62 protein-coding genes (1 of these 62 cut by a window edge) are annotated in these 55,342 nt (G+C 45.6%); 51 read left to right on the forward strand and 11 right to left on the reverse strand.

Going from position 1 to position 55,342, the window contains the following annotated elements:
• The 30 genes from P8H32_RS04345 to hfq form a co-directional block, all read left to right on the forward strand.
• Positions 1 to 116: hypothetical protein (locus P8H32_RS04345; protein ID WP_301088553.1), on the forward strand; the 116-nt coding region annotated here is incomplete at its 5' end.
• A gap of 678 nt (positions 117 to 794) precedes the next feature.
• Entirely contained in the window at positions 795 to 1,106 is a 312-nt protein-coding gene (rpsJ, locus tag P8H32_RS04350; RefSeq protein ID WP_297292331.1) for a 30S ribosomal protein S10, read from the forward strand.
• 148 nt (positions 1,107 to 1,254) lie between these two features.
• The gene (gene rplC, locus P8H32_RS04355; RefSeq protein WP_301088556.1) at positions 1,255 to 1,899 is read left to right on the forward strand and encodes a 50S ribosomal protein L3; all 645 of its coding nucleotides are present in this window, start codon (positions 1,255 to 1,257) and stop codon (positions 1,897 to 1,899) included.
• 2 nt (positions 1,900 to 1,901) lie between these two features.
• Positions 1,902 to 2,522 carry a 50S ribosomal protein L4 gene (rplD, locus tag P8H32_RS04360; protein WP_297292333.1) on the forward strand — a complete coding sequence of 207 codons (621 nt, stop codon included), beginning with the start codon at positions 1,902 to 1,904 and terminating at the stop codon, positions 2,520 to 2,522.
• The gene (gene rplW, locus P8H32_RS04365) at positions 2,519 to 2,806 is read left to right on the forward strand and encodes a 50S ribosomal protein L23 (protein ID WP_301088557.1); all 288 of its coding nucleotides are present in this window, start codon (positions 2,519 to 2,521) and stop codon (positions 2,804 to 2,806) included. Before rplD ends, rplW begins: the two co-directional genes overlap by 4 nt.
• A 37-nt stretch (positions 2,807 to 2,843) precedes the next feature.
• Positions 2,844 to 3,671: a 50S ribosomal protein L2 gene (rplB, locus tag P8H32_RS04370; RefSeq protein ID WP_297292334.1), complete on the forward strand. Its 828-nt coding sequence runs from the start codon at positions 2,844 to 2,846 to the stop codon at positions 3,669 to 3,671.
• A 31-nt stretch (positions 3,672 to 3,702) separates the two neighbouring features.
• On the forward strand, positions 3,703 to 3,975 hold the full coding sequence (gene rpsS, locus P8H32_RS04375) for a 30S ribosomal protein S19 (RefSeq protein WP_085758604.1): 273 nt from the start codon (positions 3,703 to 3,705) through the stop codon (positions 3,973 to 3,975).
• Between the two features lie 26 nt (positions 3,976 to 4,001).
• Complete coding sequence (gene rplV, locus P8H32_RS04380) at positions 4,002 to 4,340, forward strand: 50S ribosomal protein L22 (RefSeq protein ID WP_301088580.1); 339 nt, start codon at positions 4,002 to 4,004, stop codon at positions 4,338 to 4,340.
• A gap of 15 nt (positions 4,341 to 4,355) precedes the next feature.
• The gene (gene rpsC / locus P8H32_RS04385) at positions 4,356 to 5,033 is read left to right on the forward strand and encodes a 30S ribosomal protein S3 (protein ID WP_297292335.1); all 678 of its coding nucleotides are present in this window, start codon (positions 4,356 to 4,358) and stop codon (positions 5,031 to 5,033) included.
• Positions 5,034 to 5,114: 81 nt separating this feature from the next.
• Positions 5,115 to 5,528, forward strand: coding sequence for a 50S ribosomal protein L16 (gene rplP, locus P8H32_RS04390; protein ID WP_297293475.1), 414 nt, complete (start codon positions 5,115 to 5,117; stop codon positions 5,526 to 5,528).
• The gene (gene rpmC / locus P8H32_RS04395; RefSeq protein ID WP_085758608.1) at positions 5,528 to 5,719 is read left to right on the forward strand and encodes a 50S ribosomal protein L29; all 192 of its coding nucleotides are present in this window, start codon (positions 5,528 to 5,530) and stop codon (positions 5,717 to 5,719) included. Before rplP ends, rpmC begins: the two co-directional genes overlap by 1 nt.
• A 1-nt stretch (position 5,720) precedes the next feature.
• Positions 5,721 to 5,987, forward strand: coding sequence for a 30S ribosomal protein S17 (rpsQ, locus tag P8H32_RS04400; protein WP_297293473.1), 267 nt, complete (start codon positions 5,721 to 5,723; stop codon positions 5,985 to 5,987).
• A gap of 54 nt (positions 5,988 to 6,041) precedes the next feature.
• Positions 6,042 to 6,410 carry a 50S ribosomal protein L14 gene (gene rplN / locus P8H32_RS04405; RefSeq protein ID WP_297293471.1) on the forward strand — a complete coding sequence of 123 codons (369 nt, stop codon included), beginning with the start codon at positions 6,042 to 6,044 and terminating at the stop codon, positions 6,408 to 6,410.
• Positions 6,411 to 6,449: 39 nt separating this feature from the next.
• Entirely contained in the window at positions 6,450 to 6,764 is a 315-nt protein-coding gene (gene rplX / locus P8H32_RS04410; protein ID WP_297293469.1) for a 50S ribosomal protein L24, read from the forward strand.
• A 63-nt stretch (positions 6,765 to 6,827) separates the two neighbouring features.
• Positions 6,828 to 7,367 (forward strand): 50S ribosomal protein L5, encoded by a 540-nt coding sequence (gene rplE, locus P8H32_RS04415; protein WP_297293477.1) that lies wholly within the window; start codon positions 6,828 to 6,830, stop codon positions 7,365 to 7,367.
• A 15-nt stretch (positions 7,368 to 7,382) separates the two neighbouring features.
• A complete protein-coding gene (rpsN, locus tag P8H32_RS04420) occupies positions 7,383 to 7,688 on the forward strand; it encodes a 30S ribosomal protein S14 (RefSeq protein ID WP_085758613.1) in 306 nt (101 codons plus the stop codon).
• Between the two features lie 18 nt (positions 7,689 to 7,706).
• The gene (gene rpsH, locus P8H32_RS04425; RefSeq protein ID WP_297293464.1) at positions 7,707 to 8,102 is read left to right on the forward strand and encodes a 30S ribosomal protein S8; all 396 of its coding nucleotides are present in this window, start codon (positions 7,707 to 7,709) and stop codon (positions 8,100 to 8,102) included.
• 37 nt (positions 8,103 to 8,139) lie between these two features.
• Complete coding sequence (gene rplF, locus P8H32_RS04430) at positions 8,140 to 8,673, forward strand: 50S ribosomal protein L6 (RefSeq protein WP_297293462.1); 534 nt, start codon at positions 8,140 to 8,142, stop codon at positions 8,671 to 8,673.
• A 17-nt stretch (positions 8,674 to 8,690) separates the two neighbouring features.
• Positions 8,691 to 9,041, forward strand: coding sequence for a 50S ribosomal protein L18 (gene rplR, locus P8H32_RS04435; protein WP_297293460.1), 351 nt, complete (start codon positions 8,691 to 8,693; stop codon positions 9,039 to 9,041).
• A gap of 36 nt (positions 9,042 to 9,077) precedes the next feature.
• Complete coding sequence (gene rpsE / locus P8H32_RS04440) at positions 9,078 to 9,590, forward strand: 30S ribosomal protein S5 (RefSeq protein ID WP_085758617.1); 513 nt, start codon at positions 9,078 to 9,080, stop codon at positions 9,588 to 9,590.
• A gap of 45 nt (positions 9,591 to 9,635) precedes the next feature.
• Entirely contained in the window at positions 9,636 to 9,818 is a 183-nt protein-coding gene (gene rpmD, locus P8H32_RS04445; protein ID WP_297293458.1) for a 50S ribosomal protein L30, read from the forward strand.
• A gap of 2 nt (positions 9,819 to 9,820) precedes the next feature.
• The gene (rplO, locus tag P8H32_RS04450) at positions 9,821 to 10,267 is read left to right on the forward strand and encodes a 50S ribosomal protein L15 (protein WP_297293456.1); all 447 of its coding nucleotides are present in this window, start codon (positions 9,821 to 9,823) and stop codon (positions 10,265 to 10,267) included.
• 6 nt (positions 10,268 to 10,273) lie between these two features.
• On the forward strand, positions 10,274 to 11,599 hold the full coding sequence (gene secY, locus P8H32_RS04455) for a preprotein translocase subunit SecY (protein WP_297293454.1): 1,326 nt from the start codon (positions 10,274 to 10,276) through the stop codon (positions 11,597 to 11,599).
• 65 nt (positions 11,600 to 11,664) lie between these two features.
• The gene (gene rpmJ / locus P8H32_RS04460) at positions 11,665 to 11,781 is read left to right on the forward strand and encodes a 50S ribosomal protein L36 (protein WP_297293452.1); all 117 of its coding nucleotides are present in this window, start codon (positions 11,665 to 11,667) and stop codon (positions 11,779 to 11,781) included.
• A gap of 200 nt (positions 11,782 to 11,981) precedes the next feature.
• The gene (gene rpsM, locus P8H32_RS04465; protein ID WP_297293450.1) at positions 11,982 to 12,338 is read left to right on the forward strand and encodes a 30S ribosomal protein S13; all 357 of its coding nucleotides are present in this window, start codon (positions 11,982 to 11,984) and stop codon (positions 12,336 to 12,338) included.
• Positions 12,339 to 12,447: 109 nt separating this feature from the next.
• Positions 12,448 to 12,837 (forward strand): 30S ribosomal protein S11, encoded by a 390-nt coding sequence (gene rpsK, locus P8H32_RS04470; protein ID WP_085758623.1) that lies wholly within the window; start codon positions 12,448 to 12,450, stop codon positions 12,835 to 12,837.
• 22 nt (positions 12,838 to 12,859) lie between these two features.
• Positions 12,860 to 13,480, forward strand: a complete 621-nt coding sequence (gene rpsD / locus P8H32_RS04475) for a 30S ribosomal protein S4 (protein WP_297293447.1) — start codon at positions 12,860 to 12,862, stop codon at positions 13,478 to 13,480.
• Positions 13,481 to 13,555: 75 nt separating this feature from the next.
• Positions 13,556 to 14,560, forward strand: a complete 1,005-nt coding sequence (gene rpoA, locus P8H32_RS04480; protein WP_297293445.1) for a DNA-directed RNA polymerase subunit alpha — start codon at positions 13,556 to 13,558, stop codon at positions 14,558 to 14,560.
• 75 nt (positions 14,561 to 14,635) lie between these two features.
• Positions 14,636 to 15,028: a 50S ribosomal protein L17 gene (gene rplQ / locus P8H32_RS04485; protein WP_297293443.1), complete on the forward strand. Its 393-nt coding sequence runs from the start codon at positions 14,636 to 14,638 to the stop codon at positions 15,026 to 15,028.
• A gap of 264 nt (positions 15,029 to 15,292) precedes the next feature.
• Entirely contained in the window at positions 15,293 to 15,532 is a 240-nt protein-coding gene (gene hfq, locus P8H32_RS04490; protein WP_297293441.1) for an RNA chaperone Hfq, read from the forward strand.
• A gap of 105 nt (positions 15,533 to 15,637) precedes the next feature.
• Here hfq and P8H32_RS04495 read toward each other — a convergent pair whose 3' ends face one another.
• The 3 genes from P8H32_RS04495 to uvrA form a co-directional block, all read right to left on the reverse strand.
• Positions 15,638 to 15,949: a putative quinol monooxygenase gene (locus P8H32_RS04495; protein ID WP_301088558.1), complete on the reverse strand. Its 312-nt coding sequence runs from the start codon at positions 15,947 to 15,949 to the stop codon at positions 15,638 to 15,640.
• A gap of 50 nt (positions 15,950 to 15,999) precedes the next feature.
• A complete protein-coding gene (locus P8H32_RS04500) occupies positions 16,000 to 16,881 on the reverse strand; it encodes a universal stress protein (RefSeq protein WP_301088559.1) in 882 nt (293 codons plus the stop codon).
• Positions 16,882 to 17,168: 287 nt separating this feature from the next.
• On the reverse strand, positions 17,169 to 19,991 hold the full coding sequence (uvrA, locus tag P8H32_RS04505) for an excinuclease ABC subunit UvrA (RefSeq protein ID WP_301088560.1): 2,823 nt from the start codon (positions 19,989 to 19,991) through the stop codon (positions 17,169 to 17,171).
• 195 nt (positions 19,992 to 20,186) lie between these two features.
• Between uvrA and ssb the strand changes: the two genes are divergently transcribed.
• The 4 genes from ssb to glp are packed head-to-tail and all read left to right on the forward strand — an operon-like array spanning position 20,187 to position 23,343.
• The gene (gene ssb / locus P8H32_RS04510; RefSeq protein WP_297292021.1) at positions 20,187 to 20,687 is read left to right on the forward strand and encodes a single-stranded DNA-binding protein; all 501 of its coding nucleotides are present in this window, start codon (positions 20,187 to 20,189) and stop codon (positions 20,685 to 20,687) included.
• Between the two features lie 26 nt (positions 20,688 to 20,713).
• Entirely contained in the window at positions 20,714 to 21,604 is an 891-nt protein-coding gene (locus P8H32_RS04515; protein ID WP_297292020.1) for a sugar nucleotide-binding protein, read from the forward strand.
• Positions 21,594 to 22,130: a molybdenum cofactor biosynthesis protein B gene (gene moaB / locus P8H32_RS04520; RefSeq protein WP_297292019.1), complete on the forward strand. Its 537-nt coding sequence runs from the start codon at positions 21,594 to 21,596 to the stop codon at positions 22,128 to 22,130. The genes P8H32_RS04515 and moaB overlap by 11 nt, the downstream gene beginning before the upstream one ends.
• Entirely contained in the window at positions 22,123 to 23,343 is a 1,221-nt protein-coding gene (gene glp, locus P8H32_RS04525; RefSeq protein ID WP_301088561.1) for a gephyrin-like molybdotransferase Glp, read from the forward strand. The genes moaB and glp overlap by 8 nt, the downstream gene beginning before the upstream one ends.
• 138 nt (positions 23,344 to 23,481) lie before the next feature.
• On the opposite strand, the gene fabB is transcribed toward glp, so the two are convergent.
• Together fabB and fabA are read right to left on the reverse strand one after the other, a co-directional pair.
• Complete coding sequence (fabB, locus tag P8H32_RS04530) at positions 23,482 to 24,699, reverse strand: beta-ketoacyl-ACP synthase I (protein WP_297292017.1); 1,218 nt, start codon at positions 24,697 to 24,699, stop codon at positions 23,482 to 23,484.
• Between the two features lie 80 nt (positions 24,700 to 24,779).
• Positions 24,780 to 25,304, reverse strand: coding sequence for a bifunctional 3-hydroxydecanoyl-ACP dehydratase/trans-2-decenoyl-ACP isomerase (fabA, locus tag P8H32_RS04535; protein WP_297292016.1), 525 nt, complete (start codon positions 25,302 to 25,304; stop codon positions 24,780 to 24,782).
• A 214-nt stretch (positions 25,305 to 25,518) separates the two neighbouring features.
• Here fabA and P8H32_RS04540 point away from each other — a divergent pair, with 214 nt between their 5' ends.
• The 4 genes from P8H32_RS04540 to P8H32_RS04555 are packed head-to-tail and all read left to right on the forward strand — an operon-like array spanning position 25,519 to position 30,514.
• Positions 25,519 to 26,859 (forward strand): UDP-glucose/GDP-mannose dehydrogenase family protein, encoded by a 1,341-nt coding sequence (locus P8H32_RS04540; RefSeq protein WP_301088562.1) that lies wholly within the window; start codon positions 25,519 to 25,521, stop codon positions 26,857 to 26,859.
• A gap of 24 nt (positions 26,860 to 26,883) precedes the next feature.
• Positions 26,884 to 28,296 (forward strand): mannose-1-phosphate guanylyltransferase/mannose-6-phosphate isomerase, encoded by a 1,413-nt coding sequence (locus tag P8H32_RS04545; protein WP_297292014.1) that lies wholly within the window; start codon positions 26,884 to 26,886, stop codon positions 28,294 to 28,296.
• A 21-nt stretch (positions 28,297 to 28,317) separates the two neighbouring features.
• Positions 28,318 to 29,145, forward strand: coding sequence for a UTP--glucose-1-phosphate uridylyltransferase GalU (gene galU / locus P8H32_RS04550; protein ID WP_297292013.1), 828 nt, complete (start codon positions 28,318 to 28,320; stop codon positions 29,143 to 29,145).
• Between the two features lie 13 nt (positions 29,146 to 29,158).
• The gene (locus tag P8H32_RS04555) at positions 29,159 to 30,514 is read left to right on the forward strand and encodes a phosphomannomutase (protein ID WP_297292012.1); all 1,356 of its coding nucleotides are present in this window, start codon (positions 29,159 to 29,161) and stop codon (positions 30,512 to 30,514) included.
• A 33-nt stretch (positions 30,515 to 30,547) separates the two neighbouring features.
• Here P8H32_RS04555 and P8H32_RS04560 read toward each other — a convergent pair whose 3' ends face one another.
• Positions 30,548 to 31,555, reverse strand: a complete 1,008-nt coding sequence (locus P8H32_RS04560; RefSeq protein WP_297292011.1) for an NAD-dependent epimerase — start codon at positions 31,553 to 31,555, stop codon at positions 30,548 to 30,550.
• A 233-nt stretch (positions 31,556 to 31,788) separates the two neighbouring features.
• Here P8H32_RS04560 and P8H32_RS04565 point away from each other — a divergent pair, with 233 nt between their 5' ends.
• The 6 genes from P8H32_RS04565 to P8H32_RS04590 are packed head-to-tail and all read left to right on the forward strand — an operon-like array spanning position 31,789 to position 40,129.
• Positions 31,789 to 33,264: a TIGR03013 family XrtA/PEP-CTERM system glycosyltransferase gene (locus tag P8H32_RS04565; protein WP_301088563.1), complete on the forward strand. Its 1,476-nt coding sequence runs from the start codon at positions 31,789 to 31,791 to the stop codon at positions 33,262 to 33,264.
• A 38-nt stretch (positions 33,265 to 33,302) separates the two neighbouring features.
• On the forward strand, positions 33,303 to 33,953 hold the full coding sequence (locus P8H32_RS04570; protein ID WP_297292009.1) for an XrtA/PEP-CTERM system exopolysaccharide export protein: 651 nt from the start codon (positions 33,303 to 33,305) through the stop codon (positions 33,951 to 33,953).
• A 21-nt stretch (positions 33,954 to 33,974) separates the two neighbouring features.
• Positions 33,975 to 35,495, forward strand: coding sequence for an XrtA system polysaccharide chain length determinant (locus tag P8H32_RS04575; RefSeq protein ID WP_301088564.1), 1,521 nt, complete (start codon positions 33,975 to 33,977; stop codon positions 35,493 to 35,495).
• 41 nt (positions 35,496 to 35,536) lie between these two features.
• A complete protein-coding gene (locus P8H32_RS04580) occupies positions 35,537 to 36,241 on the forward strand; it encodes a CpsD/CapB family tyrosine-protein kinase (RefSeq protein WP_297292007.1) in 705 nt (234 codons plus the stop codon).
• Positions 36,242 to 36,286: 45 nt separating this feature from the next.
• On the forward strand, positions 36,287 to 37,579 hold the full coding sequence (locus tag P8H32_RS04585) for a hypothetical protein (protein WP_301088565.1): 1,293 nt from the start codon (positions 36,287 to 36,289) through the stop codon (positions 37,577 to 37,579).
• A gap of 48 nt (positions 37,580 to 37,627) precedes the next feature.
• Positions 37,628 to 40,129: an AMP-binding protein gene (locus P8H32_RS04590; protein WP_301088566.1), complete on the forward strand. Its 2,502-nt coding sequence runs from the start codon at positions 37,628 to 37,630 to the stop codon at positions 40,127 to 40,129.
• Positions 40,130 to 40,135: 6 nt separating this feature from the next.
• Here P8H32_RS04590 and xrt read toward each other — a convergent pair whose 3' ends face one another.
• On the reverse strand, positions 40,136 to 41,623 hold the full coding sequence (gene xrt / locus P8H32_RS04595; protein WP_301088567.1) for an exosortase: 1,488 nt from the start codon (positions 41,621 to 41,623) through the stop codon (positions 40,136 to 40,138).
• A gap of 95 nt (positions 41,624 to 41,718) precedes the next feature.
• Between xrt and P8H32_RS04600 the strand changes: the two genes are divergently transcribed.
• Together P8H32_RS04600 and P8H32_RS04605 are read left to right on the forward strand one after the other, a co-directional pair.
• Positions 41,719 to 42,603, forward strand: coding sequence for an XrtA system polysaccharide deacetylase (locus P8H32_RS04600; protein ID WP_301088568.1), 885 nt, complete (start codon positions 41,719 to 41,721; stop codon positions 42,601 to 42,603).
• Positions 42,584 to 44,023 (forward strand): FemAB family XrtA/PEP-CTERM system-associated protein, encoded by a 1,440-nt coding sequence (locus P8H32_RS04605; protein WP_301088569.1) that lies wholly within the window; start codon positions 42,584 to 42,586, stop codon positions 44,021 to 44,023. Before P8H32_RS04600 ends, P8H32_RS04605 begins: the two co-directional genes overlap by 20 nt.
• Positions 44,024 to 44,030: 7 nt before the next feature.
• Here the strand turns inward: P8H32_RS04605 and P8H32_RS04610 are convergent, their stop codons facing one another.
• Positions 44,031 to 45,038, reverse strand: a complete 1,008-nt coding sequence (locus P8H32_RS04610) for a polysaccharide deacetylase family protein (protein ID WP_301088570.1) — start codon at positions 45,036 to 45,038, stop codon at positions 44,031 to 44,033.
• A gap of 21 nt (positions 45,039 to 45,059) precedes the next feature.
• Between P8H32_RS04610 and P8H32_RS04615 the strand changes: the two genes are divergently transcribed.
• Positions 45,060 to 46,199 carry a glycosyltransferase gene (locus P8H32_RS04615; RefSeq protein ID WP_301088571.1) on the forward strand — a complete coding sequence of 380 codons (1,140 nt, stop codon included), beginning with the start codon at positions 45,060 to 45,062 and terminating at the stop codon, positions 46,197 to 46,199.
• A 32-nt stretch (positions 46,200 to 46,231) separates the two neighbouring features.
• Here P8H32_RS04615 and P8H32_RS04620 read toward each other — a convergent pair whose 3' ends face one another.
• Positions 46,232 to 47,437 carry an ATP-grasp domain-containing protein gene (locus P8H32_RS04620; protein ID WP_301088572.1) on the reverse strand — a complete coding sequence of 402 codons (1,206 nt, stop codon included), beginning with the start codon at positions 47,435 to 47,437 and terminating at the stop codon, positions 46,232 to 46,234.
• A gap of 325 nt (positions 47,438 to 47,762) precedes the next feature.
• Here P8H32_RS04620 and P8H32_RS04625 point away from each other — a divergent pair, with 325 nt between their 5' ends.
• The 4 genes from P8H32_RS04625 (at position 47,763) to P8H32_RS04640 (ending at position 52,946) form a co-directional block, all read left to right on the forward strand.
• Positions 47,763 to 48,647, forward strand: a complete 885-nt coding sequence (locus P8H32_RS04625) for a hypothetical protein (protein WP_301088573.1) — start codon at positions 47,763 to 47,765, stop codon at positions 48,645 to 48,647.
• 138 nt (positions 48,648 to 48,785) lie between these two features.
• A complete protein-coding gene (gene asnB / locus P8H32_RS04630; RefSeq protein ID WP_301088574.1) occupies positions 48,786 to 50,729 on the forward strand; it encodes an asparagine synthase (glutamine-hydrolyzing) in 1,944 nt (647 codons plus the stop codon).
• Positions 50,722 to 51,681, forward strand: a complete 960-nt coding sequence (locus tag P8H32_RS04635) for a glycosyltransferase family 2 protein (RefSeq protein WP_301088575.1) — start codon at positions 50,722 to 50,724, stop codon at positions 51,679 to 51,681. The genes asnB and P8H32_RS04635 overlap by 8 nt, the downstream gene beginning before the upstream one ends.
• The gene (locus P8H32_RS04640) at positions 51,678 to 52,946 is read left to right on the forward strand and encodes an O-antigen ligase (protein ID WP_301088576.1); all 1,269 of its coding nucleotides are present in this window, start codon (positions 51,678 to 51,680) and stop codon (positions 52,944 to 52,946) included. Before P8H32_RS04635 ends, P8H32_RS04640 begins: the two co-directional genes overlap by 4 nt.
• On the opposite strand, the gene P8H32_RS04645 is transcribed toward P8H32_RS04640, so the two are convergent.
• Positions 52,922 to 54,127 carry a glycosyltransferase family 4 protein gene (locus P8H32_RS04645; protein WP_301088577.1) on the reverse strand — a complete coding sequence of 402 codons (1,206 nt, stop codon included), beginning with the start codon at positions 54,125 to 54,127 and terminating at the stop codon, positions 52,922 to 52,924. The genes P8H32_RS04640 and P8H32_RS04645 overlap by 25 nt on opposite strands.
• Positions 54,128 to 54,139: 12 nt before the next feature.
• Positions 54,140 to 55,342, reverse strand: the 3' portion of a protein-coding gene (locus P8H32_RS04650; RefSeq protein WP_301088578.1) for a lipopolysaccharide biosynthesis protein. Its footprint extends 240 nt past the window's final position; 1,203 of the gene's 1,443 nt are visible here — the last part of the coding sequence; its start codon lies beyond the right edge, outside the window; its stop codon occupies positions 54,140 to 54,142.

The following is a 55,342-nucleotide window of genomic DNA, read 5'->3' on the forward strand; positions in this document are numbered from 1 at the left end:
TTCAGATGACCGTTACCCTGATCAACCCAATCGCGATGGACGAAGGTTTACGCTTCGCAATCCGTGAAGGTGGTCGTACTGTTGGTGCGGGTGTTGTTGCTAAGATCATCGAATAATCGATTCTTAGCGCGATACCAAAAAAGGCTGCCTTCGGGTGGCCTTTTTTATACCCGTAATTCTCTCCCCCATCCCGTCATTCCCGCGAAGGCGGGAATCCAGACTCCCGCTCCGCGGGAGAAACAGTAGGCTGGGCGAGTAGATAGTGCCGGAGCGACCTGAGGTGGCCAGAGGGTTTTGCGACACGCTGTAAAACATCCCTGGGCGGTCGACAAAATGCATCCCTGCATTTTGACGGTCTCAAAACCCTCTGCCCACCTCAGGTCTTGTGTCACTTTATGATTTCTTTCAGGGTTTGCGATTAATGATGCCAGATTTATTTGAGTTATATGTAAGGCAATTTATGTCTGCTTTGATGCTGTGAAACCAAAAGGGCAGCCCTGGGGCGGTCTTTTTTGAGGCTGGCTTATGGTTGTGGGCAGGTATTGTTCCGGACGAGTCTTTTTTGAGCTGCCCTGGTCGGTTTTTATATCGAGTGGTTTTTATTTAAGTTGTTGATTGTGTTGGATTTTATTCCTCTCTATTGCGTGTTTTGGTACTACTACCATTCCCCCATAAATAAGATAGAAATAGTGTTGACAGTCCCTGTTTCGATCTTTAGAATGCGCCTTCCTTTTTTCGGGTAGCCCCAGCCAATGTTGGTGAGCCCCTGTTAAAACACGATTGGAGTTTGATCAGTGCAAAATCAGCGAATCAGAATTCGTTTAAAAGCTTTTGATCATCGCCTAATCGACGTGTCTACAGAAGAAATCGTAGAAACAGCAAAGCGTACGGGTGCGCAGGTTCGTGGTCCAATTCCACTACCTACACGCAAAGAACGTTTTACTATCTTGGTTTCACCGCACGTGAATAAGGATGCTCGTGATCAATACGAGATCCGCACTCACAAGCGTTTGTTAGATATCGTAGAGCCAACGGAAAAGACGGTTGATGCGTTGATGAAGTTGGACTTGGCGGCTGGTGTAGAAGTTCAGATTAGTTTGGGTTAAGCCTTTAAGGTTTTAATCTACTAAGCGAATAAATATATTTTTTAAAGTTAGACCCGCTCGGGGGTCACCCCTGAGTCGTGTAACGTTCTCTAAATATTTTAGAGTTCGGCCATAGAGGGTTAAGCCCCGTACACTGTGAGGTTGTAAGATGACAATTGGTTTAGTCGGCCGTAAAAGCGGCATGACCCGCGTCTTTACCGACGACGGCATATCTATCCCGGTAACGGTGGTTGAGGTTAGTCCCAACCGTGTTACTGGTGTCAAAACAAGCGAGAGCGATGGCTACTCTGCTATCCAGGTTACTACTGGTGGTGCAAAAGCTTCTCGCGTATCTAAGACTGACGCTGGTTTGTTTGCGAAAGCAGGCGTAGAAGCTGGACGTGGTCTCTGGGAATTCCGTTTAGAAGATGGTGATGAAGCTCCTGAAGTAGGTGCCGAGTTAACTGTTACTACATTTGAAGTGGGTCAGAAAGTTGATGTGACCGGCCAATCAAAGGGTAAGGGTTTTCAGGGTGGTATCAAGCGTTGGAATTTCCAAATGCAAGATGCTACTCACGGTAACTCTATCTCTCACCGTTCAAATGGTTCTATTGGTCAGTGTCAGACTCCTGGTCGCGTTTTCAAAGGTAAGAAAATGTCGGGCCATATGGGTGCTGAGAAAGTGACCATTCAGACTCTTGAAGTGGTTCGTGTTGATGAAGCGCGTAACCTGATTTTAATCAAGGGTGCTGTTCCAGGTGCTCCAGGTGGTGACGTTATTGTTAGTCCCGCTGTTAAAGTGAGGGGAGCATAATCATGGAATTAGCGACTTTTACTGTAGGCAAGAAAAAAGCAACCGGTGCTGTTGAAGTATCTGAAGCGACTTTCGCCAAAGAATTTAATGAAGATCTGGTTCACCAGGTCGTTACTGCTTATTTAGCAGGTGCTCGTCAGGGTACTCGCGCTCAGAAAAACCGTGCTGCGGTATCTGGCGGTGGTAAAAAGCCTTGGCGTCAAAAAGGTACTGGCCGCGCTCGTGCTGGTACTATCCGTTCGCCAATCTGGCGTTCTGGTGGTGTGACTTTTGCGGCTCAGCCTCAAGATCACTCACAGAAAGTAAACAAAAAAATGTATCGCGCAGCTCTGCGTTCAATCCTTTCTGAATTGTCTCGTCAAGAGCGTTTGGTTGTGGTTGATGAGCTCGAGATCAAAAAGCCTAAAACCAAGTCGCTGGTTAAAGTGATCGACGGTTTTGGTGTGGAAAGCGCCTTATTGATTTCAGAAGAAGTGTCTGAAAACTTGTACTTGGCATCACGCAACTTGCATAAAGTGAATGTTGTTGATGTTGAAGGTGTTGATCCAGTAAGTCTAATTGATGCAGATAAAGTGATTATCACTGTTTCTGCACTGAAGAAGTTTGAGGAGTTATTGGGATGAATGCAGAAAGACTGTATACGGTTCTAAAAGGCCCTCATATTTCTGAGAAAGCAGCGATGGGCGAAGATCAAGTGGTTTTCCGTGTTGCGGTTGACGCAACCAAGCTTGAAGTTAAGCACGCTGTAGAGAAATTATTCAAAGTGACTGTCGAAAATGTTCAAACTGTGAATGTTAAAGGCAAAGTTAAGCGCAACAAGTTTGGTCTAGCGGCTAAGTCTAGTTGGAAAAAAGCTTATGTTCGTTTAGCTCAAGGTCAAGACATTGACTTTGCGTTGATCGATTAATTAGCGTCACTAAAGGTATAGGTAGAGAGAAAGTCAGATGGCAATTGTAAAAGCAAAACCGACATCTCCAGGGCGCCGTCATGTAGTTCGCGTTGTACACGCTGACTTACATAAAGGTGCTCCTTATGCGCCCTTGCTAGAAAAGAAAAGCAAGAGTGGCGGTCGTAACAACAATGGTCGTATCACTACCCGTCATATCGGTGGTGGTCACAAGCAGCACTATCGCTTAATCGACTTTAAGCGTAATAAAGATGGTATCCCGGCGACCATTGAGCGTCTGGAATATGATCCAAACCGTAGCGCTAATATCGCTTTGGTTTTGTATGCTGACGGTGAGCGTCGCTACATTATTGCGCCTAAAGGTGTTTCTGCTGGCGATCCGATCATGTCTGGTGATGCAGCACCTATCAAGCCGGGTAATACATTGCCATTGCGCAATATCCCTGTGGGTAGTGTTGTTCACTGTATCGAAATGAAGCCTGGCAAAGGTGCACAGATTGCACGTAGCGCCGGTACTTCTGCGCAGCTAGTTGCACGTGAAGGTCAGTACGTAACATTGCGTCTGCGTTCAGGTGAGATGCGTAAAATTTTGTCAGAATGTCGCGCTACTTTAGGCGAAGTATCTAACAGTGAGCACAGCTTGCGTAAGTTAGGTAAAGCTGGTGCTAAGCGCTGGCGTGGTGTTCGTCCTACCGTTCGCGGTGTGGCAATGAACCCGGTTGATCACCCGCATGGTGGTGGTGAAGGTCGTACTTCGGGCGGTCGTCATCCTGTTTCACCTTGGGGTATGCCAACTAAAGGTTATAAGACGCGTAAGAATAAGCGTACTAACAAGTTAATCGTACGCAAGCGTAACGCTCGCTAATAGCTAAACGAATTAAAGAGAGGAAGGTGCTGTGCCACGTTCACTAAAAAAAGGTCCATTTATTGATCTTCACTTGATGAAGAAGGTCGAGACAGCGATCGAAAGTAATGACAAGCGTCCCATTAAAACCTGGTCGCGTCGTTCAATGATCTCTCCGGATATGGTTGGTTTGACCATTGCTGTTCACAATGGCCGTCAGCATGTCCCAGTATTTGTAACCGAAGATATGGTTGGTCACAAATTGGGTGAATTCGCTGCAACTCGCACTTATCGCGGCCATGTCGCTGATAAGAAAGCGCGCTAAGAAGCAGTTAAGAGAAGGTATAGATGATGGAAGTTTCAGCGAAATTAACTGGTGCACAAATCTCTCCGCAAAAAGTGCGTTTGATTGCTGACCAGATCCGTGGCAAAGAAGTTGAAGAAGCGCTTGATGTGCTTGAATTCAGCAACAAAAAAGCCGCTGACATTGTTAAGAAATTATTGAACTCTGCTATTGCTAACGCAGAGCATAACGAAGGTGCAGACGTTGATGAGCTAAAAGTATCAACAATCTTTGTTGATGAAGGCAGAACATTGAAACGTCTTCGTCCACGGGCTAAAGGTCGTGCGGATCGCATCCTTAAGCGTTCTTGTCACATTACCGTTAAAGTTAGCGACAGCGAAGACTAATTAGGAGACGACCAGATGGGTCAGAAAGTACACCCAACAGGCATACGTTTAGGTATCACCAAAGAGCATACTTCAGTTTGGTATGCCGATGGCTCAGCCTATTCTGAAAACCTGATCAACGATCTAGAAGTTCGTGAATACGTTGCCAAGAAGCTTGAAAGTGCTTCTGTAAGTCGCATCGTTATTGAGCGTCCAGCACAGACAGCGCGTATCACTATTCATACCGCGCGTCCTGGTATCGTTATCGGTAAAAAAGGTGAAGACGTTGATAAGCTACGTAAAGAGCTAAGCGTCAAAATGGGTGTGCCAGTGCACATCAATATCGAAGAGATTCGTAAGCCTGATTTGGATGCAAAATTGGTTGCGCAGAATGTTGCTGGCCAGTTAGAGCGTCGTGTTATGTTCCGTCGTGCCATGAAGCGTGTCGTACAAAACGCCATGCGTCAGGGTGCACAGGGCATCAAAGTTCAGGTTAGTGGTCGTGTTGGTGGTGCTGAGATTGCACGTACTGAATGGTATCGTGAAGGTCGTGTGCCTCTTCATACTCTTCGCGCTGATATTGATTACTCCACTTATGAAGCAGCAACTACTTACGGCATCATCGGTGTCAAAGTATGGATCTTCAAAGGTGAAGTGATTGGCGGTGTTGAAGAAGTTGAACAGAAGCCAAAAGGTAAGAAGGGTGCTGCTTAATTAACTCTTTGAAATATTGAGTTAAAGGCAGACACAAAAGAATTTAGTTTTATACAGAATTAAAGGGTAAGGGTTCAGCAAATGCTACAACCTAAACGTACAAAATTTCGTAAGATGATGAAAGGCCGCAATCGCGGTTTGGCACATCGTGGCAGCAAAATTAGTTTCGGTGAATACGGCCTTAAAGCTGTTGGCCGTGGCCGAGTAACTGCTCGTCAGATCGAAGCCGCACGTCGTGCGATGACTCGTCACATTAAGCGTGGCGGTAAAATTTGGATTCGAGTGTTTCCAGACAAGCCAATTACCGGTAAGCCTTTAGAAGTTCGTCAAGGTAAAGGTAAGGGTAATGTTGAGTACTGGGTAGCACAGGTTCAGCCAGGCAAAGTGCTTTATGAAGTGCAGGGCGTAACCGAAGAGTTGGCGCGTGAAGCATTTGCTTTAGCGGCAGCCAAGATTCCAGTTGCAACCACTTTTGTTAAACGGTCGGTAATGTAATGAAAGCTTCAGAATTACGTGAAAAATCTGTAGAAGAGCTAGGCGCTGAGTTAGTAAAACTGCGTGAAGACCAGTTTAAGCTAAACATGCAAAATGCTACAGGTCAGTTGGGTCAATCCCACCTGTTGAAACAAGCTCGTAAAGATATCGCACGGGTAAAAACTGTGCTTTCAGAAAAGGCAGGTAACTAAGATGTCAGCAAAAGAAAGCGGAGCTCGTACAGCGACGGGTAAAGTCGTTAGCGACAAGATGGATAAAACAATTACGGTTCTTATTGAGCGTAAAGTTAAGCATCCTATCTACGGCAAATACATGATTCGTTCATCAAAGCTTCATGCTCACGATGAAAATAACGAATGTAAAGCTGGTGATGTTGTCACTATCAGCGAGACAAAGCCATATTCCAAGTCTAAGACCTGGAAATTGGAAAAAATTGAAGTCAGTGCCGTACAGGTATAACGCGCCTCTGACTCTTTAAAGGGTTGGAATCGATAAGAAGGTTTGGAGTAGAAGATGATTCAAACAGAATCGTATTTAGATGTAGCAGATAACAGCGGCGCACGTCGTGTTATGTGTATCAAAGTACTGGGTGGTTCACACCGTCGTTATGCGCGTATTGGTGACCTGATCAAGGTTACTGTGAAGGAAGCAATTCCTCGCGGTAAAGTAAAAAAAGGTCAGGTAATGACAGCGGTTGTAGTGCGCACCAGAAAAGGCGTGCGTCGCGGTGATGGCTCGATGATCAAGTTTGACGATAACGCAGCAGTTATCCTGAATGCTCAGGATGCGCCAATTGGTACTCGTATCTTTGGCCCAGTAACCCGCGAACTGCGCGGTGAAAAATTTATGAAGATTATCTCTCTGGCCCCTGAAGTACTTTAAGTGCTGGTTTAGAGAAGCAGAGAGAGTAGAGGATCGGAAATGCGTAAAATTATGCGAGATGACGAAGTCATCATCCTGGCAGGTAAAGACAAAGGCAAGCGTGGCAAGGTAGTAGGTCAGGTTGGTGAAGACCGTCTGCTGGTTTCTGGCATCAATATGATGAAGAAACACCAGAAGCCTAATCCACAGGCTAATGTACCTGGCGGCATTATTGAAAAAGAAGCGCCGATTCAGATTTCAAATGTAGCGATTTTTAATAGCGCTACTGCGAAAGCGGATCGTGTAGGTTTTAAAGTTGAAGGCGGCAAGAAAGTGCGTATCTTCAAATCAAACGGCGAACAGATTGACGCGTAATTTTCTCTTTCACCAGAAAGAAGAAGGTTTACAGTGGCAACACAGAGAAAGCTGAGAAAAGAAATGGCTAATTTGAAAGAAAAGTACAACACAGAGTTAAAAGCACAGCTTAAAGAAGAGCTGAAGCTGGACAATGTGATGGAAGTTCCGCAGATCACCAAGATCACTTTGAATATGGGTGTGGGTGAAGCTCTGGGCGACAAAAAAGTTCTTGAGCATGCAGTAAGCAATATGGAACAGATTAGCGGCCAGAAAGTTGTGGTCACTAAGGCACGTAAATCTATCGCTGGCTTTAAAGTCCGTGAAGATTGGCCAATCGGTTGTAAGGTGACATTGCGTAGCGATCGTATGTACGAATTCCTAGAGCGCTTAATCAGCATCTCTATTCCACGTATTCGTGATTTCCGCGGCATTAGCCCGAAATCATTTGACGGTCGCGGCAACTTTGCAATGGGTGTTTCAGAGCAGATTATCTTCCCTGAAATCGACTATGACAAAATTGATAAGATTCGTGGTATGGATATTACCATTACCACTTCAGCAAAGAACAACGAAGAAGGTTTGGCCTTGCTGAAAGCATTTAATTTCCCTTTTAAGAACTAATTTAGGTATAGCGGCATGGCAAAGAAATCGATGATCGCCCGCGAAGCAAAGCGTGCAGCAACTGTTAAAAAGTTTGCAGCAAAACGCGCCGAGCTTAAAGCACTGATCCTGGATCCAAACGCGAGTGATGATGACAAGTGGGCTGCGCAGATCAAACTGCAAAAGCTACCACGTGATGCTAACCCGGTTCGTCAGCGTAACCGCTGTCAGGTTACCGGTCGTCCACACGGTGTTTATCGCAAGTTTGGTTTATGTCGTAACAAATTACGCGAAGCTGCTATGCGCGGCGACGTACCTGGTCTAGTTAAGGCTAGCTGGTAAGGCTTTAGGAGCAAAAATATGAGTATGCAAGATCCCGTAGCGGATATGCTAACCCGGATTCGCAATGCACAGATGGCTGGTAAGCCTGAAGTTGCGATGCCCGCTTCAAAATTAAAAGCAGCTTTGGCTGGTGTGTTACAGGACGAAGGCTTTGTTGCTGGTTCGCGTAACGAAGCTGTAGATGGCAAGCCCAATTTAGTTGTAGAGCTTAAGTACTATAACGGCAAGCCAGTTATTGTTGAAATTGACCGTGTAAGTCGCCCTGGTTTGCGTTCTTACGTGGGTAAAGATGAATTGCCAAAAGTACGTGGTGGTTTAGGTGTTGCGATTGTATCTACCTCTAAAGGTGTGATGACAGATCGCGCAGCACGTGCTGCCGGTGTTGGTGGTGAAGTACTTTGCACAGTTTTCTAAGAAAACTGTCACTTAAATAGAGTCAGAGTTTAAGACTATGTCTAGAGTAGCAAAAAGCCCAGTGGCTATCCCAGCAGGTGTTGAGGTGAAAATTAACGGTCAGGAAGTGACTGTTAAAGGCGCCAAAGAATCTATGTCTTGGGGTGTACACGAGAAGGTAGAAGTTAAACAAGAAGAAAACAATATTGTGTTTTCAGGTCGTGACGACGCGAAAGATGCTTGGGCCTTAGCGGGTACCACTCGCGCGTTAGTTAACAATATGGTTATCGGTGTTAGCACCGGTTTCCAGAAGAAGCTTGAGCTAAACGGTGTTGGTTATCGTGCGAAAGCAGCGGGTAAAACGTTGAACCTAACTTTAGGTTTTTCACACCCGGTTGACTACGAACTACCTGAAGGTGTCACTGCGGAGACTCCATCTCAGACTGAGATCGTGTTGAAAGGCGCAGACAAACAGTTGATTGGACAGGTAGCCGCTGAAATTCGTGCCTTCCGTCCACCTGAGCCTTATAAAGGTAAAGGTATTCGTTATTCCGACGAGTATGTTCGTCGTAAAGAAGCTAAGAAGAAGTAAGGTAGATAGGTACTAGTATGAGCGACAAGAAAACATCAAGATTGCGTCGTGCTCGCCGAGCCCGCGTAAAGATGCGTGAGTTAGGTGCTAATCGCCTGAGCGTTCACCGCACTTCGCAGCACATTTATGCACAAATTATTGGCCCGGAAGGCGATAAGGTTTTAGCTAGTGCTTCAACACTAGACAAAGACTTGCGCTCTGGTAGCACAGGTAATGCTGATGCTGCAGCTAGTGTTGGTAAGTTGATAGCAGAGCGTGCAAAGGCCGCCGGTATTTCCGACGTAGCTTTTGACCGTAGTGGTTTTAAATACCATGGCCGCATTAAGGCTTTGGCAGAGGCAGCCCGCGAAGGCGGCCTACAATTCTAACGATTCAAGCGATTGAATTAGAGTCAGGGTTAAACGATGTCATTTAATGATTCAAAAAAGCAGGACGATTCTGAAGGCTTACAAGAGAAGCTGGTTCAGGTTAACCGTGTTGCAAAAGTTGTAAAAGGTGGTCGTATTTTCGGTTTCACTGCGCTGACAGTAGTTGGTGACGGTAACGGTAAAGTCGGCTTTGGTCGTGGTAAGGCTCGCGAAGTGCCAGTTGCTATCCAGAAAGCTATGGAAGCGGCACGTCGCAATATGATCGACGTTGATCTGAATGGTGACACTATTCAGTATCCGATCAAAGCAAACCACGGTGCTTCAAAAATCTACATGCAGCCTGCATCCCAGGGTACTGGTGTTATCGCCGGTGGCGCAATGCGAGCTGTATTGGAAATGGCGGGTGTACATAACGTACTAGCCAAGAGCTACGGTTCTACTAATCCGGTAAACGTTGTTCGCGCAACTTTCAAAGCGCTTGAAACAATGGCTTCACCTGAGCAAGTAGCGAATCGCCGCGGCAAAACAGTAGAAGAAATTTTAAATTAAGTAGTGAATCAGCGGTATTGACCGCTGAGCATTAGGGTTGCAGAAATGGCCAAGAAGACAGTTAAAGTAACGCTGGTACGTAGTACTAACGGTCGCAGAAAGGAGCACAAAGCTTCAGTTGCCGGTTTAGGTTTACGTCGCATTAATCATACGGTTGAAGTGGAAGACACTCCTTCAACACGCGGTATGATTAACCAAGTCAGCTATATGCTACGGGTTGAGGATTAATCATGACTGAAGAATTACGTTTAAATACATTGAGCCCGGCACCCGGTGCCAAGCACAGCTCAAAGCGTGTTGGTCGTGGTATCGGTAGCGGTTTAGGTAAAACCGGTGGCCGTGGTCACAAAGGTCAAAAAGCTCGCAGTGGCGGTAGTGTTCGCCCAGGTTTCGAGGGTGGCCAGATGCCAATGCAGAAGCGTTTGCCTAAGTACGGCTTCACTTCTCGCGTAGCTCGTGTAACCGCGCAAATCCGCACTAGCGAATTAGCTGCCGTGCAGGATGACGTGATCGATCTAACAGCACTTAAGCGTGCTGACTTGGTTGGTACTAATATCGAACGTGCAAAAATCTTTTTGTCAGGCGATGTAACAAAAGCTGTGACCATTAAAGGTTTGGGTGTAACCAAAGGCGCTCGTGAAGCAATCGAGAAAGCTGGCGGAAAGATTGAGGAATAATCCATAGTGAATACAGGGCTGCTATCCGGCGGAAAGCAATCTGGACTAGGCGAGCTTTTTGCTCGCCTTCGTTTTGTTCTGATTGCCATAATTATTTATCGTATCGGTACCCATATTCCGGTACCAGGTATTAATCCGGACCAGATCGCAGCCATGTTTAACCAGAACCAGGGTACGGTTCTGGGTTTATTCAATATGTTCTCTGGTGGTGCGCTTGAGCGTATGAGTATATTGGCATTGGGTATCATGCCGTATATCTCCGCTTCCATCATTATGCAGCTGATGAGTGCCGTTAGCCCTCAGCTGGAAGCACTAAAGAAAGATGGTGAAGCTGGTCGTCGCAAGATAAGTCAGTACACCCGTTACCTGACAGTGATTTTAGCCACTGTACAGGGCACCGGTATGGTGGTTGGTTTAGCCAATTCCGGTATGGCCTACAACATGGGGCTTTCGTTCTACCTTATCGCGATTGTATCGCTGGTAACGGGCGCGGTCTTTATGATGTGGTTAGGTGAGCAGGTCACTGAGCGCGGTATTGGTAACGGTATATCGTTATTAATCTTCGCAGGTATTGTTGCCGGTTTACCTTCGGCCGTTGGTCAATCGATTGAGCAGGCAAGACAGGGCGAACTCAATATCTTGATATTGTTGCTGATCTTAGCCTTGGCGATTGCAGTTGTATATCTGGTGGTATTTATCGAGCGCGGTCAGCGTCGTATCACCGTGAACTACGCTAAGCGCCAGCAAGGTAACAAAGTGATGCAGGGGCAGCAGAGCCATTTGCCCATGAAGGTTAATATGGCGGGTGTTATCCCGGCGATATTTGCCAGCTCACTCTTATTATTTCCAGCGTCTATTGCCCAGTGGTTTGGTCAGGGTGAAGGCATGGAGTGGTTACAAGAAGTGTCATTAGCTATAGGCCCAGGCCAACCGCTAAACATCTTATTGTTTACCATGTTGATTGTATTTTTCTGCTTCTTCTATACGGCGTTGATGTTTAACCCGAAAGAAGTGGCCGATAATTTAAAACGCTCAGGTGCGTTCTTGCCAGGGATTCGTCCCGGTGAGCAAACAGCCAACTATATCGACAGTGTACTAACGCGCTTAACGATCTTTGGTTCTTTGTATATCGCCTTGGTGTGTTTGTTGCCACAGTTTTTAGTGGTGATGTGGAATGTACCGTTCTACTTGGGTGGTACTTCCCTGTTGATTGTTGTGGTTGTGGTCATGGACTTTATGTCTCAGGTTCAGTCTCATCTGATGTCACATCAGTATGAAGGCATGATGAAAAAGGCCAACCTAAAAAGTTATGGTAAAGGCAAAGGCGGTTAATTAACCCTCCAAGCTGAAACCCCTGTTTTATAAAATAGTATTAAGAGTAGTAGTGGAGAAGTGAAATGAAAGTTCGTGCTTCTGTAAAGAAAATCTGTCGTGACTGCAAAATTGTACGCCGCAACGGTGTTGTTCGTGTTATCTGTAACACAGAGCCTCGCCACAAGCAGCGTCAAGGTTAAGATCAGGCCATTTGGCTTATCTTAAAATGTAGTAACGATCAGGTTGATTTTTTATTAATCTGACGCTAAACTGTCGCGCCTTTTGCGCAGTGGCTCAATTTTGCGGGTATTTAGCCTGAAATTGAGCAGATTAGAGTCCCTCTTTAGGGCAGTAAAAGGCAGCGTTAAGCGTTAAAAATGAAAGTTTTGGAGTAATTTGGATGGCTCGTATAGCTGGTGTCAACATTCCCGACCATAAACATGCGGTGATCTCGTTGACCTACATCTACGGTATTGGTCGCCCTACAGCGAAGCAGATTTGTGCTGCTGCGGGTGTTGCTGAAGATACTAAAATTGGCTCTCTGTCAGAAGACGTGCTGGATACCATCCGTACTGAAATTGGCAAGGTTAGCGTAGAAGGTGATCTTCGTCGTGAAGTGTCAATGAATATCAAGCGTTTGTTGGACTTGGGTTGCTTCCGTGGCTTACGCCATCGTAAAAACCTGCCACTACGTGGTCAGCGTACCAAGACTAATGCCCGGACTCGTAAAGGTCCTCGTAAACCAATTCGTAAGTAATTTCAGGTAGTTAACCTCGTTATTATTTTTGAGTAAAACAAGTAATTGATTCAATTACTTTAGTGTAGCTACATCACTTTTGTAGTGCTGATATTAGAGTAGGAAGAAAATGGCTAAAGATACTAAGCCGGCCCGTAAAAAGGTCAAAAAGACCGTTGTGGATGGCATTGCGCACATCCATGCGTCTTTTAACAACACCATCATTACCATCACAGACCGTCAAGGTAACGCACTCAGCTGGGCAACAGCTGGTGGTTCCGGTTTCCGTGGTTCGCGTAAATCTACCCCATTCGCTGCGCAGGTTGCTGCTGAGCGTGCGGGTATCGCAGCCCAGGAATACGGTCTGAAAAACTTAGACGTTGAAGTCAAGGGCCCCGGTCCTGGTCGTGAATCTGCGGTTCGCGCACTGAACAATGTCGGTTACAAGATTGGTAGCATTAATGACGTTACGCCGATTCCACACAATGGCTGTCGTCCTCCCAAGAAACGTCGCGTTTAATTAAGAATACAGGAATACAACAATGGCTAGATACTTAGGCCCTACATGTAAGCTGTCCAGAAGAGAAGGTACAGACCTGTTCTTAAAGAGCGGTGTTCGTCCTCTGGATTCAAAATGTAAAGCAGAAGCCGCTCCCGGTTTCCACGGCGCCCGTCGCGGTCGCTTGTCGGATTACGGCGTTCAGCTTCGTGAAAAGCAAAAAGTTCGTCGTATCTACGGCGTTCTGGAAAAGCAATTTCGCAACTACTACAAAGAAGCAGCTCGTCTAAAAGGCGCAACCGGTGAGAACCTGTTACAGCTTTTGGAAAGTCGTCTTGATAACGTAGTTTATCGTATGGGTTTTGGCTCAACACGCGCCGAAGCACGTCAGCTTGTTTCCCACAAAGCTATCTTGGTTAACGACAAAGTGGTTAACATCGCTTCTTACCAAGTTAAAGCGGGAGACAAAGTTTCTGTTCGCGAAAAAGCAAAAACACAGTTGCGTGTTAAGCACTCAATCGAACTAGCTGCCCAGCGTGGTGAGCCAGAGTGGATTGAAGTTAATGCAGGCAATATGGAAGGAACCTATAAAGCTCAGCCAGATCGCGCTGACCTTTCTTCCGAGATTAACGAAAACTTGATTGTTGAATTGTACTCTAAGTAATCCTCTTTAATTAGAAGACCAATTACTTAGACACAAACCCTCAATCTAAAGGACTTATACTACACAGGTGTCCATATGCAGAGTGCAGTAAACGAATTTTTAACGCCACGCGTTATCGATGTAGACGAAGTAAGCTCAACCCGCGCCAAGGTAACCCTGGAGCCATTAGAGCGTGGCTTTGGTCATACTTTAGGTAATGCCTTGCGTCGTATTCTGTTGTCGTCCATGCCAGGTTGTGCCGTTACAGAAGTTGAAATCGACGGCGTATTGCATGAGTACAGTGCTATTGAAGGTGTTCAGGAAGATGTGATTGAAATCTTGTTGAACCTGAAGGGTGTATCTATTTTGATGCACGGAAAAGACGAAGCCGTATTAACCTTGAGCAAAACTGGTGCAGGTCCTGTGACTGCCGGTGATATTCAGGTTGATCACGAAATTGAAATTTCTAACCCAGACCATGTTATTGCCAACTTAAATGAAGCTGGTTCATTAAACATGAAGCTAACCATCGGCCGCGGCCGGGGTTATATTCCAGCGGATGCTCGTCAAACTGACGAAGAAGAAACTCGCAGCATTGGTCGTCTGCAGTTAGACGCTTCTTTCAGCCCAGTACACCGCGTAGCTTACGTGGTAGAAAATGCTCGTGTTGAACAGCGTACTGACCTGGACAAATTGGTTCTGGATCTGGAAACCAACGGTACTATTGATCCTGAAGAAGCGATTCGTCGTGCAGCGACTATCTTGCAGCAGCAGCTGTCAGTCTTTGTTGACCTTGAAAGTGAAAAAGAAGCTGAGCCAGAGGAAGAGGAAGACGAAGTCGATCCAATTCTACTGCGTCCAGTTGACGATCTTGAGTTAACGGTACGTTCAGCCAACTGTCTGAAAGCAGAAAATATTTACTACATTGGTGACCTTGTTCAGCGCACAGAAGTTGAGCTGCTGAAAACCCCTAACCTGGGTAAGAAGTCACTAACAGAAATTAAAGACGTATTGGCGTCACGTGGTTTGTCTCTAGGCTTACGCCTGGACAACTGGCCACCTGCCAGCCTTAAAAACGACGACAAGCTATTAGCTTCTTAATAGCCACTTAATCGTAGCGTCATAGTATTAACGGGAGCAGCAACTACTGCTCCGTAAGAAATAGGAAATAGACCCATGCGTCATCGTCATAGTGGCCGCCAACTAAACCGTAACACTACACATCGCAAAGCGATGTTCCGTAATATGGTTAACTCATTAGTTGAGCACGAGCTGATTAAAACTACATTGCCAAAAGCGAAAGAACTGCGTCGTTATGCCGAGCCGCTAATCACTTTAGGTAAAACGGATTCAGTAGCAAACCGTCGTTTGGCTTTCGATCGCACCCGCGACAAAGCTACTGTCGGCAAATTGTTCTCTGACCTTGGTCCACGTTACCAGGAGCGCCCAGGAGGCTACATCCGTATCCTTAAGGCTGGCTTCCGTACGGGTGATAAAGCGCCAATGGCCTATGTTGAATTAGTAGATCGTCCACAAGTTGAAGATATCCTTGAGGGTGATGAGGATTAAGATCAACGCCTAAGGGCGGTATCCACCTTAAAAAAACCGGACTTTTTAGTTCGGTTTTTTATTGCCTGTCATGTAAGCGAAGCCTGTCATACCTGGTGATGCGCGTTATAAATAAACTAATTGATACTCGCAGGTGGGGATTTTCACTTCAGAAGTGTCTTAATAGGGACGGGGTAGTAATATAACTACTGTTTTTGTTATCTGGCTTTTGCTTTTGCTGCTGAGCAGCTATGCTTGGGTAAGAATAATTAATGAGGTGTTTTAATGGATAAGGCGCAAAAGATACAAGAGCCATTTCTAAATGCTCTTCGCAAAGAGCGTATTCCGGTTTCAATCTTTATGAAAAATGGGATTAAGCTGCAGGGTACTATCGAAAGCTTTGATCAGTTTGTGGTGATGCTTAAAAATGTATCCACCCAGGTGGTGTTTAAGCATGCTATTTCTACTGTGGTGCCCTCGCGCAATGTGCGCTTGCCATCAGAGGCTGAGGAAGCTTCCAGCTAGCCAGTTATCAGCTATAAAAAGGCGTATAGGTTTACCTATACGCCTTTTTTTATTCTGTCATTCCCACAAAGGAACGTCATTCCTTCGCGTGAATGACGGTGGTTGTTACATCGCAGAGAGTGGCAGTTCCTGGGATATTTCATAGATCTTCACATCCATAGATTTAGGCGGGTAGCCCGCCATGGCTTTTTGGAAAGTCGCCATATGGGGTGCGGCCATATGCTCTTTAAGCGCGTCCATGGACTGCCATTGCTCAATAACACGTATAGTCCCTGGATTGGTCACGTCAGTAGTAAAAGTGTAAGCGATATTACCTGACTCGGCTTCAGTAGTGGCGGTTTGCATATCCACAATGGCCTGGTGCAGGTTGTTAATATCTTCAATGGTTGATTCTATAGTGGCTAATACAATAATCATTTTAGATCCTTTGTTGTCTTGAATATTGTTAGGGCGCCAGCTTAAAAAGCTTAGGGTTTAATGGCAATAACGTCGGTGTGTAAGCGGTTTAGAATAGCTTCCACGGTATTGCCCATCAATTTGCCTTTAATGCCTCTTCTGCCCACGGTGCCCGTCACCACAACATCGGCTTTCAGTTTACTGGCAATACTGGGGATGATCTTCTCCGGTGGCCCGGCCTTAAGCTGCACACAGCCAGGGTCGACATCATAGTCCTCGCAAAATGCTTTAGCTGTGGCCTGGACTTCTTTACGCTTTTTACTGATATATTTCCGGGAGTCGATAATATCCAGGTCGATTAAGGCCTGTGGCGTTCTGATGGCATGGGCTATATGAACCTCCTGATCCAGTGAGTTGGCCAGTGCCAGTGCATGCTTAAACACTTTGTGATTTAAAGCAATTTTGGACTTGATGGTGGTAGAGAAGTCCAGTGCCGCAACGATGCGAGGCTTTTTCTTCCAGCTTTTACTGGCGGTGATCATAACCGGTGCGCTGCAGCTTCTTAGCAGCTGCCAGTCGGTTGAGGTATAGAGAAGGGTTTCACTGCGATGGGCGGATTTAATCACCATATCGACATTGTGTTTGCTGCAATGGCTGATGATGGCCTGGGCGATATCTTTACCCCAGATAGCTTTGATGGTGATATTTTTGGGCTTGATTTTTAGCTGTCTGGCGAGTTTTTCCAGCTCTTTTTGGCGGTTGGCAACCACGTGTTTTTCCAGTTGGCCGCGGCTTAAGGTGGCAAACTTTAAGTCGTTTGGGTTACTGATATTGACATAGCAAAAGCCCAGTAGGGTTATTTTTGCGCCGGTTGCAGCTTGCAGGCTGGCCGCACGAGCCAGGGCAACATTTTTTCCGTCTTCTTTGTCGGCGATGACTAGCAGTTTTTCCATGATTTTGCTCCGTATATCACTTCAGTGTCTATACAGATTAGCAGCTAATGATTAAGTGTGCGTTGATTAAGGTCATAGCTTATCTATCCGTCATTCCCGCGCACACCCGCCATTCCCGCACACACCCGTCATTCCCGCACACACCCGTCATTCCCGCGTACACCCGTCATTCCCGCGAAGGCGGGAATCGAGCCTGCATACTTATGCTGTTATTTCCGCTAAAGCGGAAATTTACAGTGCTGGATTCCCGCCTTCGCGGGAATGACGGTGTGTGTGTCATGGTGAGCTTATTTAAGCATGGGTTTTAAAAATGTTCCCGTGTGTGACTTTTTGATTTTGGCTACCTGCTCTGGTGTGCCGGTAGCAATAATTTCGCCGCCGCCACTGCCGCCTTCCGGTCCGAGGTCAACAATCCAGTCGGCAGTTTTGATCACATCAAGATTGTGCTCAATAACGACGATGGTATTGCCGTGGTCACGCAGGCGATGCAGTACTGCTAATAATTGTTGAATATCGTGGAAGTGTAAACCGGTGGTAGGTTCATCAAGAATATATAAGGTTTTACCGGTGTCGCGTTTTGATAATTCTTTCGAAAGTTTAACGCGCTGCGCTTCGCCACCGGATAGGGTGGTGGCTGCCTGACCAAGGCGAATATAGGATAGGCCCACATCAACCAGGGTTTGTAATTTTTTAGCGATGGCAGGGATATTAGTAAAAAATTCGCTGGCCTCTTCGATAGTCATATCAAGCACTTCGTGAATGCTTTTACCTTTATAACGAATCTCTAATGTTTCACGGTTATAGCGTTTGCCTTTGCAGACATCGCAAGGTACATAAACGTCTGGCAGAAAGTGCATTTCTACTTTGGTAACACCATCACCCTGGCAGGCCTCGCAGCGGCCGCCTTTAACATTAAAACTAAAGCGCCCCGGTTTATAACCCCGTGAGCGTGCCTCTTGTGTGCCGGCAAAGAGTTCGCGCACTGGCGTAAAAATACCCGTGTAGGTGGCAGGGTTTGATCGAGGCGTTCTGCCGATAGGGCTTTGGTCAATATCAATACATTTATCAACTTGATCCAAGCCAGTGATTTCTTTAAACGGAGCCGGAGTTAATGTGGTGGCGCCATTAAGTTCGGTAGCGGCAATCGGGTAAAGCGTGCCATTAATCAGTGTTGATTTGCCTGAGCCAGAAACGCCCGTTACACAGGTCATTAAACCAATAGGGATTTCCAGTGTAACGTCTTGCAGGTTATTACCGTTGGCACCTTGTAAGACCAGTTGTTTTTCTTCATCGTTGGGGGTGCGTTCTTCGGGGATGACAATTTCTTTTTTGCCTGAAAGGTATTGGCCGGTCAGGGATTTTTTGGATTTAATAATATCCTTGTAAACACCCTGGGCGACAACTTCGCCACCGTGGACGCCTGCGCCGGGGCCGATATCGATAATATGGTCGGCCAGGCGAATGGCTTCTTCATCGTGTTCAACAACCAGTACGGTATTGCCCAGATCGCGCAGGTGGATCAAGGTTTTTAATAGGCGTTCATTGTCCCGCTGATGTAAACCTATAGAGGGTTCGTCAAGAATATACATAACGCCTACCAAACCTGCGCCAATCTGGCTGGCCAGGCGAATACGTTGTGCTTCACCGCCTGAGAGGGTTTCTGCACTGCGGTTTAGGGTTAAATAATTTAAGCCAACATCAACCAGAAAAGTAAAGCGGTCGCGTAGTTCTTTTAAAATTTTATCGGCAATTTTTCCCTTGCGACCGGGGAGTTTTAATTTTTCGAAATAATCCCTGGCTTCCCCCACCGGCATGGCAACAATTGAGGGCAGGTCGCGGTTTTTAATAAAAACATGCCGCGCTTCTCGCTTTAAACGGGTGCCATCACAATCTGGACAGGATTGTGTACTTAAAAACTTCGCCAGGTCTTCGCGGACTGATTGTGATTCAGTATCTCGGTAGCGCCGCTCCATATTCGGAATAATACCCTCAAAGGTATGGGTGCGCTGGTACATATCGCCACGGTCATTGATATAGCTAAAGCTAATTTCTTCTTTACCGGAACCTTGCAAAATAACTTTTTGGTTTTTCTTGCTGAGTTTTTCAAAGGGCGTATCGATATCAAAATCATAATGCTCCGCCAGGGATTTCAGCATATGGAAATAATACACGCTGCGACGATCCCAGCCGCGAATGGCACCCTCTGCCAGACTGGCATCCGGGTGATGGACTAAGCGGTCTTTGTCGAAGAATTGTTTAACACCCAAACCGTCACAGCTACTGCAAGCGCCGGCGGGGTTGTTAAATGAAAATAGCCGGGGTTCCAGTTCGCTAATACTATAGCCACAGACAGGACAGGCAAATAAGGCGGAGAAGACGATATCGTCTTTGTTGCCATCCATATAACTGATGGTGGCAGTGCCACTGGTTAGCTCGATGGCGGTTTCAAAGGATTCGGCCAGACGAATTTGTAAATCATCACGCACCTTAAAACGATCGACCACCGCTTCGATGGTGTGCTTTTTATTTTTTTCCAGTTCCGGCACTTCATCCAGGTCGTAGACATTGCCGTCGATTCTGGCCCTGACAAAACCATTGGCGCGCAATTGGTCGAAGACATGCACATGTTCCCCTTTGCGTTCTTTAACAATGGGGGCCAGCAGCATTAGCTTGGTGCCTTCGGGTAAGGCCAATACGGCATCAACCATTTGACTGATAGTTTGGGCTTCTAGCTTGGCGTCGTGGTCGGGGCAGCGGGGTTCGCCGACACGGGCAAATAATAAACGCAGGTAATCGTATATTTCGGTGATCGTACCGACGGTTGAGCGTGGATTGTGAGATGTGGATTTTTGCTCAATAGAAATTGCCGGTGACAGGCCTTCGATATGATCAATATCCGGCTTTTCCATCATCGATAAAAACTGGCGGGCATAGGTGGATAGTGATTCTACATAGCGTCGCTGACCTTCTGCATAGAGCGTATCGAAAGCGAGTGAAGATTTTCCTGAACCGGACAGGCCAGTAATCACCACCAACTTATCGCGGGGAATATCCAGGTCAATATTTTTGAGATTGTGGGTGCGTGCGCCCCGAACAAGAATTGTATCCATGTCTTACTATACCCGTTTGACCCGCTCGCGGATCACTACTGCAAACAGAGCATTATAAGTCTCTGGGCTTGTCTTAGGCAAAGCAAGAGTGGTTTATTTTTTATGGTGTTGGTTTGAGCTCATGGCTGGTCAGATTGGATCTGTCGCGGTATAGTTCAGGGCATAACTAAATTGATTGTATTGTTGGAGAGTTCCATGGCACGTGGCATAAACAAAGTGATTCTGGTGGGTAATTTGGGTAATGAGCCTGAAACGCGTACCTTCCCTGATGGCGGTAGTTTAACCAATATCAGTGTCGCCACCTCTGAGAGCTGGAAAGACAAACAAACCGGCCAGCAGCAAGAGCGTACCGAGTGGCATCGTGTGACCTTTAACGGTCGCCTGGCTGAAATCGCTGCGCAATATCTGCGCAAAGGTTCAAAGGTTTATATCGAGGGTTCTTTGCGCACTCGCAAATACCAGGATAAGCAAACCGGCGCTGACCGTTATGCTACGGATATAGTAGCCCGCGAAATGCAGATGCTGGATTCAAGACAGGATATGGGTGGCCAGCAGGGTGGTTATCAGCAGCCCCAGCAGCAATCTCAGCAGCAATCTCAACAACAACCTCCGCAACAACAGCAACAGCCTCAGCAGCAACCGCAAGCTGCTCCCGCAGGCAACTTTGATGATTTTGACGACGACATCCCATTTTAGGATCTTTTAAGTAGACGGTAGTTACAGTGAAAGTTCTGATCATTGCTCTGGATCACCAGATTCGCGATGCGCTGGAAGCGCAGTTGGATATTCGTGGTCGGGAGTATGAGTCTGTAGGTCTGGAGTGGCTCAAGCACGAGGGGCTTGTTGATGTACAAAACCCGCCCTTAACCATTCCCGGTGATATTTCCGTGGTAGTCAATGCCCTTAGCCTTGAGTGCCTTGAGCAGCATTTGGCGGATGAAGAATTAGTCGCCTCCCTGGCCTTGTTGGCCCAGGCCTGTGAGCAGGCCGCTATTCCCATCCTACAGTTATCCAATAGCCAGGTTTTTGATGGCAGTGATGGTGGTCGTTATCGCGAGACTGACGAGGTTGTGCCCGCCAGCCAGGTTGGTGGCTTGCTATCCCGTATGGAAGAGTTATTAAGAGGAAGTTGTAGCAGTCATATTATTTTACGTATTGGTCCGTTGTTTAGTGCAGTGGGTGATAATTTAGTGACCACCTTAATTCGCCAGTTCAAATCGGGTGCAACCTTAAGCCTGAGCAATGGCGCCAGCAGTTGCCCGATGCATGCCCAGGACCTGGCGCGAGTAGTATCAGCCATTATTGACCAGCTAAGTTGTGGTTGTGACAGTTGGGGTACTTATCACTATTGCAGCTCTGACCCGGTCAATGAATATCAGTTTGCTGAAACGGTGCTGGCTGTAGCTTCCCAATACGCGGAGGCTTATGACCATTCATTAAAGTTGGAGCCTGTAGATATAGCAAATACCGATTGGCCCCGTCCCTTATTGAACTGTGAAAAACTGCTCAATACCTTTGGTATTAAGCAGCTGCCCTGGCGAACCTTCGTAGTGCCCGCCGTGAAGGCAATCTTTCAGCAACAATCAACCGAGGAAACAAGTGATGAGCGTTAGTACCGGAAGTGAGAGACAAAGTCTGGGCGTAGCCGTGCTGACCGTTTCTGATACTCGCACAGAGGAAAACGATACCTCTGGCCAGTATTTGGTCGACAGTCTGTTGCAGGAAGGTCACCGCTTGTCTGACAAGCAGATTGTGATTGATGATATTTATTTAATCCGGGCGGTGATTTCCCAGTGGATTGCCAATGCGGATGTGCAGGCTATTTTGATTACTGGTGGTACCGGTTTTACGGGCCGTGATTCTACGCCGGAGGCGGTCAGCGTTTTATTTGATAAAACGGTGGAGGGTTTTGGTGAGTTGTTCCGGTATTTATCCTATGACGAAATTGGTACTTCAACGGTTCAATCACGGGCGATTGCCGGTTTGGCCAATGAGACGGTGATTTTTTGTATGCCGGGTTCCACCAGTGCCTGCCAGACAGCTTGGGGTAAAATTATTCGCGAGCAGTTGGATAGTACTTATCGCCCCTGTAATTTTGTAGGTGTGCTAAAAACTCGCGCCGAGCAGAAGGATGCCTAAGGCCGGGCTTAAAACCAGAACGCCGCTAATGCCAGTGGAAGACGCCCTGGCATCCATCCTTGCGGCGGCAACGCCTATTACTGAAACTGAAACCGTTCCTTTATTGCAGGCATTGGGCCGTGTACTGGCTGCTGATCAATTATCAGCTGTGGATGTACCGCCCTGCGATAACAGTGCAATGGACGGTTATGCGATTCGTTATAGTGACCTGGCCGCCGGTGGTGAGTTGGCCATTAGCCAGCGTATTCCCGCCGGGCATATGGGCAGGCCTCTGCTAGCAGGAACTGCAGCGCGAATTTTTACCGGTGCGGCGGTTCCTGATAATGCCGATACGGTAGTGATGCAGGAGAATACCGAGTCAGTCGGTGATGGCATTAAGATCATCGCAGCTATTAAAGCTGGCCAGAATATTCGTCCTAAAGGGCAGGATATTCATTGTGGCAGCGTGGTGATTGCCAAAGGCAAACGACTACAGCCCCAGGATATTGGTTTATTGGCGTCTATTGGCGCTACCCGTGTTGAGGTGTTTCGGCCATTAAAGGTAGCGGTGCTATCCACCGGCGACGAATTGGTAGAGCCGGGCACGCCATTGGCTGAAGGCCAGATTTATAATTCCAACCGATATACTTTGTCGGCATTGTTAGCGGCAATGGGATATGAAGTCATTGATGGCGGTATTGTCGCCGATGATTTTGAGTTGACCTGCCAGCAGTTACAGGCGCTGGCTGATAAAGTGGATATTATTATTTCCTCCGGCGGTGTTTCCGTTGGTGAGGAAGATCATGTTAAGGCGGCAGTGGAGTCTTTGGGTGAGCTTGGCTTGTGGAAGTTAAATATTAAGCCTGGCAAGCCTTTAGCCTTTGGCTCGGTTAACGGTACCCCGTTTTTTGGCCTGCCGGGTAATCCTTCGTCAGTCTTTGTAACGTTTGCTTTGTTGGCTCGCCCTTATTTATTGCGCTATCAGGGGCAGACTGAAGTTGCTCCGGTAATCACTAAAGCTAAAGCCGGGTTTGATTGGGGTAAGGCTGGTACTCGTCAGGAGTATTTGCGGGCTAAGGTGCAGGGTGATGAGGTGATCTTGTATCCGAACCAGAGTTCAGGTGTTTTAGCTTCTGCCAGCTGGGCGAATGCCTTGGTAGTATTGCCGCCGAATACGACAGTAGCCGCTGGCGATGATGTGCAGCTTATCCTATTGGCTGATTTATTAGGCTAAACGCGCGCCCCCATCATTCCCCTTATCCCATCATTCCCGCGAAGGCGGGAATCCAGCGCTGTAGATTTCCGCTTTAGCGGAAATAACAGCATAAGCATGCAGTCTGGGTTCCCGCCTTCGCGGGAACGACGCGCTTTTTTAGCTATCGACTTTCTGGAACACCACACTGGCGTTGGTGCCACCAAAACCAAAGCTATTAGACATAGCACGGGTGATAGTTACATCATCCTGACGCTCAGTCACAATATTCAGCTTGGCCGCTTCCGGATCCAAATTCTCAATATTGGCGGAAGCACAAACAAAGTTATTTTCCATCATCAACAGTGAGTAAATCGCTTCCTGCACACCGGTGGCGCCCAGTGAGTGACCGCTTAGTGACTTGGTAGAGCTGATCATGGGTGAGTTATCACCAAAAGCTTCAACAATAGCTTTTAGTTCCTGGATATCACCAGCGGGGGTTGAGGTGCCGTGGGAGTTAATATAATCCAGTGGACCGTCAACGGTGGCCAGGGCCTGTTCCATACAGCGAACCGCACCTTCGCCGCTAGGGGCAACCATATCGTAGCCGTCAGAGGTGGCACCATAGCCAACCACTTCCGCATAGATTTTCGCGCCGCGAGCTTTGGCGTGTTCATATTCTTCTACCACCACCATGCCAGCACCGCCCGAGATAACAAAACCATCGCGGTCTGCATCGTAAGCCCGTGAGGCTTTTTCGGGGGTGTCATTATATTTAGTGGATAATGCGCCCATGGCATCGAACAAGCAGGTCAAAGTCCAGTGCTCTTCTTCACCGCCGCCGGCAAAAATCACATCTTGTTTACCCAGTTGGATCTGCTCCAGGGCATTGCCAATACAGTGGGCGCTAGTGGCGCAGGCAGAAGAAATGGAGTAGTTAACACCCTTAATCTTAAAAGGAGTCGCCAGACAGGCTGATACCGTGCTGCCCATCGTTTGGGTAACTCGATAGGGCCCAATACGCTTAATGCCTTTTTCGCGCAGAATATCCGCTGAGGCGATCAGGTTAGCTGATGATGCACCGCCGGAGCCTGCGATAATACCCGTGCGAGGATTAGAGACTTGCTCTTCGGTCAGGCCGGAATCTTTCACCGCCTCTTGCATCGAGATATAGGAATATGCGGCTGCATCGCCCATAAAACGCAATTGTTTGCGGTCGATATACTCTTTGAAATCAATATCAATGGTGCCGGCAATATGGCTACGCAGCCCCGCTTCTTTATAATCTTCACGGTACTGTATACCTGATTTGCCTTCTTTCAGGGACTCCAGTACGGCCTCTTTGCCCGTACCAATGCAAGATACAATGCCTAGTCCGGTAATTACTGCTCTTTTCATAACTGCCTCGTATTTCAAGGGGTAGTGCAAGGGTTGGGCGGCTTTAGTGGGCGCCCGGTTAAATAGGGTTCTGTCTGGGCTTAAAAAGCCATATTCTCAGGCTGGAATAAACCAACCCGCAGGTCTTTGGCGGTATAGATGACTTTGCCATCGACAGCAACGGTGCCATCGGCAATACCCATAATCAACTTTCGCTCAATAACTCTTTTAAAATCAAGATGATAGGTGACTTTTTTGGAGTCCGGCAGAATCTGGCCGGTAAATTTGATTTCGCCAGCGCCCAGCGCACGGCCGCGACCTTTATTACCTCTCCAGCTTAGGTAAAAGCCCACCAGCTGCCACATGGCATCCAGTCCCAGGCAGCCGGGCATAACCGGGTCCCCTTTAAAGTGGCAATCGAAAAACCAAAGGTCAGGGTTAATATCAAGCTCGGCAATCACTTCCCCTTTACCGTGCAGACCTCCATCCTTGGTCATATTTAGGACTCTATCAATCATTAACATGTTGTCAGAGGGTAATTGGGCGAAGCCTTCACCAAATAAAGTGCCATTACCAGAGGCCATTAGCTCTTCTTTGGTGAACGAGTTTTGATTGTGGGCAGACATAAAATGTTCCAATGTGGGGACTTTGTAAGCACGGATGAGTGAAAAGTGCGCATTGTAATCTATGGCAGCCCCGCAAGCCAATAATTGCCACATTTAACGTGTTGATTGCACTGGGAATATAGGAAGGCTTGATATAGCATGTGCCGTCGTTAAGATAATAAATTTAAGCGTTTAACGGCTATACGTAGAGGTATAGAGACATAAGGGGATATAGTTGAAAGTTGCGGTTATAGGTACAGGCTATGTGGGCCTGGTTACTGGTGCCTGTTTCACTGAGATGGGCAACCATGTGGTCTGCATCGACATTGATGAAGCCAAGCTGGATCGCCTGCGCAATGGTGAAGTCCCTATTTTTGAGCCGGGTCTGGATACGGTGGTTAGCGCCGGTATTGAGGCGGGCTTATTGCGCTTTAGTTCTGATATTGCCGATGCCATCAAAGATGCCGAATATATCTTTATTGCAGTCGGTACCCCGCCGGGTGAGGACGGTTCCGCCGATTTGCAGTATGTGCTGGCCGTAGCCCAGAGTATTGGCGAGCATTTACAACACTACGCCGTGGTTATTGATAAATCGACCGTGCCAGTAGGAACTGCTGATAAAGTTAACGAAGAAATCGCCCGACAGTTAGCCGCCAGGGGAGTTGATATCGACTTTGATGTTGTCAGCAACCCTGAATTTTTGAAAGAAGGGGCAGCGGTAAATGACTTTATGCGCCCCGACCGGGTCATTGTTGGAACCAATAGCGACCAAGCCCGCAAAAAAATGACCGAGTTATATAGCCCATACCTAAGGTCAAGTGACCGCCTGATGTTTATGGGGGTGCGGGATGCTGAAATGACCAAATATGCGGCCAACGCTATGCTGGCAACAAAAATTTCATTTATGAACGAGGTGGCGGGCCTGTGTGATGAACTACAGGTAGATGTTGAGAATGTAAGAAGAGGCATTGGCTCCGATAGCCGAATTGGCTACTCTTTTATTTATCCCGGTTGTGGTTACGGTGGTTCCTGTTTCCCTAAAGACGTTAAAGCATTAGTCCATACCGCTGAGCAGTCTGGTTTTGAGCCCACGCTACTGGCAGCGGTGGAGCATAGAAACAACAGACAAAAACAAAAGCTGTTCAGTAAAATTTCCAGCTATTTTAGCGGTGACTTAAAAGGCAAGCGCATCGCTGTTTGGGGCCTGGCCTTTAAACCGGGCACCGATGATATGCGTGAAGCGCCCTCCATTGTTTTAATTAACGCCCTGATTGAAGCTGGCGCCAAAGTATGTGCCTTTGACCCCGTGGCAAAAGCAACAGCAGCCGGGGAATTTCCACAGCAATGGTTAGCTGACGGCCAATTGCAGATAGTGGATTTCCAATATGACGTATTAAAACAAGCCGATGCTCTGGTGTTGGTTACGGAGTGGAAGCGTTTTCGCCAGCCTGACTTTGAAGCAATGAAAGAGTTAATGAATGAAGCCATTATCTTTGATGGTCGCAATCAATATGACCCTGACTATTTGAAGTCTATTGATTTTAAATATAGCGGAATTGGTCGTAATAATTTTTAATGAAAGCATGTCATAGAGGACATTATGTTAATACCCGTATTGTTATCCGGCGGCGTTGGTAGCCGCTTATGGCCACTGTCCAGAGAACTTAACCCAAAGCAATTTCTTCCTTTGGCTGGCAGTTTAAGTTTGCTGGAGCAAACCATGGAGCGCACCCAAAGCTTAAATGCCGGCGCGCCAATTATTGTGTGTAATGACGAACACCGCTTTACCGTAGCCGAGCAAATGCGTGGTATCGGTGCCAACCCCGACGCCATTATTCTCGAACCCATGGGCAAGAATACTGCGCCTGCGGTTGCAGTGGCGGCTTTACAGGCCATCAAACAAAGCGCCGATAGTGTGATGCTGGTAATGCCCGCCGACCATGTTGTTAGGGATGTCAGTGCATTTTCAGCGGCGGTTGAAGTGGGTATGACTGAAGCCAAACAGGGTAAGCTGGTTACTTTTGGCATTGTGCCCGAGTCCCCGGAAACCGGTTATGGCTATATCCGCCGCAATGCAGAATTGTCTGCCGGTAGTTATGCCATTGCTGAATTTGTTGAAAAGCCGTCTTTAGATATTGCCCGGCAATATGTTGATAGTGGTGACTACTACTGGAATAGCGGTATGTTCCTGATTGGTGCCCAGGCCTACCTGGATGAGTTGCAGGCCTTTGCTCCCGATATGCTGTCGGCGGCCCAGGCTGCCTTTAACAGTGCCGATAATGACCTTGATTTTGTGCGCTTGGGTGCTGATGAATTTGCCCAGTGCCCCAGTGACTCCATCGACTATGCGGTGATGGAAAAAACCGATAAAGGCGTAGTCGTACCCATGTCCTGTGGCTGGAGTGATGTGGGTGCCTGGTCCAGTTTGTGGGAAGTGGGTGATAAAGACGCTGCCCACAATGTCACCGTGGGTGACACCATGATGCATAATACTAAAAATAGTTATGTGCACAGTAATTCCCGCTTAGTGACCACAGTGGGTATTGATAATATCGTCGTAGTTGAAACTCCCGATGCAGTACTGGTTGCCGACAAGGATCAGGTTCAGGATGTAAAAGCCATTGTTAATACGTTAAAAGCCGAAGGTCGAAGCGAAGCTAACACACATACTAAGGTGTATCGCCCCTGGGGTTCTTATGAGTCCCTGGCGATTGCGGACCGTTTCCAGGTTAAGCGTATTATCGTCAACCCGGGTCAAAAATTATCACTGCAATTACATCACCACCGCGCAGAGCATTGGATTGTTGTTAGTGGCACAGCAGTGGTTACCTGCGGTGAAACAGAATCTATTTTATCCGAAGATCAATCGACTTATATCCCTCTGGGTACCAAGCACCGCCTGGCTAATACGGGGGTGATTCCCCTCGAGTTGATTGAGGTGCAAAGTGGTAGTTATTTGGGTGAAGATGATATTGTTCGGTTTGAAGATGTCTATGGTCGCAGTGAAAGTTAATTTTATACAGGGTTTATAATAATGATTAATAAATGTTTATTTCCAGTCGCGGGTTACGGTACACGCTTTTTGCCAGCCACTAAATCCATGCCCAAAGAAATGCTTCCTGTGGTTAATAAACCACTGGTGCAATATGGAGTTGAAGAAGCCATTGCTGCAGGCATGAACCAAATGGCTTTTGTGACGGGTCGTGGCAAGCGTGCCATTACTGATCACTTTGATATTAGCTATGAACTGGAGCACCAAATTGCTGGTAGCGCCAAAGAAAGCTATTTAACCAGTATTCGTGGTGTTCTCGACCAGGCGACTTTCACCATGACGCGCCAACGAGAAATGAAAGGCCTGGGGCATGCTATCTTGACTGGCGAAACCCTGATAGGTAACGAGCCGTTTGGTGTCGTGTTATCGGATGATTTATGTATCAATAATGGCGATGCTGTTTTAGCGCAGATGGTCAACCTGTATAAACAGTTTCGTTGCAGCATCGTGGCGATTCAGGAAGTACCAAAAGACCAAACTGAAAAATACGGTGTTATTGCCGGTGAAGCTTTAAAAGATGGCCTATACCGTGTTGACGATATGGTTGAAAAACCCAAACCTGAAGATGCGCCATCCAACCTGGCGATTATCGGCCGCTACATTTTAACGCCGGACATTTTTGATATCTTAAAAGATACGCCACCAGGAAAAGGCGGCGAAGTACAGCTTACAGATGCGCTGTTAACCCAGGCCAAAAATGGCTGTGTGATGGCCTATAAATTTGAAGGTAATCGTTTTGATTGCGGTAGCGTTGATGGTTTTGTTGAAGCGACCAATTACGTTTATGAAAATGTCTATAAAAATAATTAAGAGATAGATCGACATGTCCAACGAGTTAACCTGTTTTAAAGCTTACGATATTCGCGGCCGCGTGCCCGATGAATTAAATGCGGATATCGCCTACGCGATTGGCCGTGCTTATGCACAAGTTGTGTCGCCAAAAAAAGTGGTAGTGGGGCACGATATTCGATTGAGTAGCGAAGAAATAAAAGCAGCGGTTTCTAAAGGCCTGATGGATTCTGGTGTCGATGTTTATGATATTGGCCAGTGTGGCACCGAAGAAATCTACTTCGCCACTTTTCATGCCGAGATGGATGGTGGTATTGCAGTAACGGCCAGCCACAACCCGAAAGATTACAATGGTATGAAGTTTGTTCGCGAAGGTTCAAAACCGATTAGCGGTGATACCGGTTTATTTGATATTAAAAAGTTAGCTGAAATTAATGATTTTGCTGAGGTGGCGACTAAAGGCCAGCTTTATCCTTTGGATTCAGCGGAGGCTTATATCGATCACCTGTTGTCGTATGTCGATGTCAGCACCTTGAAACCACTTAAGGTGGTGGTCAATGCGGGCAATGGTGGCGCCGGCGCAGTGATTGATCGCATTGAAGCTAAATTACCTTTTGAATTTATTAAACTGCACCATAACCCCGATGGTAACTTTCCTAACGGTGTTCCTAACCCGCTGTTAGTTGAAAATCGCCAAATCACCATTGATGCCGTCAAAGAGCATAATGCCGATTTGGGTATTGCCTGGGACGGTGATTTTGACCGCTGCTTTTTCTTTGATGAAAATGGCGAGTTTATTGAGGGTTACTATGTGGTTGGCCTATTGGCAGAGGCCTTTTTGCTAAGCAACGGTGGAGAAAAAATTGTCCACGACCCGCGTTTGACCTGGAATACTATCGATATTGTTGAATCCAGCGGTGGCGCTGCCGTTGAAAGTAAAACAGGGCATGCTTTTATCAAGGAGCGCATGCGCCTTGAAAATGCAGTTTATGGCGGTGAGATGAGTGCGCACCATTATTTCAGGGATTTCGCCTACTGTGATAGCGGTATGATTCCCTGGTTGTTGGTGACACAGCTGATTTCAAATCGAAATATGCCCTTATCTGAAATGGTCGCAGAGCGAATGAAAGCCTATCCATGTAGTGGTGAGATTAATCGCAAGATTGATGACCCTGCGGCGGCTATTGCCAGGGTTGAAGCGCATTTCACTGCAACTGCAGACAGTGTGGAGCGTGTCGATGGCCTAAGTATGAGTTTTGGCGACTGGCGCTTTAACTTGCGCATGTCCAACACCGAGCCGGTGGTTCGATTAAATGTTGAAAGCCGTAACAACACAGCTTTGATGCAAGAAAAGACTGAGCAACTACTGGCCTTCTTGGCGGATGGATAAAAAATAGCTGCGGGCTGCTACACAGGCCTGCAACTATTTTTGATAATAGTCTTTGTACCAACTGACAAAGCGTTCCACCCCGGTTTCAATATCAGTTTTGGGCTGGTAATTAATATCCCTGATTAATGAGCTGACGTCAGCATAAGTATCAGGCACATCCCCGGGCTGCATGGGCAGCAGATTTTTAATCGCAGTTTTGCCCAGCGCCTGCTCCATCAATTCAATAAACCTCATTAGTTCAACGGGCTCATTGCAGCCAATATTATAAATTCTATAAGGTGCTTTGGATGATGCCGGGTCAGGCTCATTGCTGTTCCAGTCTGCATTGCCTTCGGCGGTTTTATCCATAACGCGAATAACACCCTCAACAATATCGTCGATATAAGTGAAGTCGCGTCGATGATTGCCGTAATTAAATACATCGATAGGTTCGCCGTTTGAAATCTTGTTGGCAAAGATCATCGGTGCCATATCCGGGCGCCCCCAGGGGCCGTACACAGTAAAAAACCTCAGGCCTGTGGTGGGTATGTCATAAAGGTGACTGTAAGTGTGTGCCATTAATTCATTGGATTTTTTGGTGGCCGCATACAGGCTGACCGGGTGATCGGCGCCGTGTTCTATGGCGAAGGGCTGTTTGGTATTGGCGCCGTAAACTGAACTGCTGGAGGCATAAACCAGATGTTCAACGGCGTAATGGCGGCAGCATTCCAGCATATTGGCAAAGCCCACTAAATTTGAGCTGATATAAGTGTGCGGGTTGGTAATCGAATATCGCACTCCAGCCTGTGCCGCCAGGTGAATGACCTTAGCAGGTGTGTGCTGCTTGAATACGGCTTCAAGGGCGCCGTAGTCTGACAGGCAAAATTCCCGGTGCTGGTAATTGGGGTGCTGGGTCAGCCGGTCAAGTCTTGCCCGTTTAAGTGTGGTGTCATAATAGTCATTAACATTGTCTATGCCGATAACCGTCTCGCCGCGAAGCAACAGCTGTAAAGCGACTTCGCAGCCAATAAAACCTGCGGTTCCAGTGACTAGTATTGTCATAATGTATATCTCAATGGATCCATCATAATTATTGCGCGCTAATAATAGCAGTACATTGATGCCCTGTGTCCGACATTGGTCGCCAATCACTGGTTATTGGCATAATTTTCGCAATCAGACATCGTAATCTCGCCAACTTATATTAAACTAGATAGGTTATTAGTTGGAACTTACTGATAATCAGTCCAAAATTACTGAACACGGAGTGTTAGGGCATTAACTGCCTTTGCTTGGTGTCATTTTTAATCATTGCCTTTAATGCGGATCAAAGGCATGGCCAGATCAAGGAATTAGTAGCATTGGCACATATCAGAGTTTTTAATCATTATATCCAGTCGCCCTACGTTGTGCTCGCAGCTATTGAGTTTACCATTCTGGCGGCCTGTGCCTATTTGAGCATAGTGCTCACCCAGCCTGCTGTTATCCTGGAGGCTGCCCAGTTTGGTCTGGTTATCCGCTTTACCCTTATCTATGCCTCCGTCATGCTGCTAAGCACCTTCTCTATGGGGGTGTATGAAACAGGTGTTAAAGAGAACTTTGCAGCAATGGCTGTGCGCAGTGTGGTCAGCTTTTGCCTGGTAGGCGGTATTTTGATGTTGCTGCTTGGCTATATTTTATTCAGTGTGAGTGTGATGAAAGGGGCGCTTTTCACCGCCGTAGCCTTATCCCTTGCGAGTGTGCTGGCTGTGCGCTACGCATTTTACTCTGTCGTTGATGCCGTTCGATTGCGTCGAAGAATACTGGTACTGGGTGCCGGAAAAAAGGCCGCGCAGATGATCGAATCCATTCGGGCAGAAGCTTCCGTGGGTTTTGATATTGTGGGTTTTATTCCCTCGGACGGAAATAGCATTGAAGTACCCGAGCATCAGTTGTTGGACTCTGTCGGCGGTATTGGGCATTTAGTCTCAAAACACAATGTTGATGAAATTGTGGTGGCTCTGGATGACCGGCGTCGTGATTCGGGAGGGTATTTCCCCCTCGATGAATTATTGGACTGGAAGTTAAACGGCGTTCGGATTACGCCATTGGTTGGATTTTATGAGCGTGAACTGGGTCGTATCGAATTGGCTGAAATTCATCCCGGCTGGATGGTTTTTGGTGATGGCTTTCGATACAGCCGTTCCCGGGATGGCGGCAAGCGAGTCTTTGATATAGGCATATCGTTAGTGTTGCTGGCACTGGTTTGGCCGCTTATGTTGATGACCATGCTCGCTGTATTTCTGGAAACCGGGCGTCCTGTGCTCTATAAACAACAGCGGGTGGGTTTTAATGGCCGAGTGTTTGAAATTGTTAAATTTCGCAGTATGACCCAAAATGCAGAACAAGACGGCAAGGCTGTATGGGCACAGCAGAATGATGCAAGAGTAACCCGCATTGGCGCCTTTATCCGAAATACTCGGCTGGATGAGCTGCCGCAAATATTCAATGTATTAAAAGGCGAGATGAGCTTTGTTGGCCCCAGACCCGAACGGCCAGAGTTTGTGGGTGATTTGGCGAAGCAGTTACCTTATTATGAAGCGCGCCACCGCGTTAAGCCCGGCTTGATGGGATGGGCGCAACTTAAATATCCCTATGGTGCCTCTGTCGAGGATGCCGCTAATAAGCTGGTTTATGATCTTTATTATGTGAAAAATCATAGTGTTTTGCTGGATGTTCTTATTGTCGTGCAAAGTGTTGAAGTAATTTTGCTTGGGAAGGGGGTGCGTTAACAGTGCTTAATCATATAAAAGTGTCAGGGGTAAATCCTATGAAAAGTGACAAAAAGGCGTTAATGGTGGAAGGGCTACCAAAGCTGCTTCTATTATTAGGTCTATGTGTATTCATCGCGGCTTGTAATTCATCGGGCAATACGTATCAAATGTCGCCGGTAATGGTGCAGGAGTATAGTAGCGAGCCCTATAAGATTGGTGTCGGTGATCAAATTAGAGTGGATGTATGGGGTAATGAGAAGTTGTCTTTGGACGTGCCCGTAAGGCCGGATGGGATGATATCAATGTCACTGATTGGTGATGTTTTGGCCGCCGGAAATACCACCGAGTCACTGTCAGAAGCCATTGCCAAAGAACTGCTGGTTTATATTAAAAGTCCTCAAGTTACCGTGATCGTTACCAACCCCAGTAGCTCCGATTTTCAATCCCGCATCCGGGTGACCGGTGCAGTCAATAGCCCGCAATCCGTTCCCTATAGAAAAGGTATGACCGTGCTGGACTTAGTGCTCATGGCAGGTGGCGTTAATCAATTTGCTATACCCAGTGAGGCAAAACTGTATCGCAGGGTGTCGTCAGAAATAAAAGTCTATGACATCAATCTCGATGACATACTTAAATATGGAAAATTAGAGACGAACTATATGTTGGTACCATCAGATATCGTAACTGTTCCAGAACGGTCGTTTTAATAGCTCGGGAAACCAAAAAAAATGGAAGCAAGTTATTTTACAGAGCTATTTAGTGCCGTCATTCGCGAATTGGTAGAGTGGCGAAACTGGGTTGTTGGCGTACTCCTGGCTGTTACCTTCACCGTTTTAGGTGTGGGCTTTTTTTGGCCTGAGCGCTACGAAACCAGCGCAATGCTCTATGCGGATGTCACCAATATTATTCAGCCCCTGTTGAAAGGCCGGGCCGAGGTGACAGCCATTGACCGCTCAGAGCAGGCCAGAGAGCAAATCTACACCAGAAAGATCATGCTTAAAGTTGCCAACGATATGGGGATGATTGGCCCCTTGACCACGGTTGAAGAGCAAGAAGGACAGATTGCAGCCTTAAGGGACAGCGTTGAAATCAAAAATGAGGGCAAGAATTACTTTAGAGTCATCTATTCCAATCAAGACCAGGATGCATCCTTCAATGTGTTAAATGCGGTGGTGGATTCCTTTATCACCGACACCTCTGAGAAAAGACGGCAGGAAAGCCGCAGTGCCTATGAATTTATTGAGCAACAAGTAGTCACCTATAAGCGTCAATTATTACTGGCTGAAAAACTGCTAAAAGAATTTAAATCTAAAAACCTGGATGGTGATGAGCGCTCAGTATCAGCAAGAATTAACCAGCTGCGCTTACAGATCGAAGAACTTAAGCTAACCATTGGCGAAACCGATGCCAGAGAGAAATCCCTGCGTGAGCAGATGAAAAGCGAAAGCGAATATCTGTCTGCAAAAAGTAAAGTGGATGAAGAAAAAGCCAGATTGAACCTGCTGAAAGAACGCCTGGATATATTGCGATTAAGTTACCAGGAAACCTACCCAGACATTGTTACCCTCAAGCAGCAAATTTCTGCGCAAGAACTAATTATCGATGCAATGAAGGGCAGTGACTATCGCTCGGGTAACTCAAGCTCAGATTCGGTAGAAAACCCTTTGTATGAAGAGCTCAGAAAACAGCAGGCACAAGCTGAGGTGGATTTACGTAGTCAAAAGAACCGCCTGGCTTCTGTACAGAGAATGCTAAAGGAAGAATACCTTCGAGCTGAAAGAATTGCCTCAAAGGATGCGGAGTTGGCCGAGTTGGTGCGCGATTATGATGTGACCCGTGATATCTATGAAGAAATGCTGGGGCGAAAGGAAAAGGCGCGCTTGTCAATGACGCTGGATGTTGAAGGCCAGGGGATAAATTTCAAAATTCAGGAACCGGCAGTCTACCCACTATATCCCTCGGGCATTCGCTTTATTCATTTTGTTTTGGCAGCGCCTCTGGTGGGTTTATTGGCCGCCATTGGTATCGTCGTATTTTATGTATTGGTCGATCCAAGGTTGCGGTCACCGGCGCAGTTGACGGATTCCTTGCCCGCCAATGTTGAATTGTTAGTTGTAGTTCCCCATATTCGCACAAGATTAACAGCCCGGTTGGTCCGTGTAGATATGCTGGTGCTGTCATTTGTATGTTTAGTTGCCGCAGGTCTTTATGCCGGTTTGGTTTGGGGGCGTTTAAATGGTTATCTATAAGTTGGCCGTCTTGGTGTCATTGGCTGCAGGTGGAAAAAATTATGATTACTGAGATGAATGGAAGAAACACAAATGACATTGCCCGTATGTCAGAGATTGCCCTAAAGACACAGGATGAGCTGGCGGCTTTCAAAATTATTTACCCGGGTATGGCGCAGCGCGAAGTGCTGAATGCTTTTAGGGATTTAAGAACAAAATTATTACACAAAACCCACGGCAGTAACTGTGTATTGCTAGTGAGCTCGCTAAGTACCGGAACCGATTCCAGTCTGGTCTCTATGAATCTTGCCACATCATTTGCGCTGGATGAGCAGAAAACCGCTATTTATATTGACTGCAATTTTGAAAACTCTTTTAGCGAAGAGTTAATCAAAGGCAGTTTTGATGTTGGTTTGATGGACTACCTGGATGATACCCGTCTTGATTTAAAAGACATTATTTATTCTGCAGGTATTCCCCGCGTAAGGGTAATACCCCCGGGTGCCGGTGATGATACTTCAGTAGAGAGACTTTCTTCGCCTCGAATGTTCGAGTTAATTAAATCCGTCAAAGACCGCTACCCAGACCGATTTGTGGTTCTGGATGTGCCGCCAGTCAGTGATTCATCCCTGGCGAGAATTTTATCGCGCGTGGCAGATTTGGCGGTGTTGGTTGTGCCTTTTGGTAAAGCGACATCAAATCAGGTAATGGCCGGTGTAGATGCCGTTGGTGAAGAGAAGTTTGCCGGACTGGTGTTTAATAATTAAAAGAGGCGTACTCGATCGCCTCAATACAAGATAAAGGGTAATAACATGTCGACAAATAATGACACATTGATTTGCGCACTTAAGTCTCTACCACTTGTTCTTGCCGTTGCGGCGGCTAGCTCCGCCAGTTTTGCTTTGGATTTAAGTGCTACCGCCGGCCTGCAAGCTGAGCACAGCGACAATATGACCAAGGCGCCAGACAATAAACGCAGCGATTTAAAAAGCACGGTTTCCGCGTCGGTGAATGCTGAGCATGAGGGTGAAAAAGTTAAAGTGGACCTCAGCTATAGCGCGGCTCGTTCCAGCTATCAGCAAGATAGCTTTGATGACGAGACCCGGGTGAACGGCTCCGGCAGCGTAGTGTATGAGCAGATTGACCAGCAACTTATCTGGACTTTAGAAAACTCTCGAAAAAATGTGATCAAAAATAAAGCGTTAAATGATGTAGAAGATAATCGCGAAGACCGCTCTATATCCAGTGCCCGGGTCGATTTTATAATGCGCCCTTCATCGGTCGATAGTCTTACCTTTAGCCCCAGCTACACCGATATAAAATATGAAGATACCGATAACCAGGATTCTGGGCGTATAGGCGGGCGTATTAACTGGACGCGTGCCTTAAGTAAAATTGACCGTGTGGGTTTGCAAGTCAGTTATGACGATGTGACCTTTGATAGCGACCTTTTTGATTACGAGTATTATCTGTATACCGTAAATTACCAGGCGAGCCTGTCGAAGCTTTCTTATTCCATTACTGCAGGTATGAACGAGTCAAAGCGGACTAATGATGACTACGATGGCCAATACTTCAAAGCCAATGCTAACTATAAAGTCAGCCGATCACTATTCAGCCTGGATGTACTGCAGGAACTAACAGATACGTCGCGGGGAACCAATAATGAAGGTCTAAGCGAAAACTCTTCAGACTTTGAAGAGGTTGATGTGTTTGAGCGAAGCAGCATAGAAATAAGCTACCAAAGCGAAGGCCTTTGTAACTCCTGTACACTTGATCTCTCATTAATGTATGAAGATGAGAACTATGAAACTCTCCCCCGTGATAATGATGAGATACGGTTAAATACCCGTCTTTCTTATCAATGGAGTCGTTTGATTAGCTGGGATTTGGGTTTGATATGGCAAGATGTAAGCTTCTCTAATCAAGCCTTGGTTCAAAGCGATTATGAAAGCCTGGTGTATCGCGCAGCCTTAAGATGGCAGTTAGTTGAAAAACTGTCAGCAGGTTTTTACATTGCCTATGAAGACAAAGAATTTGATACAGAGGACCGCGATTACGACGAGCTTAAAGGTGGTGTCAATTTAACCTATAGCTTTGACTAGGTGATGTTTGTTGTTTCCTGTTGAAACTGTAGATGTCGATAAAACGGAATGATAAAGGCTCCGATGCAGTCAGTGATTGAGGTAATAAATTACTGGGTAAACACCCAGCCCCAGGCTGTAGCGGTTCAGGCTGGGCAAAGCTCGCTTAGCTATCAGCAGCTGGACCACTTGTCGAACAATGTGGCCATTAACTTGCAGGCAAAAGGAGTCGCTGTAGGTGATGTAGTTGCTATCTGCATGCCCCGTGAAATCACTATCTGGCCAGTGATATTGGGCATCTTTAAAGCCGGTGCTATTTACCTTCCTGTAGAACAGCAGTGGCCTTTAGGTCGAGTTGAAGCTGTTTTAAAACAGGCGGCCTGTAGATTTATTGTTGGTGATAGCGCAGCTGGCAATATCCCGTCCGCACAAAAATTATTAGCCCCTGACACTCTTGTTAAGCCCGCCTCAGCCGCGCCATCATTTTCACCGCTGTGTTGTGATACGGCCTATATTATTTTTACATCAGGCTCGACAGGCCAACCCAAAGGCGTAGCAATAACCCATCACTCCCTTTGGCACCTGCTCGACGTGATGAAAAATACATTGGCCCTGGATAATTCATTAAGACAACTATGCATCACTTCCTTTGCCTTTGATTTAGTGATGCCAGACCTGTTTCTTCCGTTAGTCACGGGTGGTTGTTGCGTATTGGATAATGGCGCTGCGATTAATTCCCCCCAGTGTTTGGCCGACCAGTTATCCGCTTTGGAAATTAACCTATTACAGGCGACCCCGGGTACTTTCCAAACCTTAACTGACTCCGGTTGGCCCGGTAGCAACAAACTGCAGATAATCATTGGTGGTGACAAAGTGCCAAAGGCACTGGCTGATAACCTGGCGACCAAAGTCAAAAAGGTATGGCACTGCTATGGGCCAACCGAGGCTACAGTCTGGTCTGCAATAGAGTCGTATCCCGTCAACGGACAACTGGCTTTTTCTGGGGCCCTACCGGGTTACAGTTTCTATTTAGTTGATGAACAAGGGCAGCTAGTCACCCATACCAATGGCAAGGGTGAGTTATTGATTGCAGGTAAAGGTTTAGCGCTGGGCTATATTGGTCAACCGCAACTGACCGGGCAGAAGTTCGTCGACCTTGGGCTTCCTGAAGGTGTGCAACGGGTTTATAAAACGGGTGATATATTCCAGTACGATGAAAATATGCGGCTTAATTACAGAGGTCGTGTTGATAACCAGGTCAAGCTAAGTGGTCATAGGGTAGAGCTGGGCGAAATTGAATCATTGGCCGAAACGGTGAGTGGCGTAACACGCTTTGTAGCAGAGCCGCGTAAAGAACAATTAACCGGTTTTTATACAGCGACCGATAACCCGGAAGTGATTGAAAAAGCCATCAAAGCCGAACTGGAAGCCAGGCTGCCGTGGTATATGTTACCCACGCAGTACATCCACGTTCCAGCCTTGCCATTAAATGCCAACCAGAAAGTTGACCGCAAAGCATTGCACGCTATCAATGCCCCGACTGATTTGCCCCCTGCCAATAAAGAACGCGAGTCAGAGACTTTTACCTACTATAAGACGCAAATCCAGCTAGCCTGGCGAGATGCCTTTGATAGCGATATTGATGAAAACGCCAACTGCTTTGACGAGGGAATGGACTCATTGAAGGTGGTCAGTCTATTGGTGGCCATAGAGGCGCGATTACAGATCAATTTGGCCATGACCTTCGTTTATAGCCACCCTGGTATAGCTGAGATGGCCGCTGCCCTTGAGTCACAGTACCATGGCTCAGCGGCAAGTGACGAGTTAAGCCAGAGTCCGCAGTTAATAAAATTGCAGAGTGGTGAAGGTACGCCTTTGGTCTGTATCCATCCGGTAGGTGGTGGTGTTTTTCACTATAGGCTTATTGCTAAATATTTACAGAGCGTGTCCGTCTATGGCCTGCAAGCACAGGGCTACGATGGTGGTGAGCCCCTCTATGATGTTGTGACTATGGCCGAGCGATATGCTGGCGTTATAGAAAAAAGCTTACCAACTAAAAACGTTCGTTTGCTAGGCGGTTCAATGGGTGGCGTGTTGGCTGTAGAAACCGCAAAGCAACTTAAAGCAAAAAATATCCATGTTGAAGATGTCTATTTGCTGGATGCTGTTGGCAGAGTTGAGGGTGGTAACCACAAACGCAGACCCATATCCTTTAAGGGAGTGGTAAGAGGGCTGTCACTAAGACTCAAAGATAATTGGATGCAATTAAAGGCAAAATTAATCTTCAGCGTCGGCGCACGCCTACCTCATGTCTGGCGTTATCAGTACCTTACTTTGGTCAACCATAAAGCGCTTGATAAATATTTAGCTAGCGAGCATTACGAAAAAAAATACCAGGGCAGGGTGATCCTGTTTCGGTTACCGCCACAGCCCGAGGGGCAATACTCTGATAAGTGCTTAGGGTGGGATAAAATTATTAACCCTGAACCTATTGTTTATTATGCACAGGGTAGCCACCATCAGTTTTTAGAATCTAAAGATTTTGAGTTGGCGTTAAAAGCGCATTATTAGCTGTTATTACAGGGCGGAGTTTAACCCGGATTGATAGCCGTCAATAATACTGTCAGTCATTGCCAGTAGTTGAGATATTTCACCTGTACAAATTTTATCGCAGCTTTGGCTAATGCTTATCAAGGCGGCTTCTCTTTTTTGTAATAGCGTTTGGTAGATTTGTAGAGGCTTAACCCATTGAGCGTTACTTGTTGTGTGGTCGCCAATAAGATAGCTATAAACTGACAAAACCTGTTTACCTGTGCGCCTATGCTTAAGGGTGACTATCTCTACCTGATTGCCGTTAGCGGTTAATGCCTGGGTGGCATCAGTTTTAAACCAGCTTTCAGGATAAAGCCGGTTGTCTTCATAGATCAGCTCTTTACCTTGTGTTTCATATAAAAAGCCTCTAATCGAAATGTTTAGTACCTGTTGGTTAGCAAGCCCTGGCTGTTGTAAATTGAGGTTGATATCAGCATCAGCGATACGGGGCGCCCAAGGGCTGGCACTAGCGGAAACCAACCCAGAATTTAAAAGATTTTTATAGACAGATGCAGTGACGGCTTTTATATCATGGCTGTCGAGGCTATTGTTATTCCATTGGTGAGTTGTAAACACCAGGCATACAGCGAGTATAGGCCAAGCCAACCAACGGGGGCTTTGGGGCGCAAGATGACGAGCGTCCGGTGTTTTAACATCCTTTTTTATTTCCAAATAGCGACCAAAAAGCATCAAGGGAATCGTGAAAATACCAAAAACAACCAGCCCCAGATTTTCATGATCGTTAATCACTGAACTTTGCATTTCAGTGATTTGGCCAATAGCAATAATACTAGTGACCCTTACCCAGTTGCAGATAACGCCCGTCAATATACCTGCGGCTAGCATTAACAGCTGGCGCTTTAAATTATGCAGGTATAAATGACCATAAATCAGGGAAAGAAAAACACACATCAGAAGATAATTGAGCCCACTGCATCCCGAGGCTACTACAAAATTACCGGCAGGTATGCTGATATGATTGCCCTGGATATAAACCGCAACACCAAAGAGATTTAGTGCCGATGAGCTAACCATGGTGGTTATATGTTGCAACGGAGGGTTTAATACGTCCCATACCGGTATAACGGTATAGAGAATTAAAATAGGAAAAGTCAGGCGCTGTCCGATAAATTTACCCGCCAATAAATACACCAGGCACAAAGCAATAAAGGGCAGCATTAACTGCTCACCTATTCTGATATTGCCAATATGGGCAACTAACCATGCCAGGCAGCCACAGATTAAGGCTAGGAGGGCTGGAGGGTAAGGCGAGAAGTCTGATAGCTTAAAGTGGCGCCACTGGCGTATCACCAATAGAATGGTGGCGAGCAATATATAATAGCCATGGGAATAAGCCTCGTGGTTAGTATCCCAGCGGGCATCAAGGGTGGCGGCGGAAGGGTAAAAAAGATAGGCGCTTAAAGCAAAGGCCAATCCGCTGGCGATTAGGTAGGCAGTTCTAAGATTCGGCATCACACTTTTTAATTGGTGAAATTACGGCTAACTTTAACAGAATTTTCTTATTTATGACTATACTATTTAGCTAAATACTAGTTAAGGATTAACCCGTGCAGCATGCATTAACAGTCGATGTAGAGGATTACTTCCACGTAGCGGCGTTTGCAAAAAATATCGACACTAATGACTGGGACCAGTGGCCGTCTAGAGTAGAGTCATCAACCCATGCTCTATTAGATTTATTTGCTGAAAAGCAGGTTAAAGCTACATTTTTCGTATTGGGCTGGGTTGCCCAACGTTATCCGGAGTTAGTGCGGGCTATTGATGCGCAAGGCCACGAAGTAGCAAGTCATGGCATGAGTCATCAGCTAATTTATTCTCAAAGTCCGGCGGTTTTTAAAGAAGAGACCTTTGCCGCCAAAAAGTTGCTTGAAGACATTACTGGTGAGCGTATCAAGGGTTACCGGGCAGCCAGCTACTCTATCACTCCGCAATCTATTTGGGCCTTAGATGTCTTGCTTGAGGCCGGTTTTGAATATGATTCCAGTATATTTCCTGTGAAACATGACCGCTATGGGATACCCGGGGCCCCCCTCCATATTCACAATGCAGTCGTTAACGGCGGCGCACCCTTAACCGAGTTTCCGCTTACATCGGCCAATATGTTTAACCAGCGTGTGCCCGCAGCCGGGGGAGGCTACTTTCGCTTATATCCCTATTGGCTAACCCAATACTTATTAAAAAAGGCGGCCAAAGAGTTAGACCAGCCCTTTGTTTTTTATCTGCACCCGTGGGAAGTTGATACCCAGCAGCCAAGAGTTGAAGGTGCTTCATTGCTAAGCCGGTTTAGGCATTACAATAATCTTGAAAAGTGTTTGCCACGATTAAACACACTATTAAGTCAATTCTCATTTACTACCATGGCTGAAGTTATCCAACAGCACAGCAGCCAAAACACATTAAAGACTTATGATTATGCCCAGTTCGATGTCTAGCTTGATGCCCAGGGTTGAGCTAGGGAAGGTCTTTTATCAGGCCCCAGAGCAGTGGTTGGCGGAGCAAGGCATTGGCTCCCTGGCCGCGCAAATAGCACCTGACTTATTAAAGCGGCAGCAGGCCTTAGATGAAAAAAAAGTCTATAAAGCCAAAACAGGCAAGCTCTCAAGGGAGATAGGCGCCTTAAAGCAGGCCGGTCAATCTGCTGAAGAATTAATTGCCGAGATGAAGGTTTACAAAACCGAGTTAACAGCAATAGACGATATTATTACTAAAACGGAAGAGTCTGTTAGCCAGTGTGTGATGGAGCAATTGGTAATACTGGCTGAAAAAAATACTGAAGCTGAGTCGCCACCAAATACACAAAACAATCAACTTGATTATTCCGCTTTAACTATAGAACCGCTAAATGATGCCTTGAGACCCGCCTGTCTCCATTATCTTAAGCACTCTACAGAGGCAAGCTTGTATCACCACCCCGACTGGTGTGACCTGATAAAACAAAGCTTTGGTCATGAGTCCCATTATTATACGGCGCATATTTCTGGCGAGGTAATTGGTGTTTTACCTGTGGTTAATTTAACCAGCCGCTTGTTTGGCAACTTCGGCATATCCATGCCCTATTTTAACTATGGCGGTCCTATAGGAAAAACAGAAGAGGTGGTTCTGGCCTTATTAGATGCAGCGAAGCAGCAAGCGATAGCATCCCAGTTAAGCCATATCGAATACCGTTGTTTAAAACCATTAAACCAATATCCTGGCCACCAAAATAAACTATCAATGTGGTTAGATCTTCCTGAATCATCAGAGCTGTTGTGGAAGGCGCTGGGCACCAAAGTAAGAGCACAGGTTAATAAAGCCAAGCCTTATGGTTTTACCGTGCATATAGGCGGGGAAGAGCTACTGGATGATTTCTACCGTGTATTTGCCATCAATATGCGCGACTTAGGTACACCGGTCTATGCTAAAAGCTTTTTTAAAAATGTATTAGAAAGCAATATAGGTAAAAATAATATCGTAGTCTTAAAAAACGATAAAGGTGAGGCCGTTTCCGCATCATTTTTAATGGGCCATAAGCATCAGTTAGAGGTGCCTTGGGCGTCAACCCTTAAAAAATATAATCACAGCAATGCCAATATGTTTTTGTATTGGCATATGCTGAAGTTTGCATGTGACAAAGGTTATAAGGTATTTGATTTTGGCCGATCTTCCATTAATGCTTCAACCTTTAAATTTAAAAAACAGTGGGGGGCTAAGCCGGTGCAGTTGTATTGGTATTATTGGCTGGCTGATGGTGGGGAGTTGCCGCAGTTAAATCCGAATAACCCGAAATATAAGCTGGTCATAAAAGCGTGGCAAAAGCTGCCGGTTTGGCTTACAAAAATCATAGGTCCGTTTATTGTTAAAAACCTCCCCTGATGCAGGACTAAAACCAGTTAGCTAAGCGTGCTTTAAACAGTGTTTCTGAGTGACTTCTGTCTTGATGAATACCAATTCGGGTCAGAGTGTGCAGTTGATTAGTATCAGCCTTATTAATACCCCTTTGGGTGGTAACAGCGGCTTGGTAGTGCTGTTGAACCAGTTCAATAGTTTTAGGGCAAATGTCGCCATTAGGGTAGCAGAATAAATTAATCGCTTGGCCAAGCTCTTCTTGCAAGTGCTGCTTACTAGAAATAATTTCTTTGTTAAGTATTTGCTCGTCAAGTTGGCCATTAAGCCTGAAGTGGTTGCGGGTATGGGAGCCAACTTCAACCAAGTTGTTTTGGCTCATGGTTTTTAGTTGTTCCCAACTCATAAGGCCTGTGTTGACGATCTTGTTATTGTTTTCTGGTGTAGTTGGTAGATCTGCAAGCCAGCTGTAAATTTGCTCATCACTAAATTTTTTGAGCCGGTTAATAGTATAAGAGGCAGCCTCTCTGGGGGCTGTTAGTGAGCTTAAATGCGGCGCTAGCCAAGTGATGGTTTCTAGCAAATCGGTCGGAGAATCAAGCAGTTGGATAATCTGGTTGGGCCAAAACTGCCTGTCAGTACCAATCATATCGCTAACAGCAAATAGTGTGATAGGCACCTGCTGTTCTTGAATGATGGGGTAGGCATACTCGGCATTATCGGCCCAGCCATCATCAAAGGTTATTGCGCAGGCTTTCGCTGGTAAGGGTAGGCCTTGTTGCTGGCGTGTCACCCATTCCGAAAGATGGATAGGGGTGAAGTGCCGCTTTATGATTTGCAGTTGCTGCTTAAAGGTTTCGGGCTCTACAATCATGCCCGGTTCTTCTTTAGCATAACGTGGGTCGTGTTTGGGAAGAATACGGTGGTACATTAAAACCCATAATTGCTGTTTGCTAGGGCTAAATTGATGGGGCCCTAACAGCGAGGCGGTAAGATCGAGCGCGCCTTTAGCAAAACTTTTTGTTAGTGTAGAAAAAGTGTTCATATGAGTATGAAGGTTTATTGAATGTTAGCTGATTGTAAAGCCAAGCCTACGGTATTGCACCTGATAGATACAACCGGCCCCGGTGGGGCTGAAACTATCTTTGTGCAGCTGGCCGATAAAATGCGTGAAAAAGGCTGGAATAGCGTGGTGGTCATACGTGGTGAGGGCTGGGTTAATGATGAATTAATGAAAAGAGGTTTGACGCCTATTATCCTTGATGCAAAAGGCAGCTTTAACATCCGCTTTTTATGGAGGTTGATACAGCTAGTACGCCAGCATAAGGTTGCCCTTATTCACTCTCATTTATTAGGTTCAAATGTATATGCCGCATTAGTGGGCTTGCTAACGTTTTGCCCAGTAGTGGCAACCTATCATGGCATGGTAGATATAAGCCCTAATGAGCGCTTTAAGGTGATTAAGCATTGGGCTATGCGCTGGGGCATAAAGCGCTATGTGTCGGTAAGTAAAAGCCTGGCGGCCAGTATTTTTGAAAAAGGTTTGTTAAACCCAAAAAAAACATCAGTCGTTTATAACGGTATAGATACTGCTAAATATGGCAAGAATGATTCTAATACCATAAGGCAGCAGCTAGACCTTGATGATGAGGCTATTTTGGTGGGTAGCTTAGGTAATGTAAGGCCAGCTAAAGCTTACGATGTATTAATAGAGGCAGTGCCGCAAGTGCTGGCCACTAACCCCAATGTGCACTTTATAATTGCGGGTGACCCTAAAAAATCATTAATGCAGGTGTTAGATAAAAGAATGGCTCAGCTGGGCATTGGTGAGAATGTACATTTTATTGGCTTTCAACGTGATTGCGCGGCTATGTTAGGGCAGATGGATTTATTTTTACTGTCATCATCTTCAGAAGGTTTCTCAATATCCACTATTGAGGCAATGGCAACAGGTTTGCCCGTAATAGCCACTAAGTGCGGCGGACCAGAGGAAATCATAACTCATGGCCAAAACGGTTGGTTGGTTGAGAGCAGCAAAGCAAGGACAATTTCAGATGGCCTGATAGTAGTGCTGGGTGATGAGGCTTTGGCGCGACAGTTAGCGAAAGAGGCCCGGCAGCATGTTGTAAGAGTGTTCTCTAGTTTAGGGATGCTTGATAACTATAATGGCCTTTATAAAGCTCTAATCGGAAAGGACAGTGCCTAGGTGTAATAGGTATTTGGCAGCGTAAAGTATCGTTAATGCTTGCGGAATTTAGAGGCAATAATACGCCTGAGTGTTTCTAGAAATGGTGCTAAGTCGTCAATTGCCCAAATCGCTTTGGCGTCTGAAAAAATAACGCTATGTAGCCACTTGAAAAAGGGGATGCCTTTCCCGGATTTTTTTAATGCTATATATGACTTTAGATCCCACTCTTCGTTCACATAAGTGGTGTTTGTATTATATTTAACGGGGAGGTGGGTTGAACGGCCCTTGAGTAAATTATATCCAATCCATGGAAAGTCTACACCGGCTGTGATGGGGAGTTGATTGCCAGAAACTGTTCTAGGATTTATTTCCATTAGCTTCATCTGGTTATTTCTATTATCAATTTTAAACTCTATGCCGGCGTAGCCTTGGTAATTTAAATGGCCTAAAAGCTTCCGAGATTTTTCAGTTACTTCAATGTCGTCGGTAGTTATTTGATATGAGCCATCACCATAAAGAGGGGGGTTCTGCCTAAGCTTCTGCTTTGTTATATAGGCTACTTCTTTATGCTCTTTAGACCAAAGCCCAAGATAGCCAACGAGGCAGTTATCATCGCCGGGAATGATTTCTTGCAACATAAATTTATTTATGTCGTTAGCTATAATCTCAAGATTTGTTTTTAGAGTAGGCAAGGAGTCAATTATTACAACTTTTTTACCGCCAATTATTTGTTTTCCTTCGTGAGCAATGTAAGGCTTTATAATAAATGGATATCCAAGATTTTCCGCGAACTCTAGTGCGTCTTGTTTTGTATTTGGAAAGTATGTTTCAGGTATTTCTATACCAATGCTCTTAGCAATCGTATATTGAATTTTCTTGTTGACAATAGAGGCTGCTGTCTTCTCGTTGGGGGTGATTGTAGATAGCTTGCCCGGGTATTTACTTTCGAAAATAGATAGTTGTTCTATATGGTAGTCAGAGGTTGCAAATATTATTGGTGGGGTGTTGTGTTGGGCCAATGATTTATTGATCAAGTCAAAGGCTGTGTTCGAATTGAATAAAGAGTTAGGTATCAGGACAAAGTCACAATAATTCGAATAAGAGCCTATTAGCTGCTCCCCATCAATCAGTATGACTTTGATGCCTTTTCTACCAAGACTTCTAACAAAACTCAGCCCATTAACTGATGCACCAAATATCCATGCGGTATTATCGTCTTGGCGGTGTTTTGATAGTTGCGCGACTATTTCGTCCATGGTGAATACCTTGTATGGGGTGGTATGAGTGTATTAGTAATTATATATGAAACCTTAGGTCATTAAAAATATTAAAAAAGCGGTTATAGCTCTAGTTATATTGAAAACTGATGTAAATAGTAGTGTGAAGTAGTTTACTGATTTTGTGCTAAACAGCCCTCAGATATAAAGATATATGATTGAAAAAGGGGGGGGGCTGGCTTGTTATTTGGGGTGAATTGGGCTTATATGGTTATATGTTCAGTGGTTGAGTAATGTTGGGCTAGGGGATTACCGGCGGTAGATATTGTTTGGCTTTGTGAAGTGAAATTTTAAGGAGGCTGATATGGGAAAGTGTTCGTTGGGTTTGGCGGGTTTTATTTTGTTTGCTACACAGGTTAGTGCCTCAGATATTTTGACGGCAGATTTTGAGACTGGCGAAGAGGGTGATTCAATAACTGAGTTTCACTCCCTGAAAAGGCCAGAAAATGCCACATACAGCACGGAGGTGGCAGGGCCTTATAGTGGAGAAAAAGTGCTCAAAATCGAGCAGAAAAAAACTGAAAAATATTTTGGTGGAAAGATTGCAAATGTAGATTTAGGTGAGGGGAAAGAGATATGGGTTCGGTGGTATCAATTTTTCCCAGAAGATTTTGCTTTTGCAAATGGAGTGAATGGCGATGACTTGGGAGGAGCAGGAAGCATTAAATGGTTGAGGTTTCAGTACCCTGGTGTAAGCGAGAGGATAACGCTATTGATGGATGCTACTTATCGTTGCTATGACCCCTGCACGGACCATTTAAATAGCTTGGTGCCGGAGAAGTTTGTGGGTGAACTGCAAGGGTGGAAGGAGAGGTATGGCTCTACTAGTGCTGTATATATAGATAAGGAAAATTACCCGCTTGGTGAATGGCATGCGATGCAAGTATATCTTAAGTTGTCTAAAGGTAGTTCAGACAAAGGAGATGGTAATGGGCTCATTAGGATGTGGATGGATGACAAATTGATTGCGGAATTCCAGAGAAACACTATGCCCGTAAATGGCGGGGCTTTAAGATCAATTTGGTTAGGTGATTATTGGAATGGTGGATTTCCTAAGGATCAGCATTGGTTTATTGATCATTTAGATGTGTCAACTGAGCAGCCTGTGGGAACTGACTCACATGGTAATTATTTCATCGTTCCGATTTCAAATGCGCCAATGCCTCCGTCGTCCGTCCGATTAGACTAGAAAATCGTGAAGGTTCCTGCGGGCCCGTTGGAGGGGTGAGCTTGAAGTTGTGGTTTATGTATTTTAGTTATCAAACGTTAATTTGAAATGTTATTATGCACGCTCAATTTCTAAGGCGAGTTAATTCAAGGGGCTGAGATGTGTGGAATAGCGGGCGGGGTGTTTTTAAGCGCTGGCCAGAGGACGAAGCCTTCAGAAATTGTTTCTAATATGACGGATGCTTTATTGCATCGGGGGCCAAATAGTTCAGGAATTTGGTGTGATGACGATAGGGTGGTCTTGGGCCATCGTAGGCTGTCGATTGTAGATCTCTCGAATCTTGGCCGTCAGCCGATGCTTAGCCCTTCTGGGCGATGGGTGCTTGTCTTAAACGGTGAGATATATAATCACAAGGCGATTGCCAAAGAGCTTGTGAAACTGGGAGATGTTTTTAGAGGGCATTCTGATACCGAGGTTCTGGCAGCTGCAATTGAGCGCTGGGGTGTGGCCGGCGCTGTTAAGCGGTGTGTTGGGATGTTTGCAATTGCCGCTTGGGATAAAGAGAGTCGGCAGCTGTACTTGGTGAGAGATCGTATGGGGGAAAAGCCATTATATTATGGCTTTTGTGGAAAAGATTTAATTTTTGCATCAGAGTTAAAGGCATTAAAGGCTCATCCTAAATGGGAGGGTGAGATTGATAGAGGGGCGTTGAGTGAGTTTTTGAGGTATGGCTATGTGCCGACCCCAAAGTCAATTTACAAGGATATTAATAAATTAGAGGCGAGTACAATACTGACCGTTTCATTCGCCCCGGAAAAGGGAGGGGAGGTTAAATATAAGAAAATTAAGTATTGGGATCTAAAGGTGATTGCTCAAGCGGGAAGGATGGCACATACCGAAGCGGAGCTAACAGATGGTTTTGAAAAACAATTGCGGAGCACGCTTAGAGATCAAATGATTGCTGATGTGCCTTTGGGGGCCTTCCTATCTGGTGGGGTTGATTCAAGCCTTGTCGCTGCACTCATGCAGTCTGAAAGCCGGCAGCCAATAAATACATTTACTATAGGTTTTAACGATGCTCAGTTTAATGAGGCTGAGCATGCAAAAGATATTGCACGGCATATAGGGAGCAAGCATAGGGAGTTGTATATAGATAACTCTCAGGTGCTGGACGTTGTGCATAGTTTGCCACAGCTCTATGATGAGCCGTTTGCAGATCCATCCCAATTACCAACATATTTACTTTGTGAAATGGCTAAAGAGCATGTGACGGTGTCTTTGTCTGGTGATGGTGGTGATGAGCTTTATTGTGGATATAATCGTTATATTTATGCAGAGAAAGTGTGGTCAATGGTAAGGCTAATGCCTCACAAAATAAGAGGTCTAATGGCTGCAGGAATAAGAAATATAAACCCTATTCACTTTGATAAGGTGATCGTCGCACTTTCTAAAATTATACCTACGCTTCTTTCCGTGAAAACGGGCAACTCTATGGTTAAGCTACAAAAATTGTCAGCAGTAATACAAGTGAAGGATTTTGATGAGCTTTATAAGTTGCTGCTGTCATTTTGGTTTACCCCTAGTGAAGTGTTAAATGGTGCTGTGGGCTTTGAGGATGCTTACTCTGGCTCATGTGATTGGGGTTCAAAAATAGAATACATGATGTATAGGGACCAAGTTCAGTATTTACAAGATGACAATATGGTGAAGATGGATAGGGCTTCAATGGCGGTTAGCTTGGAAACCCGATCACCTTTGTTAGATCATAGAATGGTTGAGTTCTCATGGGGGGTTCCTGTTGAGTACAAGTTACGAGAGGGTAAATCAAAGTGGCTGATGAGAGAGGTTTTATATAAGTATGTTCCGAAAGAGATGATTGATAGACCTAAAATGGGGTTCTCGGTACCGATAGCAAATTGGCTGCGTGGGCCGTTAAGAGGGTGGTCAGAAAGGTTGTTAGATGAAGAAGTAATTGTAAAGCAAGGTTATTTTGATTCAAATACAGTAAAGAAATATTGGAAAGAGCATTTGACGGGAAGCCATGATAGGTCAATGAATTTATGGCCATTATTAGTTTTTCAAAGCTGGCTGGAGAATGAGTAGAGTGTGTAGAGAGGAGGGGTTTAGGGAGGTGGCTTTTGTAATGCCCGCCTTCAATGAGGAGGAGTGGATAGGGCGATCGATAAAAAGTATTCAAAAATATGCGCCAGGTTCTGAAATTGTAATTGTTGATAATGGTTCGACGGACAGAACGCTTGAGGTTGCAAAGCAATGTGGAGTAAATGTCTATAGCAAGGTAGATGGAACAATAGCGTCGATTAGAAATCATGGGGTCTCTAAAGTGGGGCAGAAATTAATAGTTTTTTTAGATTCGGATGTGACACTTACAGCGCAATGGGCTGATGAGTTTATAATTGTTAGGGATCAACTTGAAGGTGAATGTGGTCTTGTAACAGGGTCGCATTGCTCTCCTCCAGAAAGTGATAATTTATTCCTGAGGTATTGGTTTAAGTCATTTTCTGAAGAGCGTGAGTCGTCACACTTGGGTACGGGCCATATGATTATGAATCGAAGTTTTTTTGATAAAGTGGGCGGATTTGATGAGACGCTAGAAACGGGTGAGGATTACGAGTTCTGTAGGAGGGCGGTATTGCTGGGCGGGAATATTGTGAATAATACCGGCCTGTTAGTTTACCATCATGATTTTCCAAGAACTGTGGTAAGTTTTTTTTGTCGTGAAGTTTGGCATGGGGAGGGTGATTTTGGTTCGTTTAATGGTGCGTGTGGTTCTAGGGTTGTGCAGGCAAGCACGGTTTTTCTTATATTACATGTTATGGCCCTGATCGCTCTTTTTTATGATGGGTCGCTGGCTGTTTTTACGGTTTTATTACTTTTTTTATTGTGTGTTTCTTCTTCTTTGATTAAATACTCTGCTTCTGGAATAAGAGCTGTAGCAGTAAATTCGTTGATCTTTTATTTGTATTTCTGTGGGCGGGTATCTTCATTTTTTGTGGTAATTTTTAAACTACTAAATTTAAAGCTGTTCAAAGAATGAGCCTGCTGACAGCTGATATATATTCATGTAGTCCAAAGCGTATATTTGATTACGTTAAAGGCGAGTCTTTAGCTTTTTGGTGTGTGTGTGCGTATTTGTTTTTCGAGTATGTTCGGCCGCAAAGCATTTATACTTGGATCGATTTCTTCCCTTGGGCGGCATTTTTATTGGTGGCGTCGTTTTGTTTTTCATTTACGGAAAAGGCTAAAGTTCAGCCTAACCCTGTTTCTAAAATTATGGGTGGTTATGGCGTGGTTGTTATTTTCTCAACCGTTTTTGCTGTTTGGCCGAGGCTTGCGTTTGATAATTTAGATGCGTTTTTTCAGTGGTTGTTGGTTTTTTTTGTTATCGTTAGAATAATAAATACAAGGGAGCGGTTTTTTATATTTTTGTTGTTGTATTTACTTTGTAATTTCAAAATGAGTCAGCACGGTTTTTTGTCTTGGATGCTAAGAGGCTTTTCATTTGCTAATTGGGGGGTGGCAGGCGCACCTGGCTGGTTTAGTAACTCTGGTGAACTCGGCATACAAATGACAATTTTTACACCTTTGGCTGTGGCATTTGTGGCTGGATTGAAAGATAAGTGGGGTAAAGGTAAAAAAATATTCTTCTATCTTATGCCTTTTACCGGTGTAGGGACTATTGTTGCCTCATCATCCAGAGGCGCTATGCTTGGATTGCTGGGTTCGATGCTGTGGAGACTAAAGTCATCTAAGTATTTTATAAAGGCAATTATTATAATGTCATTATTGGTTTGTGTGGTTTATATGGTGACGCCCGTAGAATTTAAAGAAAGACTGATGGCTAGTGGTGAAGATAATACGTCTATGCATAGGTTGGATCGCTGGGAGGCGGGTTGGGCTACGGCATTAAAATACCCGTTTTGGGGGGTTGGGCATAAGAACTGGGATCAATACTTCAGGCAGTATTTAGATTTTGGAGTGAGGGGGTCTGCAAAAATACATAATATTTTTATGGAGTCGCTAACTGAGCATGGGTTTATTGGCTTTTTTACATTTATTTTGTTGGTTTTTTATATGTTAGTGTTGAATAAGAGGTCTAGGGCTATTGCAAATAAAAGAGGGCTTCCTTTCGAGCTGTCTGTTAGTTATGGCTTGGATGCAGGGTTGATAGGCATGCTGGTCAGCAGCTCATTTGTTACAGTTTTGTACTACCCTTATGTGTGGGTACATGCTGCATTTGTTGTATCGCTGTATAACAGTCTTTCAAGTAAAGCTTGCTATGAAGGCAAGGTGGCATTATAAATGGCCTCAACCTGTGAGGCGAAAGTGCTAAGTGACATTGTGTTTTTGACGTGTTGCATGCCGTAGTTACGCACGGAGTCCTTTAGTTTGGGGTCGTCAAGAAGTAGTCTTACCTTGTCTGTTAGTTGCTTGGTGTTTAGTGGGTCTGCAATTAACCCCGTCAAATTGTCGTTAATTATTTCTTTGCCCGCCCCGTGCGAAGAGGCAATTACAGCGCAGCCATGTTGCATTGCTTCTGTGATTACAAGTCCAAAGGGTTCTGGTTCAATGGAGGCGTGTACGACAATGTCGCTAACTTGGTACAGTTTTTCAGGTTGGCTCACATAGCCTGTGAAAATAACGTTGTGATCGGCTAAGTGTGCTTCAGTATAGTGTTTAACTTTATTGAAATAGCTCTTGTTAAACCCCTCTCCATCATCGCCTACTATAAGTGCATTAAATTGATAGCCTTTATCTTTTAGTGATTTTAAAGCCTGTACAAACTGATACTGCCCTTTCCATCTAATAACACGGCCAAATATGGCAATGGTTGTTAGCTGGTTATTTATATTAAGCTTGTTTTTTAGTGCTTCAATATCAGCTGCTGGTAAGGGGGGGGTATCCGCGATAGGGTTATGCAGTACGGTTATTTTTTTACTGTCAGCGCCAGCTTTAACGACAATGTCTCTCACGAGGTTAGATATTGATATAAAAGCATCGGGCAGCTTGTAATAAAACTGTGCAGATCGGCTATCGGGTGGGTTCTCCCAGCCATGTAGGTGCTGTATGCATTTGGTTCGGGTAAGGCGAGCGACAATTAGAGCGTCTTTGCTGTTATTAACATGGATAAGGTCAATCTTTTTAGAGTATACCAATTTGGCTAGAGTGATCGGGTAGCGTATATTTATCAGAACTTCGTAAAGTGTTAATAAGGCTATAGCAGTCTTAAAAATAATTCGAGGTTTTATTTTTAATAATTTAGGAGTTATTTTTGCGCGGTCTACATAGGTAAAATTTTTAGAAAGGCCTATAAGCTCTATGGCACTATTAACATGGTCGCGCGCAATGTTAATGTCCATTGCTGTAACTATAATGGGGTTAAACTGAGTTTTATCGAGTGCAGCGGCTAGCCGTGCAGCCACAATTAATGAGCCGCCAAACCCAGTGCCCTCATCTACAATCAATATGTTTTTAATCTTCATGGTTTGCTTATGTTATTCGGTTTTATTGGTGCTTAGGTAAGTGCGGGCTATAGTTATGATGCTGTTTGGCAGGCATTTTATAGCAATGCTTAAAATAATAATGACGATATAAATAGCTACGCTATAAACAAAGTCGATGTAGCTGCCATTATGAAGTATTTTAAGGGTTTGAAATCCTGCAAAGCTAAGGCTTATTAGTAAACCTATTTTCAGCCAATCGATAGAAAAGTGGAAGTAGTACTGTGACTTTTTATATACCAATGCAAACCGTAAAAACATGGCTAAAGCTGTGGCTATGGCAGCGCCAACTCCGCCCCATAAGGGTATTAGTAAAACATACAAAATAGAAATAACCGCCGCTGTAACCCAGGTGTAGTAATTCAAGTATTTTGTGTTGCCCGATTTGAGAATGCCAAAGCGGTGGTATTCCGTCCAGCATTGAAATAAGTAAGCCAAAATAATGTAGGGGGCAATATCAATCGCTTTGTAATAAGCACTATCGGCCATTAAATGTATTGCTGGGGCTACAAATATAATCATGCCTGTGGCGGCAGCCCATAGGATGTAGTTGGCGGTATAAAAGGTATCGCTAAACGTCTTGGCGCTATTGGGCTCTTTAGCGTGGTCAAATTGCCTTGCGCCCCAGTAGCTCATAAAGGGGGACCAAACAAGTGCGGTTAAAATAAATCCAAACTTATAGCCTAAGGCATAAATACCGACCTCTGTAAGATCGTTGTAATGCTGAATAAAATACCGATCGCCAAAAGTCATGTAATACATGGCAATTGAGCCATAAATGATGGGTAGGCTATATTTTATGAGCTTTATTGCTAGGTGGTGGCAGTATGAAATGCCTATTTTAGGTATTACAAAGGCTAGCAATAGTAGGGTTTGCACGCAGCCGCTAAATAGGGCCGAGTAAATTATGCCCCATAATCCGAGCTCCAGGTGCACAATGAAATATAGGCTGGCGCCAATTTGTAAGGCGAGTTTTAATAAGCTGAAGGCAAGGTACTTACCGGCTTGGTCATTCACTCTAAAGTAACCCATACCTATTTCGGCCACTGTGCCAAAGGCAAGTGTAAAGGCAAACCATTGAAGCGGTTGGCTCATTTCAGGAGTATTGAGTAGCGATGCGACAATCGGCGCAATAAGCCATAAAACACAAATAGCTAAAACATTAATTGATACGCCAAGCCATAAACAGGTGCTTAG

Source organism: Oceanicoccus sp. (assembly GCF_029238675.1).
Classification (GTDB): Bacteria; Pseudomonadota; Gammaproteobacteria; order Pseudomonadales; family Dasaniaceae; genus Oceanicoccus.

What these genes read in the sequence shown, in the direction of transcription:
- rplW (WP_301088557.1), top strand. Translation starts at nt 2,519, where the DNA reads ATGAATGCAGAAAGACTGTATACGGTTCTAAAAGGCCCTCATATTTCT.
- rplB (WP_297292334.1), top strand. Translation starts at nt 2,844, where the DNA reads ATGGCAATTGTAAAAGCAAAACCGACATCTCCAGGGCGCCGTCATGTA.
- P8H32_RS04605 (WP_301088569.1), top strand. Translation starts at nt 42,584, where the DNA reads ATGCCCAGTTCGATGTCTAGCTTGATGCCCAGGGTTGAGCTAGGGAAG.
- rpsM (WP_297293450.1), top strand. Translation starts at nt 11,982, where the DNA reads ATGGCTCGTATAGCTGGTGTCAACATTCCCGACCATAAACATGCGGTG.
- hfq (WP_297293441.1), top strand. Translation starts at nt 15,293, where the DNA reads ATGGATAAGGCGCAAAAGATACAAGAGCCATTTCTAAATGCTCTTCGC.
- rplN (WP_297293471.1), top strand. Translation starts at nt 6,042, where the DNA reads ATGATTCAAACAGAATCGTATTTAGATGTAGCAGATAACAGCGGCGCA.
- P8H32_RS04560 (WP_297292011.1), bottom strand. Translation starts at nt 31,555, where the DNA reads ATGACAATACTAGTCACTGGAACCGCAGGTTTTATTGGCTGCGAAGTC.
- P8H32_RS04615 (WP_301088571.1), top strand. Translation starts at nt 45,060, where the DNA reads ATGTTAGCTGATTGTAAAGCCAAGCCTACGGTATTGCACCTGATAGAT.
- rpsE (WP_085758617.1), top strand. Translation starts at nt 9,078, where the DNA reads ATGTCATTTAATGATTCAAAAAAGCAGGACGATTCTGAAGGCTTACAA.
- moaB (WP_297292019.1), top strand. Translation starts at nt 21,594, where the DNA reads ATGAGCGTTAGTACCGGAAGTGAGAGACAAAGTCTGGGCGTAGCCGTG.
- rplX (WP_297293469.1), top strand. Translation starts at nt 6,450, where the DNA reads ATGCGTAAAATTATGCGAGATGACGAAGTCATCATCCTGGCAGGTAAA.
- rplR (WP_297293460.1), top strand. Translation starts at nt 8,691, where the DNA reads ATGAGCGACAAGAAAACATCAAGATTGCGTCGTGCTCGCCGAGCCCGC.
- fabA (WP_297292016.1), bottom strand. Translation starts at nt 25,304, where the DNA reads ATGTCTGCCCACAATCAAAACTCGTTCACCAAAGAAGAGCTAATGGCC.
- rpmC (WP_085758608.1), top strand. Translation starts at nt 5,528, where the DNA reads ATGAAAGCTTCAGAATTACGTGAAAAATCTGTAGAAGAGCTAGGCGCT.
- rplF (WP_297293462.1), top strand. Translation starts at nt 8,140, where the DNA reads ATGTCTAGAGTAGCAAAAAGCCCAGTGGCTATCCCAGCAGGTGTTGAG.
- P8H32_RS04640 (WP_301088576.1), top strand. Translation starts at nt 51,678, where the DNA reads ATGAGCCTGCTGACAGCTGATATATATTCATGTAGTCCAAAGCGTATA.
- P8H32_RS04500 (WP_301088559.1), bottom strand. Translation starts at nt 16,881, where the DNA reads ATGGAAAAACTGCTAGTCATCGCCGACAAAGAAGACGGAAAAAATGTT.
- P8H32_RS04635 (WP_301088575.1), top strand. Translation starts at nt 50,722, where the DNA reads ATGAGTAGAGTGTGTAGAGAGGAGGGGTTTAGGGAGGTGGCTTTTGTA.
- rpsN (WP_085758613.1), top strand. Translation starts at nt 7,383, where the DNA reads ATGGCAAAGAAATCGATGATCGCCCGCGAAGCAAAGCGTGCAGCAACT.
- rpmJ (WP_297293452.1), top strand. Translation starts at nt 11,665, where the DNA reads ATGAAAGTTCGTGCTTCTGTAAAGAAAATCTGTCGTGACTGCAAAATT.
- P8H32_RS04590 (WP_301088566.1), top strand. Translation starts at nt 37,628, where the DNA reads ATGATAAAGGCTCCGATGCAGTCAGTGATTGAGGTAATAAATTACTGG.
- P8H32_RS04555 (WP_297292012.1), top strand. Translation starts at nt 29,159, where the DNA reads ATGTCCAACGAGTTAACCTGTTTTAAAGCTTACGATATTCGCGGCCGC.
- ssb (WP_297292021.1), top strand. Translation starts at nt 20,187, where the DNA reads ATGGCACGTGGCATAAACAAAGTGATTCTGGTGGGTAATTTGGGTAAT.
- rplE (WP_297293477.1), top strand. Translation starts at nt 6,828, where the DNA reads ATGGCTAATTTGAAAGAAAAGTACAACACAGAGTTAAAAGCACAGCTT.
- rpsC (WP_297292335.1), top strand. Translation starts at nt 4,356, where the DNA reads ATGGGTCAGAAAGTACACCCAACAGGCATACGTTTAGGTATCACCAAA.
- glp (WP_301088561.1), top strand. Translation starts at nt 22,123, where the DNA reads ATGCCTAAGGCCGGGCTTAAAACCAGAACGCCGCTAATGCCAGTGGAA.
- uvrA (WP_301088560.1), bottom strand. Translation starts at nt 19,991, where the DNA reads ATGGATACAATTCTTGTTCGGGGCGCACGCACCCACAATCTCAAAAAT.
- P8H32_RS04585 (WP_301088565.1), top strand. Translation starts at nt 36,287, where the DNA reads ATGTCGACAAATAATGACACATTGATTTGCGCACTTAAGTCTCTACCA.
- rplQ (WP_297293443.1), top strand. Translation starts at nt 14,636, where the DNA reads ATGCGTCATCGTCATAGTGGCCGCCAACTAAACCGTAACACTACACAT.
- asnB (WP_301088574.1), top strand. Translation starts at nt 48,786, where the DNA reads ATGTGTGGAATAGCGGGCGGGGTGTTTTTAAGCGCTGGCCAGAGGACG.
- galU (WP_297292013.1), top strand. Translation starts at nt 28,318, where the DNA reads ATGATTAATAAATGTTTATTTCCAGTCGCGGGTTACGGTACACGCTTT.
- P8H32_RS04580 (WP_297292007.1), top strand. Translation starts at nt 35,537, where the DNA reads ATGATTACTGAGATGAATGGAAGAAACACAAATGACATTGCCCGTATG.
- P8H32_RS04645 (WP_301088577.1), bottom strand. Translation starts at nt 54,127, where the DNA reads ATGAAGATTAAAAACATATTGATTGTAGATGAGGGCACTGGGTTTGGC.
- rplO (WP_297293456.1), top strand. Translation starts at nt 9,821, where the DNA reads ATGACTGAAGAATTACGTTTAAATACATTGAGCCCGGCACCCGGTGCC.
- rplD (WP_297292333.1), top strand. Translation starts at nt 1,902, where the DNA reads ATGGAATTAGCGACTTTTACTGTAGGCAAGAAAAAAGCAACCGGTGCT.
- rpoA (WP_297293445.1), top strand. Translation starts at nt 13,556, where the DNA reads ATGCAGAGTGCAGTAAACGAATTTTTAACGCCACGCGTTATCGATGTA.
- rplC (WP_301088556.1), top strand. Translation starts at nt 1,255, where the DNA reads ATGACAATTGGTTTAGTCGGCCGTAAAAGCGGCATGACCCGCGTCTTT.
- P8H32_RS04610 (WP_301088570.1), bottom strand. Translation starts at nt 45,038, where the DNA reads ATGAACACTTTTTCTACACTAACAAAAAGTTTTGCTAAAGGCGCGCTC.
- P8H32_RS04575 (WP_301088564.1), top strand. Translation starts at nt 33,975, where the DNA reads ATGGAAGCAAGTTATTTTACAGAGCTATTTAGTGCCGTCATTCGCGAA.
- xrt (WP_301088567.1), bottom strand. Translation starts at nt 41,623, where the DNA reads ATGCCGAATCTTAGAACTGCCTACCTAATCGCCAGCGGATTGGCCTTT.
- P8H32_RS04495 (WP_301088558.1), bottom strand. Translation starts at nt 15,949, where the DNA reads ATGATTATTGTATTAGCCACTATAGAATCAACCATTGAAGATATTAAC.
- rpsD (WP_297293447.1), top strand. Translation starts at nt 12,860, where the DNA reads ATGGCTAGATACTTAGGCCCTACATGTAAGCTGTCCAGAAGAGAAGGT.
- fabB (WP_297292017.1), bottom strand. Translation starts at nt 24,699, where the DNA reads ATGAAAAGAGCAGTAATTACCGGACTAGGCATTGTATCTTGCATTGGT.
- P8H32_RS04620 (WP_301088572.1), bottom strand. Translation starts at nt 47,437, where the DNA reads ATGGACGAAATAGTCGCGCAACTATCAAAACACCGCCAAGACGATAAT.
- P8H32_RS04570 (WP_297292009.1), top strand. Translation starts at nt 33,303, where the DNA reads ATGAAAAGTGACAAAAAGGCGTTAATGGTGGAAGGGCTACCAAAGCTG.
- rplV (WP_301088580.1), top strand. Translation starts at nt 4,002, where the DNA reads ATGGAAGTTTCAGCGAAATTAACTGGTGCACAAATCTCTCCGCAAAAA.
- P8H32_RS04545 (WP_297292014.1), top strand. Translation starts at nt 26,884, where the DNA reads ATGTTAATACCCGTATTGTTATCCGGCGGCGTTGGTAGCCGCTTATGG.
- rplP (WP_297293475.1), top strand. Translation starts at nt 5,115, where the DNA reads ATGCTACAACCTAAACGTACAAAATTTCGTAAGATGATGAAAGGCCGC.
- rpsK (WP_085758623.1), top strand. Translation starts at nt 12,448, where the DNA reads ATGGCTAAAGATACTAAGCCGGCCCGTAAAAAGGTCAAAAAGACCGTT.
- rpsH (WP_297293464.1), top strand. Translation starts at nt 7,707, where the DNA reads ATGAGTATGCAAGATCCCGTAGCGGATATGCTAACCCGGATTCGCAAT.
- rpmD (WP_297293458.1), top strand. Translation starts at nt 9,636, where the DNA reads ATGGCCAAGAAGACAGTTAAAGTAACGCTGGTACGTAGTACTAACGGT.
- rpsQ (WP_297293473.1), top strand. Translation starts at nt 5,721, where the DNA reads ATGTCAGCAAAAGAAAGCGGAGCTCGTACAGCGACGGGTAAAGTCGTT.
- P8H32_RS04625 (WP_301088573.1), top strand. Translation starts at nt 47,763, where the DNA reads ATGGGAAAGTGTTCGTTGGGTTTGGCGGGTTTTATTTTGTTTGCTACA.